This window comes from Halorubrum ejinorense, assembly GCF_039522565.1.
In the GTDB taxonomy this organism is placed as follows: Archaea; Halobacteriota; Halobacteria; order Halobacteriales; family Haloferacaceae; genus Halorubrum; species Halorubrum ejinorense.
This window is the reverse complement of the sequence record NZ_BAAADQ010000003.1, coordinates 1-54,693: the sequence shown is the minus strand read 5'-3', so window position 1 is coordinate 54,693 and position 54,693 is coordinate 1. Positions and strand designations below refer to the sequence as shown.

Here is a 54,693-nt window from a genome sequence, read left to right as displayed (position 1 = left end):
AGCGGGACCGTCCACGCGGCGCGGGGGCGCGAGACGCTGGCCACCGACCCGGCGCTGGCGCCGACCCCGAGCGACGAGCGGTTCTACCGGTCGCTGTGGCTGCGGCGGTTCCGGCGGCGGCTCCCGGCCGACGCGCAGGTCCTCTTTTTCACGCCGCTCGTCGACGAGACGGCGGCGACGCTCGCCCGCCGGATCGACGCGCACGGCCACCTCGTGACGGTGCTCTCGCCGGACCCCACGGCGACCGGGACCGCGGGCGAGCGGCTGAGCACGTTCGAGCGCCGGCAGCGGCTGCGGACGCTCCGGTCGGCGGGCATCCGCGCCGTCGAGTGGCGCGACGACTCGTTCCCGGTGGCGGTCGCGGCCGCGACGAGGCGGTGGTCGCGATGAGCGGCGCGGTCCGGGACGGCGAGGAGCGAGGGGACGGGCGGCCGACTCGCGAGAGCCGAAACGGCGCCGACGACGAAACCGAACGCGACGACGCGGTCGCGGACTTCCACGAGACGGACGCGCGACCGCCGACCCTCGCCGTCGTCGCGAGCCTCGCGGCCGCGGGCGTCGCGGCCACGGCCGCCGCGGTCGCGAATCCGATCGGCGGTGCGGCGCTGGGAGTCGCCGCGCTCTGTTTCCTCGGCGGCGCGCTCCGAGCGTCGACGCGGCCGCTCACGTGGGGCGTCGGGATCGGCGTGGTCGGACTCGCGCTCGCGGGGTACCGCGGCGGATCGACCGAGGCGGTGCTCGTGGCCGGCGTCGGGCTCGCGGTCGCGTGGGACGTCGCGGACCACGGCGTCGGGCTCGGCGAGCAGGTCGGGCGCGGCGCGCGGGTCAGGCGGAACGTCGCGGTCCACGCGGGGTCGAGCCTGCTCGTCGGCGCGCTGGCGGCCGGCCTCGTCTACGGGGTCGCGCTCGCGGTCGGCGGCGGCCAGCCGGTGGCCGCGCTCGCGCTGCTTCTGGCCGGCGGCATCGCGCTGACCTCGGCGCTTCGGTGACCGGCCCGGGGCGCTCGCGAGGGTTCGATCCCGCGACCCGGCGCCCGTCGGTGACCGAACGCGGGTCCTTTTGTACTCGCCCGACGACGGACGGGTATGCGAATCGAAGCGACCGCGTCGACGGGGTGGTCGGCGTGACCGACCTCGTGACGTTCGGCGAGACGATGCTCCGGCTGTCCCCGCCGCGCGGCGAGCGGCTGGAGACCGCGGACGGGCTCGACGTTCAGGCGGGCGGGGCCGAGAGCAACGTGGCGGTCGGCGCGTCGCGGCTCGGCGCCGACGCCGTCTGGCTCTCGAAGCTGCCGGACTCGCCGCCCGGACGCCGGGTGACGAACGAACTGCGGAGCCACGGCGTCCGCACCGAGGTGGCGTGGACGGACGCGGCCGAGAGCCGGGTCGGGACCTACTACCTCGAACGCGGCGGCGCGCCGCGCGGGTCGAACGTCGTGTACGACCGGGCCGGCGCCGCCATCACGACGGTGACGCCCGGAGACCTGTCGACCGACTCGTTCGCGGACGCGACCCGCTTTCACACGACCGGGATCACGCCGGCGCTGTCGGACCGCGCCGCGGAGACGACGACGGCGCTGTTGCGGGCCGCGGGCGAGGCGGGGCTCACTCGCTCGTTCGACCTGAACTACCGGGCGAAGCTGTGGGACCCGGCGACGGCGCGAACGGCCTACGAGGACCTGTTCGAACACGTGGACACGCTGTTCGTCCCGCGGCGGGACGCGCGCGACGTGTTGGAACGCGAGGGCGACGCGGTCTCGATCGCTCACGGGCTGGCGTCGGAGTTCGACTTGGAGACGGTCGTCGTCACCCGCGGCGCGGAGGGCGCGGTGGCGCTGTGCGGCGGTTCGGTGTACGAACAGGCCGTCTTCGACGCGGAGACGATCGACGCCATCGGCACCGGCGACGCGTTCGTCGCGGGCTACCTCGCGAAGCGGATCGACGGCGGCGACCTCGGCGCCGCGCTGGAGTGGGCCGCGGCGACCGCGGCGCTGAAACGAACCGTCACCGGCGACGTGGCGGTCGTCACGCCCGAGGAGGTCGCGGACGTGGTCGACGGCGCGGGCGGCATCGATCGGTAGCGGTCGCGAGGCGGTAGGCAAGAGAGCGGTTTCGGGGGTCGCGTCACCGCTCGTCCGCGGAGCTAAACCCTTATGAGCGCGCGGGTGGCAGGTACGCTCGTATGAGCGACCTCCCGGACGACTTCGACTGTACACTCACCAACTGGGAGTACATCTACGGTCTCTGCCGCAACGTCTCCGACGCGGTGAAGCGGGCCGACTTCGAGCCGGACATGGTCGTCGCCTTAGCGCGCGGCGGCTGGTTCGCGGGCCGTTGCGTCTGTGACTTCCTCGGGCTCAACGACCTCACCAGCCTCAAGATGGAACACTACGTGGGCACCGCCGAGAAGAGCGGCGAGCCCCAGATCCGCTACCCGATGCCCGAGGGCAGCGTCGAGGGGAAAAACGTCCTCATCATCGACGACATCGCCGACACCGGGGGGTCGATCCGCCGCGCCGAAGAGTACGTCGACGACCGGGACGCCGCCGAGATCCGCACCGCGACGCTCCAGCTGCTCGGCACCTCCGAGTTCCAGCCGGACTTCGTGGGCGAGCGACTCGAACAGTGGACGTGGGTCGTCTACCCGTGGAACTTCCTCGAAGACATGATCGACCTCACCGAGGGCGCGATGGAGCGCGCCGACGAGTCGGCGTTCTCGCGGGAGGACCTGCGCCACTACCTAGAGGAGTACCACGGTATCGGCCGGATCGAGATGGAGGTCGCCCAGCCCGACCGCCTCGACGAGGTGATAGCCGAGATGGTCCGGCGAGACGTCGCCGAGCCCGTCGGCGAGGAGGCCTGGGCGCTCACCGAGTAGCGGGCCGGAGCGATGGAGGAGGAACCGCGCAACGACGACGACCCGGACGCGGCCCTCGACGCCGTCCTCGCCGCGTACGACCTGAAAGACGAGCGGCGCACCGGCTGGCAGCTCCGCGGGGTCGACGAGCCCGAGTCGGTCGCCGCCCACTCGTGGGGGGTCGCCTACCTCGTCACGGCGCTCGGCGACCGACTGGCCGCCGACCTCCCGGGCGTCGACCTCGACCGCGCCCTGCGGCTCGCCGTCGTCCACGACGTGGCGGAGGCCGAGACCGGCGACGTCGCGACGCGCGCCGATTCGACCGCGGGCGCGGTGGACCCCGAGGCCAAGGAGGCCACGGAGCGCGAGGCCATGCGCGACCTCGCCGGACCGCTGCCCGAGCGCGTCCGGGACGCCTGGGAGGCGTACGAGGCCCGCGACTCGCCGGAAGCGGTCCTCGTCAAGGAGTGTGACCTCCTCGACACCTGTCTCCAGGCGGTCGCCTACGAGCGCGACGACCGATACGACCCGGAGCGCGGCGAGCCCGACGCGTTCCGCGAGTACGACGACTTAGACGAGTTCTTCGCGACGAGCGAGCCGCGGCTCCGGACCGACGCCGGGCGGGCCCTGTTCGCGGCGATCCGCGAGCGGTACCGGGCCGCGCGCGACCGGTAGAGTTCGACGACTGTGGTGCGTGCTAATCGACGTTCGTAGGGTTTCTACCCGGAGATCACGCGCACGGATGACAAGAGGGTTAATGCGGGAAGCCGTCTCGCCGGGTGACACACCAGTACGCATGTCTGACACGGATCTCGTAATCATCGGCGGAGGGATAAGCGGGGCGTCGCTCCTGTACACGGTCGCGAAGTTCACCGACGTCGACGACGTCACCCTGATCGAGAAGGAACGGGAGATCGCCGCGATCAACTCCCATCGGACGAACAACTCCCAGACGCTCCACTTCGGCGACATCGAGACGAACTACACCCTCGAAAAGGCCGAGGAGGTCAAGGAGGGCGCCGAGCTGCTCGCCGGCTACCTCGAGGGCGCGGACCCCGACCGGGAGATGCACAGCAAGCGGAGCAAGATGGTCCTCGGCGTCGGCGACGAGGAGGTCGCGGCGTTGGAGGAGCGCTACCGCGACGAGGGGTTCGGCGACCTGTTCCCGAAGCTCCGCGAGATCGGCCGGGAGGAGATCGCGGAGTTGGAGCCGAAGGTCGTCGAGGGCCGCGACGCCGGCACCGAGCTGAAGGCGCTCCAGACGCCCGACGGCTACGTGGTCGACTACGGCGCGGTCGCGGAGTCGTTCGTCGAGGCCGCCCGCGAGGAGGCGGGCGTCTCCGTCCACCTCGGGACGACGGTGACCGAGGTCGACGACCGGGGCGACGGGTTCGCCGTCGAGACCGACGACGGCGCGTTCGACGCCGAGGCGGTCGTCGTCGCGGCCGGCTCGCACAGCCTCCAGTTCGCCAAGGAGATGGGGTACGGCGAGGGGATGTCGCTGTTACCGGTCGCGGGCAGCTTCTTCCTCGCCGACGACCTGCTGAACGGGAAGGTGTACACGCTCCAGATGAAGAAGCTCCCGTTCGCGGCGGTCCACGGCGACGCGGACGTTCACGACGACGGGGTCACCCGGTTCGGTCCGACCGCGAAGCTCGTGCCCGCGCTCGAACGCGGCCACCTCTCGACGGTGAGCGACTTCGTCGACGTGTTCGGCTTCAACCCCGACTCCGTGCTGAGCTACGTCAACATCCTCTCGGACAAGATTCTCTTCCCGTACGTCGTGCGCAACCTCGTGTACGACCTCCCGGCGGTGGGGAAGCGCGCCTTCCTCCCGAACGTCCGGAAGGTCGTGCCGAGCGTCGACCTCGACGACATCGACCGCGCCAAGGGGTACGGCGGCGTGCGGCCGCAGATCGTCGACACCGAGAACAGGGAGCTCGACATGGGCGAAGCGAAGATCACCGGCGACGGAATCCTGTTCAACATCACGCCCTCGCCGGGGGCGTCGACCGCGCTGAAGAACGCGATGACGGACGTGGAGACGGTGCTGGAGTTCGTCGGCGAGGATCACGAGTTCGACGAGGCGGCCTTCCGCGAGGCGACCATCGAGAACTTCCCGCGTCTCGACGAGGAGGGAGCGAACGGCGGTGACGACGAGACCGGCTCGGCCGAGACCGACGAGACGGACGGAGAGGTCGCCGCCGCCGACGACTGATCGGACCGAAAGCGAGCGACACGGGTAAGTAGCGTCCGGACGGAACCGCGCCAATGGCATCGAACGGCGACGGAGCGTCCGACGCCGACGAGACGGCGACCGACTCGCGTCCCGAGTCGGCGGGCGACACCGGGATCGTCGACCGCTGGACCGCGCTCGACCGCGGCTGGCAGGCGCTCGCCTTAGGGCTCGGGATCGTCGCCGCACACCTCGCGGGACAGGCGCTGTGACGGGGATCGCCGAGGCGGTCCGGGCGTACCTTCCCGGCCTCGCGCTGCTGGCCGCCGGCGCGGTCGCCGCGACCCTCGTCGCGGACGCGGTTCCCGGCCTCCAGCCGCTCGTCGTCGCGGTCGCGATCGGCGTCGGCGTCGGGAACACCGTCGGGACGCCAGCGGCCGCGGAGCCGGGCGTCGGCGTCGACAAGCTGTTCTTGGAGACCGGGATCGTGCTGCTCGGCGCGGCGGTCGCGGTCGAGGAGTTCCTCGCCGCGGGACCGACCGTCCTCGCGCTCGTGGTGGCGGTCGTCGGCGGCGGGCTCCTGCTCGGCGAGGCCGTCGCGCGCGGCCTGTTCCGGATCGGCTCGCCGACCTCGTCGCTCTTGGCCGCCGGCGCGAGCGTCTGCGGCGTCTCCGCGGTCGTCGCGATCGGGCGGGTACTGGACGCGCGCGGCGCCGCGATCACCTTCGCGGCCGCGACCGTGCTGCTCTTCGACGCCGTGACACTGGTCGCGTTCCCGCTGGCGGGCGAGTGGCTCGGTCTGTCGAGCCGGCAGTTCGGCGTCTGGGCGGGCGTGAGCATGTTCTCGACCGGCCCGGTCGCGGCCGCGGGGTTCGCCTACTCGCCGGAGGCGGGCCAGTGGGCCACCGTGACGAAGCTCGCGCGCAACGCGCTGCTCGGCGGCGTCGCGGTCGCGTACTCGGTGGCGTACACGGCGCGCTCGGCGGCGGACCCGGGCGTTCGGCGGCTGTGGGCGGAGTTCCCGAAGTTCCTGCTCGGCTTCCTCGCCGTGGCGGCGGTGGCGAACAGCGGGCTGCTCTCGCCGGCGGCGCTTTCGTCGATCGGTCGCGTGTCGGACGCGCTGTTCGCGTTGGCGTTCGTCGGCCTCGGGCTCTCGATCCGGGTCGACGACATGCGCGCGGTGGGCGCCGCGCCGGTCGGCGCGGTGTTGGTCCACCTCCTCGTGGTGAGCGCGGTCGCGCTCGCGGCGGTGCGGTGGCTGCTGTGAGACGCGCCAGACCGGCCGCGCCGACCGCGTTCAGTTCTTATAAGTAGCGAGCGGGCGCAGTCGGCGTATGGGAACTATCGGATTCATCGGCGGCAGCGGCATCTACGAGGCGCTCCCCCTGAACGACGTGCGGGAGGTCGAGTTCGACACCCCGTACGGGGCGCCGAGCGACGCGGTGACGATCGGCGAGTTCGGCGACACGGGGCGAGAGGTGGCGTTCCTCCCGCGGCACGGCTCGGACCACGGCGTCTCGCCGACGGACCTGCCGTACCGCGCCAACATGTACGCCTTGAAGAAGGCGGGCGTCACTCACATCTTCGCGTCGAACGCGGTCGGGAGCCTCAGAGAGGAGCTCGAACCCGGCACGCTCGTCGTCCCCGACCAGATCTACGACCGGACGAAGGGCCGCGACCTCTCCTTCTACGGCGACGGGGTCGTCGTCCACCAGCCGTTCGCGGACCCGTACAGCCCGGAGCTGGTCGACCACCTCACCGAGGCCGCGGAGTCGGCCGTGGGCGGCGAGGGCGACGACGGCACGAAGGTCGTGAAGGGCGGCACCTACGTCTGTATCGAGGGCCCGCAGTACTCGACGCGCGCCGAGTCGGAGTTCTACAAGAGCCAGGGCTGGGACCTCGTCGGCATGACCGCGATCCCGGAGGCGAAACTGGCCCGCGAAGCCGAGATCGCGTACGCGACGATCGCCGGCGTCACCGACTACGACGTCTGGAAGGAGGACAGCGAGGTGACGCTCGAAGAGGTGCTCGAAAACGCGGAGCAGAATCAAAAGGCGATCAAAGCCGCCGTCGAGGCGGCCGTGCGGACGCTCCCGGAGGACCTCGAGTGCGACGCGCACACGTCGCTGGAGGGCACCGTCAACACGCCGACCGAGGCGATTCCGGCGGAGACGAAGGAACGCGTCGAGCCGCTGCTGGGCGATTATTTATAGCTAGATTCGCGGTGGCGCGTGCCGGTGAGCGGCCGGTAGGCCGCGAACCGCACGCGCGAGGGACGCCGCGAACGCCCGCAGGGCGTGAGCGGCGAGGGTGGGGAGGTGTGAGGCCGCGGTGCGGTCGCTGTCGGGCGGGACTCAAAGGGGCAGTCGCGAGGGCGAAGGCGGTCGCAGCAAGCACCGCAGCGAACGGAGTGAGCGAGGAGCACAGCAAGGCCCCCGAGTCCTCGCGACTGGGGCTTTGGAAGAGGTCACCGTGGATCTGTGATCTACCACGTGTGGCCGAGTGGCCGGGGCTTTAGGGATGTTCACGACAGCAGTCGCAGTTTATAACCGACAGACTACACTCTCGGAAACGTACTAGTCCGCGATCGCTTCCGACTCCGCGGTCATCGCCGACGGGTCTTTCACCCAGAGATCGCCGAACAGATCGTCCTGCTGGAGCCGGACCGAGCCGCGGTGGGCCATGAAAAGCAGCGCGAGGTACGTCATGAACGGGCGGCCGCCCGCCGTCTCGATCTCCGCGAACAGCACCTCCGTGCGCCCGCGCTCGAAGTGGCTCCGGAGGGCGTTGTCGATCTCCACTATCACCTCCTCGATGTCCTCGTCGTGGGTGCGGTCGGTCGCCTCGCCCGCGGTCGGCTCGCCGTCCTGCCGGAACTCGTCGCCGGCGTGGTAATCGAGCGTCTGCGTGCCGCGGGCGTGCCCGCTCGGCGACTCCGAGGTGTCGTACTCGCGGGAGTCTTTCCACCACGAGCCGCGCTCGGCCTCGCGGAGCTCGCGGACCAGCTCGTCGAGCGTCTCCGGCGACCCGCGGGTGTTCTTGCGGTCGAGCCGGCGGTCCATCTCCGCCTCGAGTTCGTCGACGGGGTCGAAGTCGCCGTCGGCGGGGTCGGGCGCGCCGCCCTCCATCGCGACCTCCCACGGCTCCGGCTCCGGCTCGTCGTCCTCGTCGTCGTCCGCCAGCATCCCGTCGCTTTTCATCCGGAGTAAGACGCTGGCGTAAAACAGCGCCCGCCCGGTCGTCCGGAGGTCCGTCTCGTCGAGCTTCGCTAAGAACGCGTCCGTCACCTGGACGATGTCGATGTCCCACGGCTCGATCTCGCCCTCCTCGGCGAGTTGGACGAGGAGTTCGACCGGCTCGACCTCGTCGTCGTCGGTCGCGTCGGGCGGCGACACGTCGGCCACGGCCGAGACGGATCCGTCGGACGAGTCGGAACCGTCGTCAGACGAGTCGGAGCGGCCGTCTGCCGGAGACTCGTCGGCGAACGGGTCCGCCCCGTCGCGCTCGCTCGTCAGGTCGAGGTCGGGGACGGCGCCGCCGGATCCCGACCCCGAGGCGTCGTCCTCAGTCATCGGCGCTCACCCCATCTTCGTCCGCGTCGTCACCGAATTGCATCCCGGTGACGGCAGAGAGGTTGTCGCCCTGCATCGTGACGCCAATCGCGCGGTCGGACCGCTCCAACAGCGCAGAGCGGTGGCCGACGACGACGAACTGCGCGTCCTCGGCCAGCTCCTCGATCATCTCGCCGACGCGCTCGGCGTTGACCGCGTCGAGGAACGCGTCGATCTCGTCGAGCGCGTAGAACGGCGCGGGGTTGTGGCGCTGGATCGCGAATATAAACGAGAGGGCGGTGAGCGACTTCTCCCCGCCGCTCATCGCGTCGAGCCGCTGGACCGGCTTGTCGGCTGGCTGGGCCTTCATCGTCAGCCCCTCCTCGAAGGGGTCTTCGGGGTTCTCCAAGACGAGGTCACCGGAGCCCGCGGAGAGGCGGGCGAAGATGTCTCGGAAGTGGTCGTTGATCGACTCGAACGTCTCCATGAACGTCGCCTTCTTCTCGGCCTCGTACCCCTCGATGCGCTCCTGGATGGCGTCGCGCTCCTCGACGAGCACGTCCCGGCGCTCTTGGAGTTCGTCGAGCGCCTCCTCGACTTCCTCGTACTCGTCGATCGCGAGCATGTTCACGGGCTCTAACGCCTCCATCTCTGCTTCGAGCTCTTCGATCCGCGACTCCACCTCGTCGAGGTCGGGGATCTCGTCGGCGTCGTAGTCGCCGACCTGCGACTCTAACTCGTCGATCTCCCAGTCGAGCCGGTCGCGCCGGTCGGTGAGATCGGAGAGGTCCGACTCCGCCTCCGAGACGAGCGACCGCTGTTCGTCGCGTTTCCGGGTCGCCTCCCGGATCTCCTCGCGGAGCTCCTCGCGTTCGGCTTTGAGCTCGGTGAGCTCCTCCTCGAGGTCGGCGATCGCCTCCTTCTTCTCGTCGAGTTCGACCTGCTTCTCGTCGATCTCGGCCTCGTGGTCGGCGATCGCCTCCTCCGCCTCCGCCTTCGCGTTCTGGGCCTCCTCGACGTCGTCGTGGAGCTCTTCGAGCGCGTCCTCCGCGTACCCCTTCTCTAGCTCCAGTTCGTTGATCCGGCCGTCGAGCGAGCTCATCCGGCCTTCGAGGTCGTCGATCTCGGCGCGGATCTCGTCGGCCTGCTCCGAGAGCTCCGGGATCTTCGAGTCGGCGAGTTCGGCTTCGATCTCACCGATCTCCGCGTCGAGCTCGTCGATATCCGCGTCGATCTCCGCCAGCTCCTCGTCGAGCGCGGTCATCTCCGCGTCGACGGACTCGCGTTCCGCCTCCAGCTCTTCGAGTTCCGTCTCCAGCTCCTCGATGCGGGCTTCGGCCTCGGCCAGTTCGTCTTCGGCGCGCTCGACGTCAGTCTCCAGCGACCGGACGCGCTCGGCCGCGTCCGCCTTGCGGTCGCGCGCGTCCTCGATGTCGTCGTCGAGCGCGTCGATCTCGGCTTGGACCGACTGGCGCTCGTCTTCGAGCTCGGAGATCTCCGTCGCGAGGCGTTCGAGCTTCCCGCCGCCGGACTTCGTGAACGAGTAGCGGGAGCCGCCGCCGGAGCCGCCGGTCATCGCGCCGGACTTCTCGACGAGGTCGCCGTCGAGGGTGACCATCCGGTAGTCGCCCATCAGGTCCCGGGCGGTCGCCATGTCTTCGACGACCAGCGTCGACCCGAGGACGTACGAGAAGATCGACTCGTACTCGGCGTCGTAGTCGACGAGGTCGCGCGCGAAGCCGACGACGCCCGGCACCGACGGCTTCCGCGGCAGGCTCCGGTCGTCCATCTTCGTGATCGGGAGGAACGTCGCGCGCCCCGCGTTCCGCTGTTTCAGGTAGTCGATACAGGTCGAGCCGACGCCGTCGTCGTCGACGACGACGTTCGCCAGCCGCCCGCCCGCGGCGGTCTCGCAGGCCTCGGCGTACTGGGCCTCGACCGAAGCCAGCTCGCCGACGGCGCCGTGGACGCCGTCGATGCCGCCGTTCTTCACCTCGGTGACCGCCCGGGGCCACGAGGCGTCGCCCCGCTGGTCGGCCGCCGCCTCCAGCTTGGCGTACTCGTTCTGCTTCTCGCGGAGGGTCGATTCGATCTCCGCCAACCGCTCGTCCTTCTCGGCCTTCTCGGCGAACAGGTCGGCGACCGCGTCCTCGATCGTCGCCTCGTTCTTCTCGGCTTTGTCGAGTTCGCTCTTCAGCTCGGAGATCCGCGCTTTGTGTTCCGGGAGCGACCCGCGGGCCTCTTCCAGCTCCTCGCGGGCCTCGCTCACCGCGTTCGAGCGGCGGCGGGCCTCGTCGAGCAGGCGGTCCTTCTCGCGTTGGGTCTCGTTTTTCTCCTCGCGGAGCGACTCGATCGCTTCCTTCTTCTCCGCGAGATCAGCTTTCAGCTCGTCGAACTCGGTGTCCGCGCCCTCGATTTCCGCCTCCACGTCGGCGAGTTCGGACCGCTTCGTCGCCAGCTCCGATTTCACCGACGCCTTCTCGACTTTCGTCTCGCGGATCTCGGCGTCGAGGTCGTCGATCGTCTCCTCCTTTCGGTCGATCTGGACGAACGCCTGCCGCCGGTCGTTCTCGGCCGATTCGGCGCGCGACTCGGCCGTCTCGATCTTGTCTTCGAGCCGCGAGACCTCCCCTTTGATCTCTTCGATCTCCGAGCGGATCGCGATCTGTTCGTCCTCGCCTTTCGTCTCGATCTCGTGGTTGAGGTCCGCCAGATCCTCCTCCAGCCGGGTGAGCTTCCCCTGTCTGGCGTCGAGTTCGGTGCGGAGGTCATCGAGGTTCGCCTCCGCGTCGTCGATGTCTCCCTCGACGGTCGCGAGCGCCTCGCGTTTCTCCTCCAGCTCCGAGGCCTTGCGGAACCCGCGGTACTCCTCTAATTCGTCGCGGAGCTCCTGGTACTCGAGGGCGGTCTCGCGCTCGTCCGCGAGCTGGTCGAGCCGGTCCTGCTTCTCGCCGATCCGGAGGTCCGCCTCGCCGATCCGGTCTTCGACCGTGTCGAGCTCCTCGTAGGCGGCCTCCTTCTTCTCGTCGAACTCGGCGACGCCCGCGATCTCGTCGATGATCCCCCGCCGCTGGTACGGGGTCATGTTGATGATCTCGGTGACGTCACCTTGCATCACCACGTTGTACCCCTCCGGCGTCACGCCGGCGGCCGCGAGCAGGTCCCGAACGTCCGAGAGGTTCACGGACCGGCCGTTGAGGTAGTAGTACGAGTAGTAGTTGTCCTCGGTCTCTTTCACCCGACGTTTGATCGTGATCTCGGAGACGTCGCCGACGTTCTCGGTGCCCGCGGCGGAGACGACCTGCGACCGGTCGAGGGTGCCGTCCTCGTTGGAGAGGACCACGGTGACCGAGGCCTCCGTCGGCCCGTCGCCCGCCTCGTCGCCGTCGTGGCCGGGGTTGTAGATGAGGTCGGTGAGCTTCTGGGCGCGGATGCCCCGGGTGCGGGCGAGACCGAGCGCGAACAGCACGCCGTCGATGATGTTCGACTTCCCTGAGCCGTTCGGCCCCGTGACGACGGTGAAGTCCTCGTAAAAGGGTATCCTCGTCGTCCGCCCGAAGCTCTTGAACCCGTCCAGAACGACTTCAGTGATGTGCATGTGGTCGAGGCGACCGCTTACGCGACGATGATGTCGTCGCCCTCGCTCGACTCGCTCTCGTCCTCGTCGGCCTCGTCGGTCGACGCCTCCGCGTCCGGCGTCGTCGCCGACTGCTCGGGCACGATGACGTCGTCTCCGTCGGCCTCGGCCGTTGCCTCGTCACCGTCGGACGACCCCTCGACGGACTCGAACACGTCGACGTGATCGTCCGAGTGGGTCGTCCGCTCGCCGTCGGACGCCGTCGCGGACTGCGCGTCGGACTCGTCGGAGGCGGCGTTCGGCGTCGCCTCCGGCGAGTCGGTCGCTTCCGCCGAGCCGGCCGTCGAACCCGTCTCGACGCCCACCGAGCGTTCGTCTTCGAGCTGTCTGACGCGCTCTTTCATCTCGACGAGCTCTTCGGTGAGCCCGTTGACCGCCGCCTGTAGCTCCGCGACCTGCCGTTCGAGGTCCTCGACGCGGTTACTCATTATACACACGTGTGCTCGCGCGACGCGTATAAATCTGCGTCAGACACACGTGTGATCAAGCACCACGATCGGGGGCCGGCGGCCGAACGTTTCGGCGTCGTGAAACGTGTCAGACGACGGGGGAAGATACTTGTACCGACCGGCGGTACCCCCTTGGTATGAGTAAGATCACCTTCCGGGCGGACGACGACCTCGTCGACCGGCTGGAAGCGTGTGACGCCTCGAAGAGCGAGGTGATGCGAGAGGCGCTCCGGACGTACCTCGGCGGGGACGCCGCCGACGCGTCGGACGCGTCGGACGGGACGGACGGCAGCGTCGACGACGCTCTCGCGGACCGCGTCGACGAACTGATCGCCGACCGGCTCGACGCCGCGCTCGACGAGCGGCTCGGTCCCGCAACCGGGGCGGCGACGCCGTCGCATACGTCCGGATCCGCCGGCGACATCAACGTAAACGTCACACTCGACGCCCCGAGCGCCGAGTCGGACTATCCGGACGACGACGTGCGTGTGACGCGTGAGACGGCGAGCGACGCGGAGCCGACGCCGCGTAAGACGGAGGGCGCGCGGACCGGGGAAAGCGCCTGTAGCGGATGCGGCGATGTGGTGCCCGCAGACCACGTTTACTGCCCGAATTGCGGCGAAAAGCAGTCCCACAGGGCGTTCTGCGAGTGCGGCGACGAGCTCCGGACCGACTGGGCGTTCTGCCCCGGCTGTGGTCGCCGGACCCCGGCTGCGGACGTGTTGAACGATCGATAACCGCTTCAGAGGGCTCAAAACGCCACAGAACGCGCGTTTTCACCGATTGTCTTACAACCACCGGTAGTTTTATATTGGTAGGCTCGATGACTTCAGTTGCGTAAGACGGTCGTCTTACAGCGGGCGTCCGGTGCGGGGGAAACCCCGCATTCGGGCGGCTCACCGCTGTAAGACACACGCGTCGCGTGTTCGCCGTCTTACCGGGGGAATACCAATGGAGCGTGTGACACTACGAATTCCGAAACAGCAGATCGACGAGGTCGAACAGATGGTGGAGACGGGCGAGTTCCCGAACCGGAGCGAGGCGATCCGGTCGGCCGTCCGCGACATGCTGAACGAACAGGACGGCGAGCGCGACGAGCGCGGCCGCAACCGCAACTGGGCCAAGGTGTAGATCGATGCAAGATCTCGTTCAAGACGCCCTCGACAACGCGGAAGCGGAGAAGCGCGACATGGACGTCGACATGGACGACGACGAGTTCGGGGACCCTCGGATCGTCATCGTCGGTGCCGGCGGCGCCGGTAACAACACGATCAACCGGCTGTACAACATCGGCGTCGACGGCGCCGACACCGTCGCCATCAACACGGACAAACAGCACCTCAAGATGATCGAGGCCGACACCAAGATCCTCGTGGGCAAGTCGCTCACGCAGGGGCTCGGTGCCGGCGGCGACCCCAAGATGGGCGAGCGCGCCACGGAGATGGCGCAGGGGACGATCAAAGAGGTACTGGGCGATGCCGACCTCGTCTTCGTCACCGCCGGGATGGGCGGCGGCACGGGCACCGGCGCGGCGCCGGTCGTCTCGAAGATCGCCAAAGAGCAGGGTGCGATCGTCGTCGGGATGGTCTCGACGCCGTTCAACGTCGAGCGCGCCCGCACGGTGAAAGCCGAGGAGGGGTTAGAGGACCTCCGCAACGAGGCCGACTCGATCATCGTCCTCGACAACAACCGGCTCCTCGATTACGTCCCGAACCTGCCGATCGGCAAGGCGTTCTCCGTGATGGACCAGATCATCGCGGAGACGGTGAAGGGAATCTCGGAGACGATCACCCAACCGAGCCTGATCAACCTCGACTACGCCGACATGTCGACGATCATGAACCAGGGCGGCGTGGCGGTCATGCTCGTCGGCGAGACCCAAGACAAGAACAAGACCCAAGAGGTGGTCAACGACGCGATGAACCACCCGCTGCTCGACGTCGACTACCGCGGTGCCTCCGGCGGGCTCGTCCACATCACGGGCGGCCCGGACCTCACGCTGAAAGAGGCCGAGGGGATCGCGAACAACATCACCGAGCGACTGGACGCGAGCGCGAACGTGATCTGGGGCGCCCGCATTCAGGAGGAGTACAAGGGCAAGGTGCGCGTCATGGCGATCATGACGGGCGTCCAGAGCGCGCAGGTGCTCGGCCCCTCGACACAGAAGCAGGCGGACAAGTCACGCGCCGCGGTCAACGGTGACGACCTCGGCGACTCGCGCCAGCGGGCGGCCGAAGCGAACGACGCCGCGGGCGGCGCGGGCGACAGAGGCGAACCGGCGGTCTCCGGCGGTTCGGAACGCAGCGCGTGGGAGTCCGACGGCGGCAACGAGCCGGTCGAGAAGAACAACGGGCTCGACGTCATCCGCTGACGACCCCCGGACGACCGACGGCCGACGGATTTTTTCGGCGGACGCGGGTAACGAGCTAGACCGCTTCGATCGACTCCAGCAGGCGACACTTCCGACAGACGTCCCGGCTCGTCTGCGAGCCGCAGCGCTCGCACTCGCCGAGGCCGGGCGTCTCGTCGTCGGGGTCCGCACCGGCGCCGCGGTACGCGTCGGCCGCGAGCGCTGACAGCTCCTCGTAACCGGCCATGATCGAGTGACGCGCCCCGGGGTGGTTCTCTTCGAGGGCGTGGATCGTCGACTGGATCTCGCCGCGGTACGCCTCCTCAGCGTGGGGACACTCGGCCATGTGCGTCGGGAGGTCGCGGACGTGACAGTAGAGCGCGATCTCCTTTTCGGGCACGTCGCGGAGGGGTTTCGCGCGCGGGACGAACGCGTCGGTCTCTTCGCGCTCGTCGAAGGGACCGAGCGAGGCGTCGAAGTGTTTCGCGACCTGCCGCACGTCGCCCTCGAGGAAGTTCATCAGCGCCGTCTGCGCCTCGTCGTCGAGGTTGTGGCCGGTGAGTAGCTTGTCCGCGTCGAACTCGGCGGCGTAGTTCTCCAAGAGGTCTCGGCGGAACACGCCGCAGTACGCGCAGGCGGCCATGTTTTCCGGATCGTCCTCGACGACGTCGTCCATGCGCACGTCGAACTCCTCCTCGTAGGAGACCAGTTCGTGGCGCATCGAGAGGTCGTCGGCGAGTTCCACGCAGGCGTCGACGCTCGCGTCGCGGTACCCCTCGATCCCCTCGTGGATCGTCAGGGCGAGCATCTCGACGCGGGGGTCCTTCCCGAACACGTCGTCGAGGATCTGCGTCAGGGCGACGCTGTCTTTCCCGCCGGAGAGCCCGATCACCCAGCGGTCGGGGTCGTCGGGGGTCGCGTCCGGATCGAGGAGCCCGTCCTCGCGAACCCGGCGTTTCACGCGCTTCTCGACGGACTGGCGGAGGTGTTCGCCACAGAGGTGCGCCCCGGAGTAGGCGGCGTGGTGGATCGCGTCGGCCCCGCACTTGTCGCACTCCATCGATGTCGGGTTGCGGTCGCGCGCGGATACCCGTTTCGGGCCGTCGACGCGGGCGCGAGAGCGGTAGTGGAGTGGTCCGGATCCGAGATTGGAATGAACGTCACCGAATTCCCAGCCACTCGGTCAGACCTAACCGCTGCGATCAGAGAGTCGAACACCTCCGAAGCCCCGGCCGCGAGGACTCGCGCACTTCGCTGCGGTCCTCACTCGCTCGCTCCGCTCACTCGTTGCGGTCCTTGCGTCAGTGTGCTTCGCCCTCGCGGCCGCCCCTTCGAGTCCCGCCCCGCGCACAGCACCGCGACCGCACCTCACGCCTCCCCAGCCTCGTCGGTGGTCCTCCGCTACGCTCCGGACCACCGACTCCCTCGCGCGTGCGACTCGGCCGCGGTGCGGCCTCGCAGGCACGCGCCGTTGTGATCGGATGAAGCGATGTAAGACATCGACAACCCCAAACGCGTTGTCGCCGGTTCCGACACCGGTTTGTCGCCGGCCCGTCGCGGATCGGCGTGAGCGATTCCCCGACCGGGCTCGACCGCGACCCGGATCCCCGGCCCCTGCGAGAAGACCCCACGGCGGAGAGCCGACGGAGCCGGCTCTGGCGGTACGGGTTCAACCTCCTCCCCGCGTACCGCGGCACCGGGGCGCGCGTCGACCACATCGCGGGCGACTGGCGATACATTCGAATTCGACTGCCGCTGAGTTGGCGCACCCGCAACGCGGTCGGCACCATCTTCGGCGGCAGCATCTACGCCGCGATCGACCCGGTGTACATGATGATGCTGCGGCGGGTCCTCGGCGACGCGTTCACGGTGTGGGACAAGTCGGCCGCACTGGAGTTCATCGAACCCGGGCGCGACACGCTGTACGCCGAGTTCGAGGTGCCGACCGCCGAGACCGAGGCGATCCGCGAGACGCTCGAGCCGGGCGAATCGACCGATCGCGAGTACCTCGTCTCGCTCGTCGACGAGGACGGCGCGGTCCACGCGGCCTGCGAGAAGACGGTGTACGTGCGTCGCGACGAGTGATGCGCCCCGGCGTCGACGAATCTACGCCGTCGCGCCCGCGACGAGCGTCTCCTGGACCGTCTCGACGAAGCGCTCCGGGTGTTCGACGTGCGGGAGCAGCCGGGCGCGGTCGAAGACGACGAGCCGCGCGTCGGTCGCGTCGGCGAGTTCGCGGCCGTCGGTGAGCGGGCTCACGGTCGCCTCGCGGCCCCAGACGATCGTCGGCGGCACGCCGAGCTCCCGGAACGCGGCCGCGAGGTCGACGTCGCTGTTGAGCGTCCCGGAGACGAACGAGGCGGGGGCGAACCGGGCGTTCTCGACGTGGGTCGTGCGCCACTCGTAGTCGGTCCACTCGGCGCTCGGGTTCGACGGGTCGTCGTAGCCGTGGTCCGCGTTGAAATAGCGGATCGACGGCTTCGACGTGATCCCGTTGAACAGCGCCTGTCCGACGAGCGGGGCACGGAGGAGTTCGCGGAGCCAGTCTTTGGGCGGGCTCGGTCCCGCGACCGCCGTCGGACAGACGGCGACGAAGCCGCTCAGGGTGACTCCCCCCTCCGTGCCGTCGGGCTCGTCGGCCGCCGCGGCCGCGTACGCCGCCGACAGCGAGGAGGCGACGACGGCGGGCTCGTCGAACTCCGCGAGGAAGTCGTGGACGAAGTCCTCGTACAGCGCCGCGGAGTACCGCAGCGGGGGCCGGTCGGAGCGGCCGTACCCCGGGAAGTCGGGCGCGACGACGTGGTAGTCGTCAGCGAGGTCGTCGAACACCGCGCGCCACTCGCCGGATGAGGCGGCGGCGTTGATCCCGTGGAGCAAGACGAGGTCCGGGTCGTCCGGGTCGCCGGCCTCGGTGTACGCGACGTCCATCCCGCGCCAGCGGAACACGCCGTCGTCGCCGTCGAGCGGGGACTCCAGTTCGCCCTCGTACCGGAGGCCGGTGTTGACCGCCGCGAGCGCGCCGAGCCCGAGGAGGGCGCTGCCGAAGAGGTTCCTGAGCTTCATGGAAACGTGTTGGTTCGCTGGCGACTTATACTCGTGGGACGCGGGTGCGCGAAGGGCTCCGGAAACCGCGGACCCGCGGCGGGAGTGGGCGCGTCAGTCGTCGCGGTCTCCGGCCTCGTCGACGCAGTCGGCGATCGGCCCCACGATCGCCTCGGCGACCGCGTACGGGTCGGTCTCCCGGTCGCGAACGCGCTCCGCGAGCCGGTCTATCCCGCCGCGGCGCTCGATCTCGGCCGTCGCGAGCGCGCCCACGTCCGCCCGGACCAGCGTGCGGATCTCCTCGGCGTACCGACGGCGTTCGGTCGCCGCGATCTCGCCGGAGTCACGCAGATACGCCGCGTGGGCGTCGAACGTCTCGATCAGCGCTTCGACGCCCTCCCCGGTGTTCGCGATGGTCTCTAACACCTCGGGCGTCCACGACTCGGAGCTCTCGGCGCTTTCCGCATCGTCCGTCTCGTCCGGGTCGGCAGAGGCCATCGCGGCCGCGCCGTGGTGGCCGGTGTCGCGCGGCGTCGTCCCGCCGTCGCGGCGGTGGACCATCTCCTCTAATTCGGCGACGGTGCGCTGGGCCCCGTCCATGTCCGCCTTGTTGACGACGAAGACGTCGCCGATCTCCAAGATTCCGGCCTTCAGCGTCTGTACGTCGTCGCCCGATCCCGGCTGGACGAGGACCGCCACCGTGTCCGCGGTGCGGACCACGTCGACCTCGTTCTGTCCGGCGCCGACCGTCTCCAAGACGACCGCGTCCTTCCCGAAGGCGTCGAGCGCCTTCACGGCGTCCGCGGTCGCGGTCGAGAGCCCGCCGAGCTGGCCGCGCGCGCTCATCGACCGGAAGAACACGTCCATGTCGCCGACGTTCGACCCCATCCGGATCCGGTCGCCGAGGACGGCCCCGCCGGTGTACGGCGAGGAGGGGTCGACCGCGATCACGCCGACGGTGTCGCCGCGGTCGCGGTAGGCCGCCGCCAGCTTGTCGACCAGCGTCGACTTCCCGGCGCCCGGCGACCCCGTGATCCCGATAACGTCCGCGCCGCCGGTGTGCTCGTGGAGCGCGGAGACGATCGCGCGATACCCCGGCGTTCGGTTCTCGATCTTCGTGATGACGCGGGCGAGCGCGCGGTGGCTCCCGTCGAGTAGCTCGTCGACGAGCGCCTCGTCGGCGTCCGAGAGCGTCGGCGCGTCCGCGAAGGCGGGTGCGTCCGACCCGGCCATCTACGCGCGCTCCGGAACGTTGTTCCGGATGAACTCGATCGTCTCCTCCATCGGCGTCCCGGGACCGAACACCTCGGCGACGCCGAGCTCTTTCAGCTCCGTCTCGTCTTCGTCCGGGATGATCCCGCCGACGAGGATGAGGGTGTCCTCGAACGCGTCGTACTCTTTGAGCCCCTCGATGACCTTGGGGACGAGCGTGTTGTGCGCGCCCGAGAGGATCGAGATGCCAAGCACGTCGACGTCCTCTTGCACCGCCGCCTGGACGATGTCGTCCGGAGCCCTGTGGAGGCCGGAGTAGACGACCTCGAAGCCGGCGTCGCGGAACGCCCGCGCGATGACGTGTGCCCCCCGGTCGTGACCGTCGAGTCCGACCTTCGCGACCAGACACCGGACGGCCCGTTCCTGCTGTTCGGCGCTCATGTCCCGTTCTGGGTCACCCGTCCGCTTGATTCTAACGGACGATCGGGGAGGTTCACGTTGCGTTCGGCTTCCGCGACCGACGCGTTGAACGCGCGGGCCCCACTGAGAGGCGGTATGTCGGACGTCTCACCAACCGATTCCCTCCCTGCCGCGACGCGCATCGGCCGCGCCGCGCTCCGGGTCGCCGACCTCGACGAGACGACCGCGTTCTACCGGGACGTGGTCGGCCTCGCGGTCCTCGACCGCGACGAGGGCCGCGCGACGCTGGGCGTCGACGAGACGCCCCTGCTCGTGTTGGACCGCGACCCCGACCGCCCGGCGCGGCGCCGCACCGACGCCGGCCTCTTCCACGTCGCGTTCCGAGTCCCGTCCCGGGCCGCGCTCGGCGAGGCGCTGGGACGCGTCCGGGAGCGGTGGCGGCTCGACGGCGCGTCCGATCACCTCGTCAGCGAGGCGCTGTACCTCGACGATCCGGCGGGCAACGGGGTGGAGATCTACCGCGATCGCCCCCGCGAGGAGTGGCCCGTCGACGAGGACGGGACGACGCGGATGGCGACCGACCCGCTCGACGTCGAGGGCGTCGCCGCGGCGGCGGACGGAGACGGGACGGGCACCGCCCCCCTCGTCGACCTCGCTCCGGCCGGCACCGACGTGGGCCACGTCCACCTCGAAGTGACCTCGCTTGCGGCGTTCGAGGCGGTGTACGTCGACGGCCTCGGCTTCAAGGTCGGGACGGCCGGCCCGGACGTCAGGTTCGTCGCGGCCGGCGGCTACCACCACCACCTCGGCGCGAACACCTGGCGGGGTCGGACGACGCCGGCCGCGGGGCGGGGACTCGCGTGGTTCGAGGTCGTGGTCCCCGACGCGGCCGCGCTGGAGGCGGTCCAGACGCGACTCGACGCGGTCGCGGCCGACGGCGCCGTCGAGTTCGCGGTCGAAGAGCGCGAGGACGGCCTCGCCGTCACCGACGCCGACGGGATCGAGGTCCGGGTTCGGACGGAGTAGCCGAGCGCCCCGGACACGGTCCTGGCCCCGACCGTCTCACGGCCCGCTTACCCGACGATCGTCCGGAGCGTCGACTCGGTCAGGAACGTGGTGACCCCGAGCGCCTCGGTCGTCATCCAGCCGAGGAAGGCGACGTACATCGCGAGGAAGACGTACCCCTCCTCGGTGGTGATCTCGAAGTCCGTCGCGGCCATCACCACCACGACGAGCGTGGTGTAAAACAGGAACAACAGGAGCGGCACGGAGGTGAGGAAGCCGATCGAGACGCCGCCGGCGAGGATGACGCCGATCGGCAGCGCCGCGACGAGGTTGAACGTGTTCGTTCCGAAGACGTTCGCGATCGCCGCCCGCTTGTCGCCGGCCTTGCCCATCTTCACGCCGACGAGCAGGTCGGGGAAGGAGCTCAGTGCCGACAGCACCGTCACGGAGATGAGGAACGACGGCGCGTCGAGCGCGTCTGCGATCTGCACCGTCATGGTGACCATCGACTCGACGCCGACGAGCACGACGACCAGCCCGACCGCGAACAGTCCGGCCTGTTTGGGGACGTTCGTCGACTCGGCCCGCTTCAGGTCCGACGCGCCGCTTTTCCCGCCGGCGAGGAGGATGACGTACACGCCGTACAACACCACCAGACCGACGCCCATCTGCGGGGTGATCCGCGCGAGCTCCCGCCCGTCGGTCCCGAGGACGCCTAAGGCGATCACGCCGAAGAGGGCGAGAACGGCGACCATGTAGAATATGGCGTCGCGGTAGACGATCCCCTGCGTCGTCGTCGTGTCGCCGCTCGTGATGGAGACGGCGGCCGGGATGACTAAGATGTTGAACACCGCCGTCCCGATGAGCGCCCCCGCGCCGACGCCGAAGTCGCCGAGCACGAGCACCGAGATGAGGATGATCGCGAGTTCGGGGAACGACGTCGCGGCCGCGACGATGAGTCCGCCCTGGACCGCCTGCGAGACCCCGAAGTGATCGCTGATCTTCGAGGTCGTCGACTCGATGACGTTCGCGCCCTTCCAGGTGAGCAGGAACCCGATCAGCCCCAACACGATCCAGACGACGAGCGACTGGGCTCCGATGAGCTCCTGCAGTACAGTCACGTCTAGCCACTGGGTCCGGAGTCGATTATGGGTTCCGGAGCGTCGAGACGGCGGCCGGTCCGGCTCGATCGGCTCGGTTCCGGCGGGTCGGAGGAGAACACAGGAGGGACGCCCGCCGGCGGCCCGAGCGTCCTATGCGCCGTCGCGTTCGCCGAACCGCTCGTCGAAGACGGCGATCACGCGCCGCTCGATCTCGTCGCGGATCGGACGGACTTCCTCGACCGGCCGCTCGCCGGGGTCGTCGAGGGCCCAGTCGTCGGTGTCGACGCCGTCGAGTTCGAGCGTCGAACAGCCCATCGTCGCGACGAAGTCCGACTCGGCGAGCGACTCGTCGGAGATCTCTCGGGGCGTCCGGTCGTTCACGTCGAGGCCGACCTCCGCGAGCGCCTCGACGACGACGGAGTGAACCTCGTCGGCCGGGGCGGTGCCGCCAGTCCGGATCTCGACGCGGTCGCCGAGTCCGCGCCGGTCGCGCTCGCGCTCCGCGAAGGCGGTCGCCATCTGGCTGCGCCCGGCGTTTCGCACGCACATGAACGTGAGGATAGTCGTCTCGTCGGCCGGCTCGTCGTCCGTCTCGTCGGTCGCGTCAGCCGGGTCGTTCCCGGCGTCAGTCGCGTCGGTGGGTGTCGTCATTGTGTATCGTGGGGCCGCGAACCGCCCGCGGCGGGCCGAACCGCGCTCCGCTCAGTAGATCAGCTCGTCGTCGTTCTCGATCATGTACAGCGTCCGCGCCGCGACGTTGACCGCGTGGTCGGCGACCCGTTCGAGGTCGCGCACCGCGAGTAGCGCCTGCGACACCTCGTCGAGGGAGGCTTCGAGCGCCTCGCCGTCCGTCGGTGCCGGGCCGTCTCGCGCCGCGTTGCGTGCGCGGTCGGCCTCTAACAGCTCGCGGACGACCGCCTCGCTCGCCCGGCGACAGCGGTCGTCGAACTCGTCGTCGCGGGCGGCGATCTCGCGGCAGGCGTCGGGGTCGCGCGCCGCGTAGGCGGCGACCGCGTCGGCGACCATCTCGCGGGCGCCGTCCCCGAGGCCGCGAACGTCGACCGCGGAGTGGACGCCGCCCTCGGGGCCCCCGTACGCCGCGAGGTTCGTCGCGAGGTCGGCGACCCGTTCGAGGTCGGTGATGATCTTGAACGAGGCGGCGACGAGTCGGAGGTCGCCGGCAACGGGCTGTTGAAGCGCGAGCAGCTCCGTACACTCGTCTTCTAACGCCAGGTACGTCTCGTTGACCTCGTGGTCGCTCTCGATCACCGAGCGGGCGAGCTCCTCGTCGCCCGACACGGCCGCCTCGACGGCGTCGTCGAGCCGGTCGCAGACCGTCTCGCCCATCGCGACCACGCCGTCTCGGAGCTCGTCGAGCCGCTTCTGGTAGTTCTCGCGGGGCATCTATCCGAATTTCCCCGTGATGTAGTCCTCCACGCGCTGTTCTTCGGGGTCCTCAAAGATCTTCGCGGTGTCGTCGTACTCGACCAGCTCGCCGCCCGTGAGGAACACGGCCGTCCGGTCGGAGATGCGCGCCGCCTGCTGCATGTTGTGCGTGACGATGATGACGGTGTACTCCTCGGAGAGGTCGTCGATGAGGTCCTCGATCTTCGAGGCCGCGACGGGGTCGAGCGCCGAGGTCGGCTCGTCCATCAGGATGACCTCCGGGTCCGGCGCGATGGCGCGAGCGATACAGAGCCGCTGTTGTTGTCCACCGGAGAGTTCGAGCCCCGAGGAGTCGAGTTGGTCTTTCACCTCGTCCCAGAGGGCGGCGCCCTTCAGTGACTCCTCGACGCGGGCGTCGACGTCTCCCTTGTATCCCTGTATCTTCAGCCCGTAGGCGACGTTGTCGCGGATCGACTTCGGGAACGGGTTCGGCTTCTGGAACACCATCCCGATCTTGCGACGGAGGGCCACGGGGTCGACGTCGGCGTCGTAGACGTTCTTGCCGCCGAACTCCACCTCACCCTCGACGCGGCAGATCTCGATCATGTCGTTCATCCGGTTTATCGTCCGGAGGAACGTTGATTTCCCACAGCCCGAGGGGCCGATGAGCGCCGTCACGCGCTTTTCGGGAATCTCCATCGACACGTCGTCTATCGCCTGTTCGTCGCCGTAGTAGACGTTCAGGTCCCGCGCGGCGACCGCGGTGCCGGCGCCGGCGAGCGAGGCGCTCTCGTCGTTCGATTCCGTCTGTACCTCCGTCGTGATGAGCGAGTCGTCGGATGTAGTGTTACTCATGTTAGTTCCCCCGTTCCGCGCGGTTCCGCAGCAGAATGGCCGTCCCGTTCATGCCGACGAGAATGATAAGCAGCGTGATAACGCCTGCGGCGACGACGCCGTACCGGAAGTCGGCCTGCGGGAAGCCGGCCCACGTGTAGATCTGCATCGGCATTGCGCTGAACCGGCTGAACAGGCTGTCCGGCGCTCTGAACACGGTCGTCGCCGCGCCGATCATGATCAGCGGCGCGGTCTCGCCGATGGCGCGGCCGAGCGCGAGGATCGTCCCGGTGAGGATCCCCGGCATCGCCTCGGGCAGGACCACGTTCTTCGTCGTCTGCCAGCGCGTCGCGCCCATCGCGTCGGACCCGCGCCGGAGGTCGTCGGGCACCGACCGGATCGCCTCCTGTGCGGAGATGATCGTGATCGGGAGGATGAGCAGCGAGAGCGTCAGGGCGGCGGTCACCGCCGTTCCGATACCGAGCCCGAGGAGGTTCGCGAACAGTCCCAGTCCGAGGAGGCCGTAGACGACCGACGGGACCGCCGCGAGGTTCGCGACGTTGACCTGGATGATCCGCGTCAGGGTGCCGAACGGGCCGCTCCCGGGCGTGTACTCCTCTAAGAAGACCGACGTGCCGACGCCGAGGGCGAACGACAGCACCGCGACCATCGCGATGATGATGACGGAGCCGACGATGGCGGGGTAGAGACCGGCTTCTGTCGGCGTCCGCGAGGGCGCTTCCGTGAGGTACGACGGGTCGAGCCACGGGTCCGGCGCCGGGACGCCCAACGCCTCGACGAGCAGTGCCCCGACGACGACGCCGCCGACGAGGAGGACCGGGAGCGCGAATCCGACGAGGCCCTCGCCGGCGTCGACCACGCGCGAGACGTACACCGCCGTGGGCACGCCCGTCAGGGCGCCGACGAGGAGGACGGTCGGCGCCGGGAGTCCGGCGCCGGCGGCCGCGAACCCGCCGGCCGTGGCGAGCGCGAGGGGGACGCCGGCGACGACGGCCGCGGCGGTGCGACCGCGGCGGTCCGCGACGACGAGCGCCCCGGCGGCCGCGACCGGGATCGCGATCGTCCAGAGGTAGATGAGGAGGTCGGACGGGTACGTCGGGATCACCCCGCGGAGGAAGACGGCGGCGACGACGCCCAACAGCCCGGCCGGGATCGCCGCGGTCTGCGCCCAAGGAACCGATCGGACGCTGCCGAACGCGTACAGCGCGACGGCGGGAACGACGCCGAACGTGTACGCGAGGAACCACACGAGCGAGTCGAACACCAAGAAGAGCGTGCCGACCGCGAGACCGAGCGCGGCGCCGCCGACGAGGCGGCCGAGGAGGCCGAACCCGACCGCGCCGACCCGACCGCCGCTCCCGACGTACGTGAGGTACGCGGTGACCGGCGCGGCGACGACGAAGAGGTACGCCAGCTGCCAGTTGAGCCGCGGGATCGGCACGAGGAGCGTCTCGATCGCGGTGAAGACCGCGGCGACGGCGACGAGTCCGCCGCCGAGCGCGCCGAGCGCGCGGCGGGTGACCGCCGGATCGTTGGCGCTGTACAGACAGAACGCGAGGAACGGAACGACGAGCGTGAGGAAGTAGGTTAACAGCCACTCGGGGCTCGCGTTCGCCAGGTCGAAGGCGTCGATCGAGACGTAGACGAGCAGCACGCCGAGCGCGACGAGACCGAAGACGCTGGCGCCGAGCGAGAGGTACTCGAAGACGATCCCCCGAACTCGGCTGACCTCGCCGAACCCGTCGGCGTTGGCGTTTTCCGTCGCCATCAGTACTCCTCCCGGTACCGCTCCGCGATGATGTCACTGATCACGTTCATTACGAGAGTCACCGCAAACAGCGTGAGACCGAGCGCGAACATCGAGTTGTACGGGAGCGTGCCGCCGGTGAGGTCGCCGCCGGTGATCTGGACCATCGCGACGGTGATGGTCATCCCGGACTCCAAGAGCACGTCGGCGGGGTTGATGAACGGGATACCGAACGCGGCCTCTCGGATGGCGGGCATCCGTGCCTGTGCGCCCATCGCGACGACGACGATCATCGTCTCGCCGATCGCTCGGGAGACGGCGAGGATGTACGAGGAGGCGATTCCGGAGATGGAGGCCGGGACGACGATCCCGGTCGACACCTCGAACTTGGTCGCGCCGAGCCCGTAGCCGGCCTGCCGGAGTTCGTCCGGAACGGCGCTCATCGCGTCCTCGGAGATCGACGACACCATCGGGATCGTCATGATCCCGACCATGATCGACGCGGAGAGCGCGTTGAACGTGCTCATCTCCGGGAACAGGGTGGCCTTCAGCGCCGGCGTGACGTACACCAGCGCGAAGTAGCCGTAGACAACCGTCGGCACGCCGGCGAGGATCTCCAGTAAGGGTTTCAGTATCGACCGCGCGTTCGGGGTCGCGTACTCGCTGAGGTATATCGCGGTGAGCGTCCCCACCGGGATCGAGATGAACGCCGCCGTGATCGTCACGACGAGCGTCCCGATCAGGAGCGGGACGAGACCGAAGGCCTGTCCGCCGCCTGCCGGGTTCGGGCTCCAGTTGATACCGGTCAGGAACTCGGCTATCGGCGTCGCTCGGAAGAACACCACTGCGTCCGACAGGAGCGTCGCGAAGATCGCGACGGTCGTGAGCAGGGTGATCACCGCGCACGCCGCGAAGAGCCCGCCGTAGGTCCCCTCCTTCAGTCGTGTGAGTCCGCCCTGCCGGCTCAGGTCGGGACTCTCTGTGCTGTCAGTCACGAACGGTGAGGTATCACACGCAGTCGTAAATCAATACACCGGTTCATCTCGCCGGTTCAGCCCTGCGCCTGCTCGATCGCGTCTTCGAGGATGGACATCTGCTCTTCCTGCGTCTCCTCGGTGGCGGGGACGTAGCCGACGTCGCCGGCGACGAGGTCCTCGTTCGTCGTCTGCTCGACGAAGTACCGGGCGAACTCCGCGATGTGCTCCTCGCCCAGCGACTCGATCGAGGGGTACGTGAACAGGGGCCGCGAGAGGGGGGTGTACTCGCCCGAGGAGGCCGTTTCGAGGCTCGGCTCGACCGGACCGTCGCCGTCGTCGATCCCGAGCGCCTTCAGCTGGTCGGGGTTCTGGAAGTAGTACGCGAAGCCGAAGTAGCCGATCGCGTACTCGCTGCCGGCGACGCCCTGCGCGATCGTGTTGTCCTGCTCGGTCGCCTGGTACTCGCTGGTGTGGCCGGCCTCCCCAAGGATCGCCTCGATGAAGTAGTCGTACGTGCCCGAGGTGTCGGCGGCGCCGAACCGCTCGATTTCCTCGTTCGGGAACTCGTCGCGGACCTCGTCCCACGTCTGGGCGGGGTCGGCCTGCCAGATCTGTTTGAGCTCGTCAGTCGTGAGCGAGTCGACGAAGTCGGCCTCGGGGTTGACGACGACCGTGAGCGCGTCCGTCGCCGCGATCAGTTCGACGTACTCGACGCCGTTCTCGGCGCACAGCTCCTCCTCTTCGGGCTGGATCGGGCGGCTGGCGTTGTTGAAGTCGGTGTCGCCCGTACAGAAGAAGTTCGAGAAGCCGCCGCCGGAGCCGGTCGAACTGATGTCGGGGTCGACGTCCGGGTGCATCTCGGCGAAGTCCTCCATGATCGCGCTCATCAGCGGGAACACCGTGCTCGAACCCGCGATGTTGATCGGGCCGGAGAGCTCGTCGCTCCCGCCGTCGCCGCCGTCCCCGCCCTGCGTACAGCCCGCGAGTCCCAGCGCCCCCGCGCCGGCGAGGGCCGCGAGCGATTTACGACGTGTGATCCCCGTTGCGTCCGTGTCGTGGCTGGAAGCCATCACCTGTTCGTGGTCGATGTCCGGTTAAGTAGTATGCTATGAGGCGTACTGGGAGACGCGTACGGCCCGGTACGGGTATGTCCGGGTACATACTCAATATAGAAGTATATAGTTACGAGAGGGATCAGGCGGTCGGCGGAGCGAGCCGCTCGCACGGCCGAAATCAGCCACTTCGGGACGAGCTGGAACGTGGTTTTAAGTATCCGTGCCGGGAGACACCGGACGAATGACCCCTCCCACGACCGACGGGCCGCCGGCGCCGACGACCTCCAGGGAGGAGGCGTGGGTGGCTCACGCCGCGCTGCTCGACGCCGCGCGGAACGCGACCGACGACGCAGAGCCGTACCGCGGCCCGCTCGAGTCGATCGAGCGCGGCGAGGCCCTCGGCGGCGACGCCCTCGTCCTGCTTCGGAGCGCCCTCGTCGACTACCTCGGCGACGCGCCGGTCCGCGACCGCGCCCCCGGACGGGCGCTGTTGCGGCGCATCGATGACGCGGCCGACCCGACCGACGCGCCGTCGCGACGCGCGTAGCGCTCGGCGGGCGTCCGACCTACGCCTCCACCGCTTCGATCAGCAGCTCCGCCACGTCGACGATTTCCACGTCGTCCTCGAAGTCGCCGGTCTTGCGGCCGTCCTCGAACATCGTCGTACACATCGGGCAGGCGACGACGAACTTCTCTATCGCGGCGCCGGCGTCGGTGTCCTCGACCGCCTCGCGGAGCCGCTCCTCGCTCGGCTTGACTTCCTCCTCGTGTTCGGTCCAGAGACCGCCCCCGCCCCCGCCACAGCAGAACGAGTCGTCGCGCGAGCGCGGCATCTCGTAAAGCTCCGCGCCCGTCGCTTCGATCAGCTGGCGGGGGGCCTCGTACTCGTCGTTGTACCGACCGAGGTGACAGGGGTCGTGGTAGGTGACGGTGTAGTCGAGCTCGTCGCCGGACAGGTCGAGCCGGCCGGCGTCGACGAGCTCCTCGACGACCTGCGTCCAGTGGGACACGTCGACCTCGCCGTCCGGGTTCCACGGGTCCTCGCGGTCGAACGGCATCATCGGGTCGTCCGCGAACTCCGCGAAGTCGACCTCGGGGTACTCGTTTTTGATGGTGTTGTACGAGTGGGGGTCGGTACAGACGATCTGCTCGAACTCGCAGTCCGCGAACGTCTCGACGTGGTGCCCGGCGAGTTCGAGGTAGAGGAACTCCTCGCCGATCCGGCGGATGTCGTTGCCGTCGGTCTTCTCGTCGTCGAAGAGGATACCGAACGACACGTCGGCCTCGTCGAACAGGCGGGCGAGCGCGCGGGCGACCTTCTTATTCCGGTCGTCGAAGCTGGGGTAGTCGCCGACGTACCAGAGGTACTCGACCGACTCCTCGCGGGCGTCGGGAACGTCCACGTCGTCGAGGTCGTCGGCCCAGTCGCCCCGTGCCGACTGCGACTCGCCGAAGGTGTTCCCCTTACCCATCACGTCCTGGAACACGCCTTGGAGGTTCGAGTCGACCGCCCCCTCGTCGACGAGCTGACGGTTCATCTTGGTGAATGAGGTGAGGTGCTCGATGTCGACGGGGCAGGCGTCCATACACGCCATACAGGACATGCACGACTCCATGGACTCCGCGTCGATCACGCCGCCCTCGTCGGCGACGATGGGGACTGTACCGCCGTCGCTAGCGGCGGTCCCGCCGTCCGTCGCCACCGGCCCGCCCCCGCTGCCCGCCACCGGATCGTCGCTGACGGACTCGCGGTACGCCTTCAGGTCCAGGATGACGTTCCGCGGGTCGAGGTTCCGACCGACGGTGTCTGCGGGGCAGGCGTCGGTACACCGCCCGCACTTCGTACAGGCGTCGCCGTCCATCAGTTCCTTCCACGTGAAGTCGTCGAGCGACTCGGCGTTCGTGTGATCGAGGTCCGCGGGGACGTTCGGGAGCCGCGCGCCGGCCTGCTCGTCGCGGGCGACGACGTTGGCGAACGAGGAGATCATGTGGAACGGCTTCGCGTACGGGATCCACGCGATGAACGCGAACGCCAGCAGCGAGTGGCTCCACCAGACGACGCCGTAGATGGCCGCGGCGCCGCCCGGCGTGAGCCCCGCGGCCTCCATCCCGGTGGCCATCGCCATCCCGATGAAGCTCACCGTCTCGTCGGCCCGGGCGGGCTGTCCGACGATCCCGAGCGCCTGGACGACGAAGCCGCCGACGCCGAGTGCGAAGAGCGTCCAGACGAACGCGTCGTCCTCGAAGGAGGTGTGTTTCCCCCACAGCCGGCCCTCGCGGGCGCGGTAGCGGCGGGCCATCGCCATGCCGACGCCGACGACGAACAGCAGGCCGAACGCGTCGACGACGAACTGGTAGGCCAGGTAGAAGTCGCCGACCCAGAACGACTCGCCGGCGATGGGGCGGTAGACGTCGATGTCGAACCCGAGGATCGTCGTCGCGACGAGCAGGGTGAGGAACCCCCAGAGGACGAACGTGTGCATCACGCCCGTGTACACGTCGCCGTCGAACTGGTTCTCGTTCGCGAGGACGGTCTTCGTCGCCGTGACGACCCGCTTCGGGAGGTCGGAGAGTCGGTCCCGCGGGTCGGCGCTGCCGCGCGCGTACGCGGCGAAGCGCGCGTACACGCCGTACAGGAACACCAGAATCGCGACCGCAGCGAGCCAGTAGAACGCGGCCTTCCCCACCGGGCCGATCGTCCAGAACGTCTCGCGGGTGGCCGCCTGTAGGGGAGTCATGATCGATCACCGGGTTAGGCTCCGGTTAAAACTTGCCACAACGAGGAGTTCGTCGTTCGGTGTTCACCCGGTTTCGGGACCCGACGGCGACGGACCGCCTCACAGGACCCGGAGGACCGCGGCCGCGAGCAGAGCGCCCGCGAGTCCCAGCGCCGGGACGTCGACGCGGCGGAACGTCAACCGCGGGAGCGTCGGGTTCCACGCGAAACACCGGGCGACGAGCGCCGTCCCGAGCCGGTCCGCCCGGGAGAGCGCCCGCGAGAGCCCGCCGACCGCGACGAGCCGCATCCGCTCGCGGCGGGAGCGTTCGGCGCCGAGGCGGGCCCGGACCGCTTCGCGCGTCGCGACGAGGTCCCGTTTCAACAGGGGGAGGAACCGGAAGACGAGCGCGACGCCGACGCCGAGGAAGACGCCCGGCCGCCCGGGAATCGTCCGCTGGAGCGCCGCGCGCGACTCGCGGACCGGGGTCGACCGCACGTACGCGGCGGCGACGACGAGCAGCAGGAGGACGCGGTAGCTCGCCAGCCCCGTCGCGGCGGCGCGCTCGACCCGAAACCACGGCGCGCCGAGCGTCGCGCCTGCGACAAGGGGAGCAAAGAGGAGCACGGGAAACGCGACGCGGTAGCTCCACAGGTCCTGCGGTCCGCCGTCGGCGGCGAGCAGGCAGCCGAGGGCGACGAGCGTGAGCGCCGCGAGCCCGCTCGGCGTCGTGTACGCGTACGCGGCCGCCGCGAACGCGACCTGAACGAGCAGTTTCGACCGCGGGTCGAGCCGGTGGGCGAACGAGCCGCCGGGGACGAACGAGAGCGTCATGCGGGCGGGTCTCCAAGCCCGCCGCCCCCGGGGACCCGCACGTCCAGTCCGGGCAGCGATTCGACCGCGTCTTCCGGGGGCGCGTCGACCGCGATTCGCCCGTCGGCCAGCCCGACGATCCGGTCGGCGAGCGCGGCGACGTCGCGGAGGTCGTGGGTGACGACGATCACGCTCGTCCCCACGCGGCGGAGCGCGCGGAGCCGCTCCACGACCGACCGCCGGGCTGGCTCGTCGAGACCGGTGAACGGCTCGTCCAGCACGAGGTGGTCGGGTTCCATCGCGAGCGCGCCCGCGATCGCGACGCGCTCGCGCTCGCCCCCGGACAGGGCGTCGATCCGTTCGCGCTCCCGGTCCGCCATGTTCACCGCGGCGAGCGCGTCGGCGACCCGGCGGTCGATCTCGTCGTGGGAGAGCCCGAGGTTCTCGGGGCCGAACGCGATGTCGGCGCCGACGGTGGCGGCGACCAGCTGGTCGCGGGGGTCCTGAAACACCATCCCGACCGCCGAGCGCGCGGCGACGAGGTCCGCGTCGACCGGGGTCCCGTTCACGGACACGGTCCCGGCGTCCGGCTCGACGAGCCCGTTGAACGTCCGCACGAGCGTGGTCTTTCCCGAGCCGTTCGCGCCCGCGACGACGAGGAACTCGCCGTCGGGGACCGAGAGGCAGACGTTGTCGACGGCGACGGTGCCAGTAGCGCCATCGGCGGCGTCGACGCCGTCGCCGGCTCGGCCGTACCGACACGTCACGCCGTCGAGTTCGATCACTGAGTCAGGCGGCCGCGATCGCGTCGGATCTGACGACCCCGACCGCGGCGGCGATCTTCAGGGCCTCGGCCGGGAGGAACGCGACGGCGCCGACGGTGATCGCCTCGACCGGGCCGAGCGACAACACGAGCGCGAGGCCGGCGACGCCGAAGCCGTAGATGAGAACGGTCCCGAGGACCATCGCGCCGACGAGCGCCGGCAGCCCGACGGCGTCGAGGTCACGGAGCGTCGCCCCGCGGTGGACGACCGCACCCACGGCCGCCGCGGCGAGCGGGTACGACCAGAGGTAGCCGGCCGACTGTCCGACGAGCTGTCCGACGCCGGCCGACCCGCCCTCGAAGACGGGCGCGCCGAGCGCCCCGGCCGCGAGGTAGAGGACCAGCGACGCGCCACCCCACACCGGACCGAGGAATATCCCCGCGAGGAAGACGCCGAGCACCTGGAGGGTCACGTCCACGGGCGAGACCGGGTTCGGGAACGTGACGTACGCGAACGCCCCGACGAGCGCCGCGAACAGCGCTGCGCGCGCGAGGTTCGCCGCCGCCTCGTCGCCGACGAGGTCAACGGACTCCGTGTTCGTTGCCATGGGTGAACGGACTCGTAAACCCACTTGAACGTAGTGGTTTACGACAGGGTGGGAGATGTCGATACTCCTCGAAGAACCCACAGATAATAACGTTCATACCCGGCGGTCGCCGACGACGCGAGTATGCCGAAGATAAGCGTCGAGATCCCCGCGGAACTGCTGGCGGACCTCGACGAACACGTCGGGGACGACGGGAAGTTCGTGAACCGCAGCGACGCGGTCCGCGCGTCGATACGGAAGAACCTTGATCTGCTCGACGAGATCGACGCCCGCCACGACCGCCTCGGCGGCGACGGCGAGACGGACGGCGGCCGGCCGGTCGACGACGCGGAGGGCGCGGATGAGTAGCCGGACCGCGACTGACGACGACCCGTTCCGAACCGATCCGCTCGATCGCTCGGCGGTGGCCGCGGTCGGACTGATCACGCTGTTCACCGTCGCGCTCGCCACCGCACAGCTCACCGCCGCGAAGGTCCTCGCTTTACCCCTCCCGTTCGCGCTGCCGGTCGTCGGTCCGGAGATCACGCTGCCGGGAGCCGCGCTCGCGTACGCGCTGACGTTCCTCGCGTCGGACTGCTACGCCGAGCTGTACGGCCGCCGAGCGACGCAGGTGGTCGTCAACGTCGCGTTCCTCGCGAACTTCCTCGTGTTGGGACTGGTGTGGTCGACGCTCGCGGCGCCGGGAATCGACCCCGAGGTGTCGGCCGCCTTCCAGACCGCGCTCGGCCCCGCGACGAACGTCGTCGCCGGGAGCCTGCTGGCGTACGTCGTCAGCCAGAACTGGGACGTGTTCGTCTTCCACGCGATCCGCGACCGCACCGGCGAACGGCTGCTGTGGCTCCGCAACATCGCGTCGACGGCGACGAGCCAGGCGCTCGACACCGCGATCTTCGTCGGCGTCGCCTTCTACGCCGCGCCGCTCCTGCTCGGCGGGGACCCGCTCAACCCGTCGATCCTGCTCGCGCTCGCGCTCGGTCAGTACCTCCTCAAGCTCGCGATCGCCGTGCTCGACACGCCGGTCGTCTACCTGATCGTCGGCGCGGTCCGGAACTGACCGGACCGGCCGCGGCTGGCGTCTCGTTCAGTTTCACTCAAGCGACCGCCAGCGCCCGCGCCGGCTCGTCGGGCAGGTCGACCGGGACCCGCTCGAAGGCGTCGCCGCCGTCGCGCGTGACGAAGAGCCCGCGGTTCGAGAGCGCCCAGAGTTCTCCGGGGGCCGTGCCGGGCGCCAGGACCGCCCGATACGTGCCCTCTCCCGTCGGCATCCCTCGGCCGTCGAGGCGCTCGAACGCCTCGGCGTCGGTCGAGGACGCCTCGTCTCGCCGGTAGCGGTACAGGTACGCCTCGCCGCGGCGGTGGGCCGCCGTCGCGCTCTCGGCCGCGCTGACCAAGGCGGTGTCGGGGTCGCCGGGGTCGACCGCGAGCCCCCAGACGTAGCCGTGGTCGAGTCCCGCGTCGCGGACCCGCCACGAGTCGCCGCGGTCGTCGCTCTCGGCGAAGCCGTCGCCGGCCGCGGCGTAGACGCGGTCGGGCGCCGCCGAGTGGGCGGCCATCGCGTGGGTGTCGCGCCGCGACCCCGGCGGGCGGTCGGTCCACGTCTCGCCGCCGTCAGAGGTCACGACCAGCGCGCCGGCCTCGATCCCGAGGAGCCATCGCTCCGGGTCGCTCGGGCAGGGCTCGATCCACCGCACGTGGTGGGTGTCGGGCCGCGGCGGGAACGACCACTCGGCGGCGGAGGGGACGTCGGTCAGCCCGCCGACGCGAGTGACCGTCTCGCCGCCGTCCGCGGAGCGGTACGCTCGCGAGGGCTCCGTGCCGACCCAGACGACCGCGGGGTCGTGCGGACTCGTCGCGACCGCGGTCACCGCGTCGGAGCCGGACCCATCGGGGCCGAGCGTCGCGGCGGCCGCGCGGGCGAACCGCTGGCCGCCGTCGACGGAGCGGAACAGCCCGGCGTCGAACGTCCCCGCGAGGACGCGCGGCGGGTGGGCGTCGTCGCGCGCGGAACTGACGCCCCGCGTCGCTCCGCTCGCGTCCGAGTCGGGATTCGTGACGGAGAGGCACTCGATCCGCTGGCCGGACAGCCGCGTCTCGACCGACCCAGTGTCGGGGTCGACAATCCGGAGCCCGTCCGCGTAGGCCGCGTAGACGCGCATGAATCGGATTTCGGCGGGGAGGCTCAAAAGCGTACGCCGGTCCGAGGCGGCCGAGGCGTCGACGCGTCGAGGGGCGGGTTCCACGAGCGCAAGAGACTTACCGGCGCCACCCGTGTGAACTGTACGCATGGATCTTCGCGTTCAGGGGGACGTTCCCCCCGACCCGTTTCTCGGCGCCGCGGACCTCTTCGAGACGGAGCGCTCCGTCGAGGCGCCGGTCCGCGTCGTGGTCCGCGAGGACCCCGACGAACGGACCTGGGCCGGCCACTACGACGACCACCACGTGCTGAACGTCTCCCGGCGAGCCGCCACGAGCGCGATGGCGCGCGAGCTGGCGATCCACGAGCTCGCCCACATGGCTCGTTACGAGGAGGGCCACCCCTCGCACCTCCAGTCGACGGAGGAGGCGCTGTATCTGGGGCTCTCCGGGGAGAAGGTCGAGCGCCGGAAGCTCGCGCACTGTTACCAGATCGCGAACCACATGAAAGACATCTACGCCGACGACATCACCCTCTCGGTGGCGCCCGCGGACAAGCTCCTCGGCTTCCTCGAGTCGACGCTGGCGACCGCGGTCGCGGACCGGCCCGACGTGTCACGGACCGGCTCGCCGCCGGTGACGGCGGGGGCGGATCCGGAGATAACGGCGGTGAACGCCGCGTTCGCGTTGGCGCTGGTCGAGCGACACGACATCGCGGGGCCCGACCACCGCATCTACGACCTCGCTCGCGCCGCCGGCAGCGACACCGACGCCGTCGACGTCGACGGGTTCAAAGACCGGTTCCTCGATCTGGCTCACGACCCGTCGGAGAGCGACTACCGGAAGGCGCTCGTCGCGGCCGCTCGCGCGTACGCGGTGTGACCCGCGACCGTCGCCGATCAGGTCGCCGAAGCGCGGTCTTCCGAGCTGGAGAGCCGTTTTCGACGCCGAGAATCGGGTTTCGCTGAGCAGCAGGAAGGCATCGTTCGCGCCGGTCCGGCGGGGGTTCCCCGCCGGATCGCGGACCGCGTGCTACTCCGCGTCGCTCTGTGCGGGATCGCGTTCCGCGTCCGACTCCGTGACGCCGCTCTCGTCGACCGGCTCGGTCGACTCGGTCGACGCGCCCGAGTCCGCCGCCTCGGTTCCGTCGAGGACGGTCACCCGTGCGGACATGATCCGGGTGTTGTCGACGCGTTCGATGCGGATCCGGATCCCGTCGAACTCGATCTCTTCTCCCTCCTCGACGAGGCGCCCGGCGCGGTTGAACACGAAGCCGGCGAGGGTCTCGAACTCCTCGCCCTCGGGGAGGTCGATCCCGAGGATCTCGTTGACCTCGTCGATGTTCACCTCGCCTTGAACGACGGCGACGTTGTCTTCGAGGAACTCCACCGGGGCCTCCTCGTCGCCCTCTAAGATCTCGCCGACGATCTCCTCGACCATGTCCTCGAGAGTGATGATCCCCTCGGTGGTCCCGAACTCGTCGATGACCGTCACCATCTGGAGGCGGTTGTCCTGCATCTCCGCGAGCAGTTCGTCGGCGTTCTTCGACTCGGGGACGTGGAGGGTGGGCTTGACCACGCGCTCTAAGGAGGGCGTCCCCTCGGAGTAGCGCAGTTCGCGGACGAGGTCGCGCACCGTCACCACGCCGATGATGTTGTCGAGGTTCCCCTCGTAGACGGGGACGCGCTCGTGATCGGCCTGAATACACGTCTCGATCGCCTCCTCGACGCTGTCCTCTTTCGCGACCGCGGTGACGTCGAGTCGCGGCGTCATCACCTCCTTGGCGATGGTGTTGTTGAACCGGAAGATGCGGTCGAGCATCTCCCGTTCCTCCTCCTCGATGACGCCCTCGCGTTCGCCCGTCTCGATGATGTCCTGGATCTCGTCGCGCGTGACGTACGTCGACTCGATGGCCGCCGAGCCGCCGATGACGGCGTTGACGCCCTTGACGATGTAATCGAAGAGGACGACGAGCGGGTACAGCGCGTACTCGGAGAGCTTCAGGGGGCGAGCGATCCGCAGCGCCCACGACTCGGTGTTCTCGACGGCGTACGACTTGGGCGCGCTCTCGCCGAAGATCAACACGAGCGTCGTGATCCCGAACGTCGTCGCCAGCACCGACTCCCCCCGGGAGAGGTAGATGCCGAACAGCGCGGTCGCGATCGAGGTCATCGCCACGTTGACGATGTTGTTCCCCACCAAGATCGTCACCAGTAGCCGGTGGGGATTCTGTTTCATGTTGCTGATCGTCTCCGCGCCCGTCACCCCCTCGTCGACGAGGCTGTCGATGCGGTGTTGCGGCAGCGAGAACATCGCGATCTCCGACGAGGAGAAGAACGCCGAGAGCCCGACCAGCACGAGGATGGCCGCGACGCCGAGGATAGTCGTGACTTGGTCACCCGGCAGCGGTATCTGGAGGACGTCGACGACCGGCCCGATAGACGACAAGCCCATATTCGTTTGTCATCCGTCGGCCCGCGATTAAAGCGTTCCCTTCGACTACACTCGACGGACCCCGTTTCTCGGGGGGACGCGCTCGTCGACGCCGCGTCCGCGGGTGCCGCTGCCGACACGATTACCCGTCTCGCGGGCGAATCGCGGGACATGAGCGAGCCACAGATCACCCTGTACCGGCTTCAGGCGTGTCCGTTCTGCGAGCGCGTCGTCCGGACGCTGAACGAACTGGACGTGGAGTACCGCTCCCGATACGTCGAACCGATGCACTCCGAGCGCAACGTCGTTAAGCGCGTCTCCGGCGCGCGGAGCGTGCCGGCCATCGTCGACCGCGAGACCGGCGTCACGATGTCCGAGAGCGCGAACATCGTCGAGTACCTGAAGGGGACGTACGGCGAGGGAGGTGCCTGAGATGGTCGACTTCGACGTCGTCTCCCTGCCAGAGACCGACCACGTCGCCGAGGGCGACACGGCGCCGGACTTCACCCGGCCGCTCGTGAACGACGAGTACTGGGAGGACCGCTCGCTCAACGACGCCGTCGACGGGCCGACGCTCCTGCTCTTCCACCCGATGGACGGCGCGTTCCAGGGGACGTACCTCTACAACACGGTCGACGACCACGGCTGGAGCGACGACGTCGACGTGCTCGGCGTCTCCATCTCGACCCCGTACGCCCACAAGCGTCTCCTCGCCGACCGCGGCGACGGCGTCCGGGTCTTCTCGGACCCCGGCGCGGGCGTCATCGAGGAGTACGGCCTCGCACACGACATCGACGGCATGAGCGGAATCACGGAGAGCCGGCCGGCCGTGTTCCTCCTCGACGCCGACCTGACCGTCGAGTACGCGTGGGTCGCGAGCGAACACCCCGAGTTCCCGGACGCCGAGGCGATCGACGACGCGGTCGCGGATCTGCTCGACTGACGCGGCCGCCGGCCCCGTCGACCGACACCGCGACCACTCTCGGACTGGCTCGGTCGCGCACCTGACCGACCGACGCGTCACCCTTTTTCAACTCGGAGCCGAACGAACGCGCGTGACCGCCGACACGAGCGACGACCGAAGAGACCGATCCGACGAGCTGCGCGCGGCCGTCGCCGCCGTGCGGCGCGGCGACCTCGTCGTCTACCCGACCGAGACGGTGTACGGGCTGGGCGCCGACGCGCTCGACGCCGACGCCGTCGGGCGCGTCTTCGAACTGAAGGGCCGCGACCGGTCGAACCCCCTCTCGCTCGGCGTCGCGAGCGTCGACGACGCCCTCCGCTACACCCGGCCGACCGAGCGCGCGGTCGCGTTCGCCCGGGCGTTCCTCCCCGGGCCCGTGACGGTCGTCGTCGAGCGGGGCGACCGGGTGCCGGACGCCCTCACGGCCGGTCGCGACCGCGTCGGAATCCGCGTGCCGGACCACGACCTCGCGCGGGCGCTGCTGGACGAAACTGGGCCGCTCACCGCGACGAGCGCCAACGTCTCCGGGACGGGCAGCGTCACGCATCCGGACCAGCTCGACGACCGGATCCGCGACGGCGTCGCCGCGGTGATCGACGACGGGGAGGCGCCCGGCACCGAGAGCACCGTCGTCGACCCCGAGGCGGGAGCGATCCACCGGCGCGGCGCGATGGCCGGCGCCATCGAGGCGTGGCTGGCGGACCCGCCGGTAGAGGAGTGAAGAGAGCCGGCGAAAAGCGCTCGTTTGAGGGTTTTAGACGGAGAGGTCGCCCTTCGCTTTGATCACGTCGAGGTCCTCGGCGTCGACCGTCTCGACGTCGAGCCAGTGGGGGACGTACTCGCGTTTGTCGTAGGCCTCGCGCTCGTCTTCGGTGCCGACGGTACACCAGAGCTGCGGCTCGTCCGGACCGTGCCAGCCGCCCTGAACGTTGATGCCGAAACAGACCAGCTCCTCGCCGTCGTGCTCGATCACCGCGTCCTTCCGGATGTCGGGATCGCCGCGGATGATGAGGTGGTGCATGTGCCGGGGTTCGCGTGTTCCGGGCTTAATCGCTTCGATACCGCCGATCGGTGACGGCCGTTTCGCCGCGGCGAGCGAGGCGGTAACCGGGAGGCCGACTTAGCCGGAGTAGTAGTACTCGCCGTCCCGCTTCTGTTTGCTGTCGAGCTGTGATCCCGGCTTGTTGATCCGGGGGCGCCCCGTGCGCTCGTCGCGCCGGAAGGTGATCTCGAGGTCGGCGAGGAACTCGTTCATGCCGTCGCGCATGTCCTGGGGCGGCGCGGCGCGCCCGCGCTCGGCCGGCTCGCCGTCGAACACCATCAGGCGGTCGGCCAGCAGGTCGATCATGTAGATGTCGTGGTCGATCACCATCACCGTCGCGTCGTGGTTCTCGGCGTAGCGGCGGATCGCGGTCGTCGCCCGCACGCGCTGCTCCACGTCGAGGTGCGCGGAGGGCTCGTCGAGCAGGTAGAGGTCGGCGTCGTCGGAGAGGCAGGCCGCGATGGCGACGCGCTGGCGCTCGCCGCCGGAGAGGTCCGAGAGGTTCTGCTCCATCACGCGGTCGAGCTGGAGCGGCTGTGCGATCTCCGTGTTCCAGTAGGAGGAGCCGAACTCGTCGGTGATAGACGAGAGGAAGGCGTCGACCCGCATGTGCTGGTCGATGTCGATGTACTGCGGCTTGTAGGAGATGTCGAGCGCGAAGTCGAGCTCGCCCTCGTCGGGCGTCAGGTCGCCGGTGAACAGCTGTGCGAGCGTGGACTTCCCGATCCCGTTCGGACCGACGACGCCGAGCACCTCGGAGCGGTTGATCTCGCCGCCCTCCACGCGGAGCTCGAACTCGCCGTCGCCGTACGACTTGCGCAGGTCGGGGTACTCGATCAGGGTCTCGCTCCGCGAGGCGACCCGCGGCGCGTGTTCCTCGAAGGTGATCGCAGAGGGTCGGATCCGCATGTTCTCGTTGTTCAGGTACCCCTTGAGGTACTCGTTGATTCCGTTGCGGACCGACTTCGGGTCGGTGATGACGCCGTACGCGCCCGGCTCACCGTACGCGACGTGGAGGGTGTCCGCGAGCAGGTCCAGAATGGCGAGGTCGTGTTCCACGACGAGCATCGACCGGTCGGCCGTGTCGTCGTCCGCGAGCTCCCGAACGAGTCGGGCGACGATCATCCGCTGGCCGATGTCGAGGTACGGCGTGATCTCGTCGAGGAAGTAGAAGTCGGCGTCGCGAGCGAGACAGGCCGCGATGGCGACCCGCTGGAGCTCGCCGCCGGAGATGGAGTCGATGTCTTGGTCCATCACCGGGCGGATGTTGAGGCGGTCGACGAGGTCGTCGAGCGCGCCGCGTTCGTCGGTGCGCTCCAGCAGTTCGCGGGTGTTGCCGTCGAACTGGTTCGGGATCTGGTCGACGTACTGCGGCTTCCGCGCGACGGTCACGTCGCCCGCCTTCAGCGATTCGAGGTAGTTCTGGAGCCCGGTACCCCGGAAGCGGTCGAGGACGCTGTCCCAGTCGCCGTCGGCGGAGTAGTCGCCGAGGTTCGGGACCATCTCGCCGGCGAGCCCGTGGACGGCGGTCGACTTCCCGATGCCGTTCGGCCCGAGGATGCCGGTGACGCTGCCCGGCTCCGGCGTCGGGAGCCCGTACAGCGAGAACGCGTTGTCGCCGTAGCGGTGGACCGGCTCCTCGTCGAGTTCCGAGGGGAGGTTGATGATCTCGATCGCGTCGAACGGACACGAGTTGACGCAGATGCCGCAGGTCTCGCCGAGACAGATCTCCTCGGAGATGTGGATCTGGTCCGGGTCGCCCTCCGTCGCGTCCTCGCCGCGCTCGGTGATACACTCCTTGCCCGTGCGGTTCGGCGGGCAGTCTTTCATACACTCGTAGTTACAGCGGTCGGGCTGGCACCGGTCGAGGTCGACGACCGCGATACTGTCGTCGGCCATCTCAGACCCCCAGGTCGACGGCGGACGTCAGGAGGACGGTGTAGCTGATGAACCAGAGAGTAAACGTGAGAAACGCCACGTAGAGGTTGTCTTTGACGCCGAAGTCGCCGACGCCGACGACTTTGTACACCGGGTACTGGACGATGACGAACGCCCCCAACACGAACACCGCGGTGGTGCTCGCGGCGGCGGCCGGCTCGGTGCCGACGTAGACCGCCGAAACGATACCGGCGGCGATACCGGCGAGACAGCAGATGGTCGTGACGACCACGCCGCGGGCGTGGTCGGAGAGGCCCGAGTCGTCGCTCATGCCTTCCGATCCGCGAGCGCCCGTAAAAAGCCGTTCGTTCCCGGCGTCGACCGCGGGCGCGCCGGCTTCGGCAGGCGGTGAACCCCGTGCCTCCGGCGCGCCCCTCGCGAGGCGGAGCGCGCGCGAGCGAAATCGCTGACTGACTAGTCAGTCCAGCGGGGCGAAACAGGCATATATCACTGGTATTCGTCGCGAGATGCGGAAAAAACACCCGCTAAACGGCGTCTGAGCGGGGATGCTGCATCAACATTTATGAGCGTGTACGGTTTCGAATCGTAACGATGGAAGGAACTCAAACGGAGGGCCTCGACGACCTCCCACCGAGCGCCAAACTCGTCTTCAAGGTGCTCGAGTACAACGGACCGCTGACCCAGAAGGGGATCGTCCAAGAGTCGATGCTCTCGGCTCGAACCGTCCGGTACGCCCTCGAACGGCTCGAGGGTATCGGCGTCGTCGACGAGGACGTCTACTTCGCGGACGCGCGACAGAACCTCTACAAACTCACGGAGCCGGCACAGGAGTTCACCGCCGACGAGAGCGAAGCCTCCTGTACCGCCGACTGACGCTTCGTCCGCGATTTTACTGCCCCGGCCGCTCTGTCCCGTTCTCGCGCGCACCGCGGACCGCCGTCGCGATCGTGAGGACGACCGCGACGGACAGCGCCGACGTCGCCGCCAACACGAACGCCAAGAGGAGGAACCAGACATCGGGCCCGAACAGCGGGTAGTCCCGTACGTCGATCAGCGGGCCGAGCAGCTCGAAGGTGCGGACGAGGTACAACAGGACCGCGAGCAGTCCGCCGGCCACCACCCCGATCCGAACGTTGCGGTAGAAGGACAGCGACTCCAGCAGAACCAACATCGGCGGTTTCGAACGCTCGTCGCTCACGAGAGGCCGTACGGTCGGCGCCCGCAAAGAGTCATCGGAACGCGGCGCGCGGGTCCCGAGCGGGGCGACCGACGCCCCACCGGATCACCGACGGCCCGATCCCTCGATCCCTCACGATCGAAACGGACGTTTGAGGGCCTGACAGCGTTAGTGACAGCCGTAAAGTGGGACGGTCGAGAACTGAGGCGTATGCCCAAAGTCGTGCTGTCGGCGTTCCCGATGATAGACCCGGAGACGTACCGCGAGGTCCTCGCCGACGCGGTCGGCGAACCGGTCGACGTCGAGGTCGCGGAGTTGGGGTCGACCGAACGGCTCGTCGAGGCGGCGGCCGGAGCCGACGCCGTCGTCACCGATATCAACACTCCCGTCACCGAGGCGGCGCTCGACGCCCTCGATCTCAGCGTCGTGGTCCGCTCGGCCGTCGGCGTGGACAACATCGACGTCGCGGCGGCCGCAGCGCGCGGCGTCACCGTCACTCGGGTGCCCGACTACTGTACCGACGAGGTGGCGACCCACTCCGTCACGCTGCTCCTCGCCTGTCTGCGGTCGCTGAAGCCGTACGACGACTCGGTCGCGGCCGGCGGGTGGAGCTGGGAAGAGGGCCGCCCGGTCCGCCGGGTGAGCGCCTCGACGATCGGGCTGTGCTCGTTCGGCCCGATCGCTCAGCGGGCGGCCGAACAGCTCTCCGGGTTCGGCGCCGACCTCGTCGCGTACGACCCGTTCGTCGACGCAGACGAGATGGCCGAACGGGGGGTCGAGAAGGTCGACTTCGAGGGGCTCTTCGACCGGGCCGACCACGTCGGCGTCTACGCGCCGCTGACGGACGCGACGCGGGGGATCGTCGACGCGGACGCGCTGGGGCGGCTGAGCGAGGAGTCGGTGGTCGTGAACGTCAGTCGAGGACCCGTCGTGGACGCCGACGCGCTCCTCGCCGCGCTGGAGGCGGACGAGATCAAGGCGGCCGGCCTCGACGTTCTCGCCGAGGAGCCGCCGGAAGACGACCCGCTCGTCGGGCGCTCCGACACCGTGGTCACGCCGCACGCAGCGTGGTACAGCGAGGACGCCCGCGACGACCTGAACCGGAGCGGCGCGGCCGACGTGGCGGCCGTGCTGAACGGCGAGACGCCCGACGGCCGGGTCGATCCGGACGCCGACTGGCTGTGAGACGGCGGGGGTAGTGCGAGAACGGAGTCGGCGAGAGTGGAGCCGAGAGGGCCGGATCCGAAGGGATCAGAGCCGATCGAGCGCGTCGAACTCGTCGGGGTCGTCGGAATCGGCCGCGTCGTCCGAACCGCCGCCGTCGTTCGATTCGTCGTCCTCACCGGGGTAGCTCGCGTCGAGCCCCGCCGCGAGGCCGGGGCCGAGCCCGTAGGTGTCCCGGACCGTCTGCGCGAGGACGCCGTCGCGGTCGAAGACGACGTAGACGGCGACGAACTCGTGGGCCGCGGGGCGCAACACGAACACCTCCCGCGGGTCGTCGTCGTCCCGAGAGTCGTTGACTCGCGCGACCAGCGGCTCGACCGGAAGCCGCGCCCCGCGCACTTCCGCGAAGGTGTCGCTGCCGGCCGCGTCGGCGAAGAGGTACAGCGCACCGTTGGGGTCGCCGTCGTTCGAGCGGGTCGTGATCGAGCCGACCGGCTCGCCCTCGGCCCGGATCTGTTCCCAGGTCTCGACGGCCGCCTCGAACATGCCCTCGACCTCGTCGGCGAAGCGGAACCGCGTCTCGCGGACGACCTCGACGTCGCGGAAGCGGGCGGAGCCGTCGGTCCACGCCAGCGTGGCGTCGACGACGAAGCCGGGCCGGAGCGCGTCGACGGCGTCCGCGAGGTCGCCCTCGTACCCCTCGGCGGTTGCGTACACGGGGTCGTACCGGTCCGCCGCGTCCGGGGCGGTCGGGTCGACCGGCTCGTCGGAGAGTTCGACGAGGACGAACTCCTCGGGGTCCTCGGGATCGGCGGCGGCCGCGTCGGCACCGGTCGGAGGCGAGTCGGCTGGCACCTCGGCGTCGGCACCGGTCGCGTCCGGGCCGTCGTCGATATCCGGCCGCCTGCGGCGGTCGTGGACGCGGAACCGGCCGCTCGTCGTCGGGTCCATACTCGACGGTGGGGCGGCGGGCGGAAAAACTGGTCGGAACTGGAGCGCAAGAACGGTGCGGAGCCGACCACGGATCCGTGTCGTTATGGGGCGGGCGGCCCAAGGAACCGGTAAATGGGGATCCTCGAGGACAAGTCGAACGCCCGGCTCTTCTACAAGTATCTCTCGAAGGTGTACGACCGGATTAACAGCTTCAACTGGAACGAGGAGATGCGCTCGGAGGCGCTCTCGTGGCTCGAGTTCGGCGACGACCCGAAAGTGCTCGACGTGGGGTGCGGCACCGGATTCGGCACCGAGGGGCTGCTCGAACACGCCGACGACGTCCACGGCCTCGACCAGAGCATCCATCAGATGGAGAAGGCCTTCGAGAAGTTCGGGCGACACGACCGCGTGAACTTCTATCGCGGCGACGCCGAGCGTCTCCCGTTCCGCGACGACACCTTCGACGTGGTCTGGTCGTCCGGCTCCATCGAGTACTGGCCGAACCCCGTCGAGGGGCTCCGTGAACTCCGCCGCGTGGCGAAGCCCGGCGGGCAGGTGCTCGTCGTCGGCCCCGACTACCCGCGCAACCCGATCCTCCAGCGGGTGGCCGACGCGATCATGCTGTTCTACGACGCCGACGAGGCCGACCGGATGTTCGAGGCGGCCGGCTACGAGGAGTTCGAACACCACATCCAGCAGGCCACCCCGCAGAGCCCGCGAGCGATCACGACCGTCGCTCGGGTGCCGGAGGCGAACGCCAACGGCGGGTCGGGTACGCGCGTCGAGGACGCGGACGCCTCGGCGCCCGACGCCGAGTGAGCGCGGGTCCGTTCGATTTCATCCCGGTTCGACGACCGTCTCCAGCGTCGCGACCGGCTGTCCGTGCGCGCTGATCGCGACGGTGACGGACCGGCCCGGTTCCAGCGTCGGGTCGTTGGTGTCCGCGACGCGGAAGGTCGTCGTCTCCCCGACGCGCAGCGTGTCGTCGCTCGCGGAGTTGAACGGGCCGGTCGGTCCGGGGTGGAAGCCGGCGGCCGAGAAGAAGGGGACCGGCGGCTGCTCGTCGAGCGGTTCGCCGTCGACGCTGACGCGGACCGTCACGGCCGTCACGTCTATCGGGTCCCCGCCGCGGTGCTCGATCGCGATCCGGTCGTCGGTGGCCGACAGCGACAGCACCGCCGACGGAGCCACCGTCGCGGTCGGGGCGTCGAGCGCGGCGGCCGCGACGCCGCCGGCCAGAACGACGGTGATCGCGAGCAGTAGCACGCCGGCGACGGGCGCCATCCCTCGGGCGCGGCGAACGGTTGGTGACACGGGGGTAGTGGCGCGGTCTCGCGTAAAAGGGTCGGCCTGGCGCGGGCGGTCACTCGTCGCCGACCGGCCGCGGCGTCGGGAGGGGCTCGATGCCGCCGACGACGACCACGCGGGGCTCGTCGACCACCGTGATGCGGTACGTCTCGGCCGGGGAGAGCGTCCGCACGACGCCGGCGTCGTTCGTCGTCCCGATCGCGCGGCTGTCGCCGTCGCCGACCGACTTGGTGACCGTGACGCCGGAGACGGGGTCGCCCGTCTCCTCGTCGAGGACGGTGACGGTCACCGGCCCGCCGGCGTAGGTCCGCTCGACGGTGACGTTGAACCCGTCGCCCGCGGTCGTGATCGGCTCGCTGCCGGGGAACGCGGCGAGGTTCATTCGCTGGTGTTCGACGAACACCTGCTCGGTTCCGCCGCTGACGAAGGTGCGCAGGGTGCCGATCTCGTGCGGGATCGTGATCCGCTGGACCGCGCCGGCGCCGAAGGCGTCGGGCTCGCGGAGCGCGGCCGTCTCGGGGTACGCCGCCTCGGTCACTTCGATCGCCGCGTCGTTCGAGATGGGGCCGCCGCCGCGGTCCCAGCGGTCCGTCCGGAACACCTCTCGGACGTACTCGCCGTCGGAGACCGTCGCGAGCACGATCGCCCCCTGACTGGACTCGACGTACATGTCGGTCGGCGGCGACTGCCCCCGAGCGGTCGCGAGCGCGCGGTCGCGGACGGGCCCCTCGTACACCTGAAGCGCCACCTGAAGCTCGTCGAGGCGGGCGGGAGAGCTGAAGTCGTCGGTCGCCTCGGCGAGCGCGTCGATCTCGTCGAGCCGCTCGTCGTACTCGCGGGCGGTGGCGGCCACGCGGACGAGCTCGTCGACCAGTTGGCGGTCGGTGAGTTCGCCGGCCGCGTGCGCGCTGAAGGCCTCGGTCTGCCGGTCGTTGAGCGCCACCTCCGCGCGCTCGACGCGGTTGATCTCGGCCAGAATCTGCTGTTGGCGCTCGACGTTCGTCTCGGCGCGTTCGATCCGGTCCACGACGGACGCGGTCTCGACCGCGGCGTCGGCGTCGGCGGTCGCGAACCCGAGCGACGACCCGAGGTCCGGCCCGCGGGTGTACTGGCTGACGCGCGTCTCCGCCCCCGGCGGGACCGAGAGCGTTCGAAGCATGAGGTTCGCCCGGTCGATCTGCGGCGTCGTCTGTCCGGGAGCGGCCGCCGCGGGCTCGGTTGACTGCGGGAAGCCGATCGGGGGAGTCGAACCGGCCGAGGGCGTCGACTCCACGGACCGCGCCGAATCCAGGGACCGCGCCGAATCCAGGGACTGCGCCGGATCCGCTGCCTGCGGGGCGCCGACGGGGGCGGTGACGCCGGCGACCGGCGCCACCAACAGCAGGATCGCGACCACGGCGGTCGGGAGGGCTCTCATCGTTTTCCGGGTTCGGCCCGCAATATAAAAAATCCACCCACTACGGCCGACCGGCGGCGTCGACGCGGTGCCGCCGACGGCCGGGACGAGGAGGTTCGGCCGGACATCCTGTCAAAAAATAGCGTATGGAAAGCGTTTTGCCCGGTGCCCGAGTGACCGGAAACGTATGCGGAGCCCCGCCCTTCGCGCGCTCTTGATCGCGGTCGTCGCACTCGCGCTCGTCGCGAGCGCCGGCGGCGCGGTCAACGGCGCGGCCACGACCTCCTCCATCCTCGGCGCGGACGAGAACCCCGCCCACGTCTCGGCGGCCGCCGACGCGCCGCGCGCTGACGACTCACTCCGGGACCGCCCGACCGCGGTCCGACGGCAGACGGACGACGCCATCACCTCGCCGTCCGCGACGCGGATCCGACTGGAGTTGAACCCCGACCGGAGCGCCGACTGGTCCGTCGCGGTGCGGTACTCGCTGGGGGACGAGAACGAGACCGCCGCGTTCGAGACCGCCGGCGAGCGGTTCGAGGACGGCGAGGTCGGCCCCGACGCCGAGATGTTCGAAGGGTTCCGCCGCGCGGCGAACCGGAACGTCGACCGGTCGATGGCGATCCGAGGGGTCGAGCGCGACTTCGAGGTCTACGAGGACCCGAGTCGGTTCGACGTCGCCACGGAAGACGCGGTCGCGGTCGGCGAGTTCCGTCTGCGCTTCACCTGGACGGCGTTTCTCGCACAGGACGGCGAGAGCCTCGTCCTCGGAGACGCGCTGACGACGCCCGGCAACGAGACGTGGCTGCGCAGCCTCGAAGCGGACCAGACGCTGGAGGTGGCGACGCCGGAGGGGTACACGGTCACCGGAACGCCCAGCACCGCCGTGACGCAGCTCTCGGACGGAGACGTGATCATCGAAGGGCCACAGACGTTCGACGGCGGCGAGCCTGTAGCGATCGTGTACGGGCCCGCGGGAGTGGCGGCCCCGCCGTGGGGGCTGTTGATGGCCGCGATCGTGCTCGCCGCGACGCTCGTCGCCGGGAGCGTCGTGGGATACCGCCGCATCAACGCCGACGAAGACGACACCGGAGAATCCGCGGCGAACGGCGGCATGCGGGCGCCGGACGACGACCGGAGTCCCAGCGGCGTCGTCGACGCCGGAGGAACTACCGAGGGCGACGTGGTCGACGACTCCCCCGGCGAGGCGGGCGACGGCGACGAGGAGGGGCCGGACCTCTCGCTGCTCTCGGACGAAGAGCGCGTCGAGCGACTCCTCGAAACCAACGGCGGGCGGATGCGACAGGCCGACATCGTCGCCGAGACCGGCTGGTCGGACGCGAAGGTGTCGCAGTTGCTCTCGGCGATGGCCGACGACGGCCGCGTCGAGAAGCTCCGGCTGGGGCGCGAGAACCTCATCTCGCTGCCCGACGACGAGGACGGAGCGAGCGACGACGACGACGGAACGGGCGGCGGCGACCGCTAGGGCCCGACCGCGTCGTCGATAGCGAGGGCCGCACGGGACGGCTATCGGCTCGACGACGGGATCCGAGCGGTACTGAGAGCGGAGAAACCGCTGTCCCGCCGTCGTCCGTTCCGAAAACCATTACACGCCGAGCGACCGAGTATTGATCATGAAGGTTCTGGTGACCGTCAAGGAGGTCGCGGAGGCGGACGACGACTTCGCGATCGAGGGGACCGACATCGCCGAGTCCGACCTCGAGTACGACCTCAACGAGTGGGACGACTACGCCGTCGAGGCCGCAGTCCAACTGGCCGAGGCCGGGGTCGCGGACGAGGTCGTGACCGTCACCGTCGGCCCCGAGCGCGCCGAGGAGACGATCCGGATGGCGCTCGCGAAGGGCGCCGACCGCGCGGTCCGAGTCTGGGACGACGCACTGGAGGGGGCGTTCGCGGACGTGGCCTCGAAGGTCGACCTGTTCGAGGCGGTCGTCGCGGAGGAGGAGCCGGACCTGATACTCGGCGGCGTTCAGGCCGCCGACACCGGCTTCGGCGCGACGGGCGTCGCCCTCGCGGAGCGGATCGGCTTCGAACACGCCGCGGTCGTCAACAGCCTCGACGTCGACGCGGACGCGGACGTGGCGCACGTCCACCGAGAGCTCGAGGGCGGCGTCGAGGAGCTGACCGACGTGGACCTCCCGGCCGTGTTGACAGTCCAGACCGGACTCAACGAGCCGCGGTACGCGAGCCTCCGCGGGATCCGACAGGCACAGCGCAAGGAGATCGCCGCGAAGGACCTCGCCGACCTCGGACTGACCGCCGAGGACGTCGAGAGCGCGCTGACGATCACGTCGATGTACGAGCCGGAAAGCGAGTCCGACGCGGAGCTGATCGAGGGCGACGCGAGCGAGGCCGCGGGTCGCCTTGCGGAGGTCCTGCGGGAGAAGGGGGTGGGCGCGTGATGAGCGTGCTCGTCGTCGCCGAACACCGCCGCGGAGAGCTGCGAGACGTGTCCTACGAGGCGATCACCGCCGGGCGAGAGCTCGCCGACGCGCGCGACGGAGACCTCCACGTGGCGGTGATCGCGGGCGACGTCGACGAGTTCGCGGAGGATCTGAACCGCGAGGGCGTCGACGCGGTCCACACCGTCGGAGACGGCGAAGAGTTCGACCACAACGCCTACCAGACGGCCGCCTCGACGCTTGCGGACCGCGTCGACGCCGACTCGGTGGTGCTCCCGAACTCGGTCAACGGGCTCGACTACGCGCCGGCGCTCGCGGAGGCGCTGGGCGTCCCGATCGTGACCGACGCGGTCGGGATCGACTACGACGACGGCCTCACCGTCACCCGCGAGATGTACGGCTCGAAGGTCGAAACGGCCGTCGACGTCACCGGCGACCGGTTCGTCCTCACGGTTCGGGGCGGTGAGTGGCCCCCCGCCGAGGGGGTCGGCGACGCGCCGGTCGAAGCGGCCGATATCGACTTCCCGGAGTCGGGTGCTCGCGTCACGGGCTTCGAGGAGGTCGGCGGCGGCGACGTCGACATCGCGGACGCCGACGTGCTCGTCTCGGTCGGCCGCGGTATCGAGGAGGAGGAGAACATCGAACTCGTCGAGGACCTCGCGGACGCGCTCGGCGCGACCCTCTCGTCGTCCCGACCCATCGTCGACAACGGGTGGCTCCCGAAGAACCGGCAGGTCGGCCAGTCCGGGAAAGTCGTCACGCCGGACGTGTACCTCGCGGTCGGCATCTCCGGCGCGGTCCAGCACGTCGCCGGCATGAAGGGTGCGGACACGATCATCGCGATAAACACCGACCCGAACGCGCCCATCTTCGACATCGCCGACTACGGGATCGTGGGCGACCTCTTCGACGTGGTGCCCGAACTGATCGACGAGTTCGCGTAGTCCGCGTCGGGCCCGTTCGCAGCAACGTTCTTTTGCTCCGGTCGAGTACCGGACGGTCCGACGGCGCGCGCCGTCGCCCACGATGACCCGGATCCGAGCCACCGTCCCGACCGCCGAGGAAGCGAGAGCGCTGTTCGCCGGGATCCGACGGACGGTCGACACGGAGCCCGACGCGGTCGCGGCGGAGCTGGCCGACGACGACCCGGACGCGGCGTTGCTCGGTCTCGTCGCGGCGCCGTTCGCGTCCGTCGACGACGTCGCCGAGCGGCTGGCGCGGGCGGAGTCGTACCTCCGGGAGCGGGGCGACCGCCGCGCGGTGTTCCTCACGGTGTACAGTCGGATGACGGCGACCGTCCGGACCGCGATCGAGGACGGCGCCTTCGTCGACCCCGAGTGGACCGCGTCGTACCTCGTCGCCTTCGCGGAGCGCTACCGACGAGCACTGGTCGCGTTCGAGCGGCGAGCGTTCGACTCGCTCCCGCGGCCGTGGTTGATCGCCTTCGCCGCCGGGGCCCGCGGGGAGACGCTCGTCGCACAGGACGCCCTGCTCGGGATCAACGCGCACATCACCTACGATCTCACGTACACGCTCGGCGATGTGGGGATCGATCCCGATCGCGACGCCAAGCTCGAGGACCACGACCGCATCAACGCGGTCCTGGCCCGACTCGTTCAGACCGCCCAAGACGCCCTCGTCGAGGCGTACGGAGCGCTCGGAATCGCCGGGGTCGACGGACTGCTCGACCCCCTCGACGACCGGCTGGCGCTGCTCGGGCTGAAGGCGACTCGGGAGTTCGCGTGGCGGAACGCCGTGTTGCGTGCCGATCTGCCGGCGTGGTTCGCCGAGCGATACGTCGACTGGCGGACCGAGACCGTCGCGACGGGGGCGGCGGCGGTCGTGCTGACGCCGGGGATCGACGCCGAGACGAGCGCGCGGCTCCGGCGGGCGGAGGCCGGCGTCGACGCGCTCGGCGCGTTTCACGAGACGGTCCGGCGGCGGACGTAGGCTCGCCGAGGGCCGTCCACCGACGCGGCCGGCTCTCGGTTCGTTTATGACCCCGCCGACCCTCGGATCGGGCAATGAGCGAGGCCGACGAGCAGACGGCTGCGACCGCCACCGGTCGGGAGATCTGGATCGAGAAGTACCGGCCGCAGACGCTCGACGACATCCACGGGCAAGAGGAGATCGTCGAGCGACTCCAGAGCTACATCGCGCAGGACGACGTACCCCACCTCTTGTTTTCGGGGCCTGCGGGGATAGGGAAGTGTGTGACCGGAGACACCCCAGTTTTGACCGACGCCGGCATACGGCCGATAGCGGACGTGGTCGGTGACACGGACGGCTTCGACGAGCCGAAAGATGGGCTTCGAGTGGCAACGATGACGGATCGGAACGGGTTCGAACACGTCGAACCGTCACACGTGTTCGGGAAGCAGGCCGAGGAGCTCGTCGAAGTGACGACCCGTGACGGCGCCGAGTTTCGGGTGACGCCGGAACACAGGCTCCGGGTCATCACTCACGACGGGTTCGACTGGGTTACGGCCGAGGAGCTGTCGGACGGCGATCGGATCGCTCGACCTAGTCGACTGCCGACGCCGACGCCCGATTCGACGACGGGAGCGGCGCTGCGCTGGTACGACGAGATGAACCCGGAGCGGACGGAGGTGACGCTTGCCGCCGAGCGCGCGGAAGTGATGGGTCTCGACCGGACAGTTCCGCTCTCCGCGATCCACGCGGCGACTGACGACGTGGACACGTGGATTGACGATGTCGAAGCGATCAAGCACGTCAGACAGGGCCGTCGCTCCAGATCGATTACCCCGCCGACGGACGTGACACCGGAACTCGCACGGTTCGTCGGCCTCGCGATCAGCGAAGCGAGGATCGACGGCGGTCGGATCAAATTCTACAACACCGACGACGGGCTCCTCGACGCGTTCGAGTCGGCCGCACACGACCTATTCGAGGTGGAAACGAGACGGGGAGTACAGAAGGAGGTTCGATATGTCGAAATCGGTTCCCGGACCTTGACACACTACCTCGAATCCGTTTTTGACGCGTTCGCCAGCGCGAGCGGGGGCGAGGGTATCGGTTCGTCCCTCGTCACGGCCGGGGACGACGCGCGTGCCGCGTTCCTCCGAGCGATGTTCGACGCCGAGGCGCATATCAGCGCCAACGGACTGATCGAGCTGACGCAGCGAAACCGCGAGCACATCACGCTACTTTCGTACCTGCTCTCGACGTTCGGTATCTCTGCCCGACGGAAGGAAGTTCAGAAGTCCGCGACCAACGGGTCGGGGATCGAACGGACGTACCACGCCCTGTATATCTCGGGTGCACAGGATCTACGACGATTCAGAGACGCGGTCGGATTCTCGATCACTCACAAGTCCGAGCGGCTTGCCGAACACGCCGAAAAGCGATCGAACCCGAACTACGACACGATTCCGACACAGACCGTCCTTCGGGATCTCTGTCGACAACTCGAGATTCCGATCACCGATCACTTACCCAAGAGCATTAATCCGGAGTCACCCGGAAGAGAGCGTTACTGCTCAATTCTCGACAACGTAGTCGATGCCGCAACGGAGCGGATCGAAGACACGCAGCGGGCACTCGAACGTCTCGAAGCGCTTCGACCGGAACTCGAAGCGGTGACGACCGTGCCGGCACAGTGGGTCGAAAGTCGCGAAGAACTCGCACCGATCGAGGTCAGAAAGGAAGTCTCCGAGGAGGTCGGTGCGCGCTCGGACCGCCTTCTGGAGTACAGCGACGGTCGTCGGACGCCGCGGGCACATCGGACGGTACAGATACTCGGAGAGCTGGATCAACCCGTCGAGGACGCCGAAATCGACCGCGTAGAAGCGGAACTGAACGAGTGTATCAACCTGCTCGGCGTGGAGTACGCCGAGGTCGTCGACGGTCTTCAGATCGAGACGCCGGCCCTCACGAATCTGCTTCGCTCTGACGACTCGACGTTGACATCGCTCACCCGTCTCGAAACGGTCGCGGAGCGCCTCAAAGAGATCGCCGCGGAGCGGCTGTCACCCGAGACCGTCGAGCTCCTCGATGAGGCGTCTCGGATCGCGAACGCCGACCTACGGTACGACGAGATAGAGACGGTCGAGCGCGTGGAGACCGACGAGCGTGTCTATGACCTGACGGTCCCGGAAACGCGGAACTACGTCGCGGGCGAGGTTCCGACAGTGATGCACAACACGACCGCCGCCACCGCCATTGCCCGCGAGATCTACGGCGACGACAACTGGCGCGGCAACTTCCTGGAACTGAACGCCTCCGACCAGCGCGGTATCGACGTGGTCCGCGACCGGATCAAGGGGTTCGCGCGGTCGTCGTTCGGCGGCGACTTCCGGATCGTGTTTCTTGATGAGGCAGACAGCCTCACGGATGATGCACAGTCAGCACTCCGCCGGACGATGGAGCAGTTCTCCGATAACACCCGCTTCATCCTCTCGTGTAACTACTCGTCGAAGATCATCGACCCGATCCAGTCGCGGTGTGCCGTCTTCCGCTTCTCGCCGCTGTCGGACGAGGCGGTGGGCGGGATGGTCCGCGAGATCGCGGCGGCCGAGGGGATCGAGGTGACCGACGAGGGGGTCGACGCCCTTGTGTACGCGGCCGACGGCGACATGCGCCGCGCGATCAACTCCCTTCAGGCGGCGGCGACGACCGGTGACGTGGTCGACGAGGAGGCCGTGTACGCGATCACGGCGACGGCCCGCCCGGAGGAGATCGAGTCGATGGTGACCGACGCGCTGGCGGGCGACTTCGCGCGGGCGCGAGCGACGCTCGACACGCTGCTCACGGAGACGGGGATGGCCGGCGGCGACGTGATCGACCAGCTCCACCGCTCCGTCTGGGAGTTCGACCTGAACGAGCGCGAGGCGGTCCGCCTCATGGAGCGCATCGGGGAGGCCGACTACCGGATCGCGGAGGGCGCCAACGAGCAGGTCCAGTTGGAGTCGCTGCTCGCGGCGCTTTCATTGGACGAATAAGCTGGTTCCGAGTCTCTACTCGTCTTTTTGTCGATCGTTGACCGCGAATCGGGAGTGGATACCGTCAAAACCGGTCGTGTTAACTTAAGCATCGGTTCCAGCAGACGGCGAAGGCTCGGAGCCATGATTCTGCCGCCG

56 protein-coding genes (1 of these 56 only partly in view) are annotated in these 54,693 nt (G+C 69.3%); 29 read left to right on the top strand and 27 right to left on the bottom strand.

The genetic code is table 11. The features are described from left to right. From ABDZ89_RS04685 to mtnP, 9 genes are all read left to right on the top strand, one after another. Positions 1-390, top strand: the 3' portion of a protein-coding gene (locus ABDZ89_RS04685; protein ID WP_343777066.1) for a DUF58 domain-containing protein. 1,083 nt of this gene lie to the left of the window's left edge; the window shows 390 of its 1,473 coding nt (coding positions 1,084-1,473); its start codon lies beyond the left edge, outside the window; the stop codon is at positions 388-390. Then, positions 387-989, top strand: coding sequence for a DUF7519 family protein (locus ABDZ89_RS04680; RefSeq protein WP_371153035.1), 603 nt, complete (start codon positions 387-389; stop codon positions 987-989). Before ABDZ89_RS04685 ends, ABDZ89_RS04680 begins: the two co-directional genes overlap by 4 nt. Positions 990-1,114: 125 nt before the next feature. Then, entirely contained in the window at positions 1,115-2,080 is a 966-nt protein-coding gene (gene kdgK1 / locus ABDZ89_RS04675; protein ID WP_343777063.1) for a bifunctional 2-dehydro-3-deoxygluconokinase/2-dehydro-3-deoxygalactonokinase, read from the top strand. 101 nt (positions 2,081-2,181) lie between these two features. Next, the gene (locus ABDZ89_RS04670; protein WP_343777062.1) at positions 2,182-2,877 is read left to right on the top strand and encodes a phosphoribosyltransferase; all 696 of its coding nucleotides are present in this window, start codon (positions 2,182-2,184) and stop codon (positions 2,875-2,877) included. Positions 2,878-2,889: 12 nt separating this feature from the next. Further along, positions 2,890-3,531 (top strand): HD domain-containing protein, encoded by a 642-nt coding sequence (locus ABDZ89_RS04665; protein ID WP_343777061.1) that lies wholly within the window; start codon positions 2,890-2,892, stop codon positions 3,529-3,531. Positions 3,532-3,652: 121 nt separating this feature from the next. Beyond that, positions 3,653-5,074, top strand: coding sequence for an FAD-dependent oxidoreductase (locus ABDZ89_RS04660; protein ID WP_343777059.1), 1,422 nt, complete (start codon positions 3,653-3,655; stop codon positions 5,072-5,074). Between the two features lie 53 nt (positions 5,075-5,127). Then, the gene (locus ABDZ89_RS04655) at positions 5,128-5,304 is read left to right on the top strand and encodes a hypothetical protein (protein ID WP_343777058.1); all 177 of its coding nucleotides are present in this window, start codon (positions 5,128-5,130) and stop codon (positions 5,302-5,304) included. Beyond that, positions 5,301-6,299, top strand: a complete 999-nt coding sequence (locus tag ABDZ89_RS04650) for a YeiH family protein (RefSeq protein WP_343777057.1) — start codon at positions 5,301-5,303, stop codon at positions 6,297-6,299. The genes ABDZ89_RS04655 and ABDZ89_RS04650 overlap by 4 nt, the downstream gene beginning before the upstream one ends. Positions 6,300-6,366: 67 nt before the next feature. Then, positions 6,367-7,245 (top strand): S-methyl-5'-thioadenosine phosphorylase, encoded by an 879-nt coding sequence (mtnP, locus tag ABDZ89_RS04645; protein ID WP_343777056.1) that lies wholly within the window; start codon positions 6,367-6,369, stop codon positions 7,243-7,245. A gap of 363 nt (positions 7,246-7,608) precedes the next feature. Here the strand turns inward: mtnP and ABDZ89_RS04640 are convergent, their stop codons facing one another. From ABDZ89_RS04640 to ABDZ89_RS04630, 3 genes are read right to left on the bottom strand one after another with little or no spacing between them, the layout of a single operon-like run. Further along, complete coding sequence (locus ABDZ89_RS04640; protein ID WP_343777054.1) at positions 7,609-8,604, bottom strand: segregation/condensation protein A; 996 nt, start codon at positions 8,602-8,604, stop codon at positions 7,609-7,611. Next, positions 8,597-12,181: a chromosome segregation protein SMC gene (smc, locus tag ABDZ89_RS04635; protein ID WP_343777053.1), complete on the bottom strand. Its 3,585-nt coding sequence runs from the start codon at positions 12,179-12,181 to the stop codon at positions 8,597-8,599. Before smc ends, ABDZ89_RS04640 begins: the two co-directional genes overlap by 8 nt. 17 nt (positions 12,182-12,198) lie before the next feature. Then, positions 12,199-12,648: a DUF7518 family protein gene (locus ABDZ89_RS04630; RefSeq protein WP_343777052.1), complete on the bottom strand. Its 450-nt coding sequence runs from the start codon at positions 12,646-12,648 to the stop codon at positions 12,199-12,201. A 158-nt stretch (positions 12,649-12,806) separates the two neighbouring features. On the opposite strand from ABDZ89_RS04630, the gene ABDZ89_RS04625 reads away from it, so the two are divergent. The 3 genes from ABDZ89_RS04625 to ftsZ all read left to right on the top strand — a co-directional run bounded on the left by ABDZ89_RS04625 (position 12,807) and on the right by ftsZ (position 15,040). Next, positions 12,807-13,406, top strand: coding sequence for a double zinc ribbon domain-containing protein (locus tag ABDZ89_RS04625; RefSeq protein ID WP_343777051.1), 600 nt, complete (start codon positions 12,807-12,809; stop codon positions 13,404-13,406). 214 nt (positions 13,407-13,620) lie between these two features. Then, a complete protein-coding gene (locus tag ABDZ89_RS04620; protein ID WP_004595187.1) occupies positions 13,621-13,800 on the top strand; it encodes a ribbon-helix-helix domain-containing protein in 180 nt (59 codons plus the stop codon). Between the two features lie 4 nt (positions 13,801-13,804). Continuing rightward, positions 13,805-15,040, top strand: coding sequence for a cell division protein FtsZ (gene ftsZ, locus ABDZ89_RS04615; RefSeq protein ID WP_343777050.1), 1,236 nt, complete (start codon positions 13,805-13,807; stop codon positions 15,038-15,040). Between the two features lie 55 nt (positions 15,041-15,095). On the opposite strand, the gene ncsA is transcribed toward ftsZ, so the two are convergent. Beyond that, positions 15,096-16,079: a tRNA 2-thiolation protein NcsA gene (ncsA, locus tag ABDZ89_RS04610; protein WP_343777048.1), complete on the bottom strand. Its 984-nt coding sequence runs from the start codon at positions 16,077-16,079 to the stop codon at positions 15,096-15,098. Positions 16,080-16,585: 506 nt separating this feature from the next. Between ncsA and ABDZ89_RS04605 the strand changes: the two genes are divergently transcribed. Next, positions 16,586-17,104 (top strand): DUF4442 domain-containing protein, encoded by a 519-nt coding sequence (locus tag ABDZ89_RS04605; protein ID WP_343777047.1) that lies wholly within the window; start codon positions 16,586-16,588, stop codon positions 17,102-17,104. 21 nt (positions 17,105-17,125) lie between these two features. On the opposite strand, the gene ABDZ89_RS04600 is transcribed toward ABDZ89_RS04605, so the two are convergent. From ABDZ89_RS04600 to ABDZ89_RS04590, 3 genes are all read right to left on the bottom strand, one after another. Beyond that, on the bottom strand, positions 17,126-18,082 hold the full coding sequence (locus ABDZ89_RS04600) for an alpha/beta fold hydrolase (RefSeq protein ID WP_343777045.1): 957 nt from the start codon (positions 18,080-18,082) through the stop codon (positions 17,126-17,128). Positions 18,083-18,175: 93 nt separating this feature from the next. Continuing rightward, a complete protein-coding gene (gene meaB, locus ABDZ89_RS04595; RefSeq protein ID WP_343777044.1) occupies positions 18,176-19,294 on the bottom strand; it encodes a methylmalonyl Co-A mutase-associated GTPase MeaB in 1,119 nt (372 codons plus the stop codon). Next, entirely contained in the window at positions 19,295-19,714 is a 420-nt protein-coding gene (locus ABDZ89_RS04590) for a cobalamin B12-binding domain-containing protein (protein ID WP_343777042.1), read from the bottom strand. A 114-nt stretch (positions 19,715-19,828) separates the two neighbouring features. Here ABDZ89_RS04590 and ABDZ89_RS04585 point away from each other — a divergent pair, with 114 nt between their 5' ends. Then, the gene (locus ABDZ89_RS04585; protein ID WP_343777041.1) at positions 19,829-20,719 is read left to right on the top strand and encodes a VOC family protein; all 891 of its coding nucleotides are present in this window, start codon (positions 19,829-19,831) and stop codon (positions 20,717-20,719) included. Between the two features lie 47 nt (positions 20,720-20,766). Here the strand turns inward: ABDZ89_RS04585 and ABDZ89_RS04580 are convergent, their stop codons facing one another. From ABDZ89_RS04580 to ABDZ89_RS04550, 7 genes are all read right to left on the bottom strand, one after another. Then, positions 20,767-21,819: a sodium:calcium antiporter gene (locus ABDZ89_RS04580; protein WP_343777040.1), complete on the bottom strand. Its 1,053-nt coding sequence runs from the start codon at positions 21,817-21,819 to the stop codon at positions 20,767-20,769. A 132-nt stretch (positions 21,820-21,951) separates the two neighbouring features. Further along, entirely contained in the window at positions 21,952-22,452 is a 501-nt protein-coding gene (locus ABDZ89_RS04575) for an arsenate-mycothiol transferase ArsC (protein WP_343777039.1), read from the bottom strand. A gap of 51 nt (positions 22,453-22,503) precedes the next feature. Then, positions 22,504-23,205, bottom strand: a complete 702-nt coding sequence (locus tag ABDZ89_RS04570) for a phosphate signaling complex PhoU family protein (protein ID WP_343777038.1) — start codon at positions 23,203-23,205, stop codon at positions 22,504-22,506. After that, a complete protein-coding gene (pstB, locus tag ABDZ89_RS04565; protein WP_343777037.1) occupies positions 23,206-24,042 on the bottom strand; it encodes a phosphate ABC transporter ATP-binding protein PstB in 837 nt (278 codons plus the stop codon). Between the two features lies 1 nt (position 24,043). Beyond that, positions 24,044-25,810, bottom strand: coding sequence for a phosphate ABC transporter permease PstA (gene pstA / locus ABDZ89_RS04560; protein ID WP_343777036.1), 1,767 nt, complete (start codon positions 25,808-25,810; stop codon positions 24,044-24,046). Continuing rightward, the gene (gene pstC / locus ABDZ89_RS04555) at positions 25,810-26,784 is read right to left on the bottom strand and encodes a phosphate ABC transporter permease subunit PstC (protein ID WP_343777035.1); all 975 of its coding nucleotides are present in this window, start codon (positions 26,782-26,784) and stop codon (positions 25,810-25,812) included. The genes pstA and pstC overlap by 1 nt, the downstream gene beginning before the upstream one ends. A 56-nt stretch (positions 26,785-26,840) precedes the next feature. Further along, positions 26,841-27,836 (bottom strand): PstS family phosphate ABC transporter substrate-binding protein, encoded by a 996-nt coding sequence (locus tag ABDZ89_RS04550; RefSeq protein WP_343777034.1) that lies wholly within the window; start codon positions 27,834-27,836, stop codon positions 26,841-26,843. Between the two features lie 226 nt (positions 27,837-28,062). On the opposite strand from ABDZ89_RS04550, the gene ABDZ89_RS04545 reads away from it, so the two are divergent. Next, complete coding sequence (locus ABDZ89_RS04545) at positions 28,063-28,368, top strand: DUF7853 family protein (protein ID WP_343777032.1); 306 nt, start codon at positions 28,063-28,065, stop codon at positions 28,366-28,368. A 19-nt stretch (positions 28,369-28,387) separates the two neighbouring features. Here ABDZ89_RS04545 and ABDZ89_RS04540 read toward each other — a convergent pair whose 3' ends face one another. From ABDZ89_RS04540 to ABDZ89_RS04525, 4 genes are all read right to left on the bottom strand, one after another. Then, complete coding sequence (locus tag ABDZ89_RS04540; RefSeq protein WP_343777030.1) at positions 28,388-30,559, bottom strand: (Fe-S)-binding protein; 2,172 nt, start codon at positions 30,557-30,559, stop codon at positions 28,388-28,390. Between the two features lie 99 nt (positions 30,560-30,658). Then, a complete protein-coding gene (locus tag ABDZ89_RS04535; RefSeq protein ID WP_343777028.1) occupies positions 30,659-31,372 on the bottom strand; it encodes an energy-coupling factor transporter transmembrane component T family protein in 714 nt (237 codons plus the stop codon). Next, a complete protein-coding gene (locus tag ABDZ89_RS04530) occupies positions 31,369-32,136 on the bottom strand; it encodes an energy-coupling factor ABC transporter ATP-binding protein (RefSeq protein WP_343777027.1) in 768 nt (255 codons plus the stop codon). The genes ABDZ89_RS04535 and ABDZ89_RS04530 overlap by 4 nt, the downstream gene beginning before the upstream one ends. A 4-nt stretch (positions 32,137-32,140) precedes the next feature. Next, entirely contained in the window at positions 32,141-32,722 is a 582-nt protein-coding gene (locus ABDZ89_RS04525; RefSeq protein WP_343777026.1) for a biotin transporter BioY, read from the bottom strand. 123 nt (positions 32,723-32,845) lie between these two features. On the opposite strand from ABDZ89_RS04525, the gene ABDZ89_RS04520 reads away from it, so the two are divergent. Further along, the gene (locus ABDZ89_RS04520) at positions 32,846-33,070 is read left to right on the top strand and encodes a ribbon-helix-helix domain-containing protein (protein ID WP_343777025.1); all 225 of its coding nucleotides are present in this window, start codon (positions 32,846-32,848) and stop codon (positions 33,068-33,070) included. Next, positions 33,063-33,776 carry a queuosine precursor transporter gene (locus ABDZ89_RS04515; protein WP_343777023.1) on the top strand — a complete coding sequence of 238 codons (714 nt, stop codon included), beginning with the start codon at positions 33,063-33,065 and terminating at the stop codon, positions 33,774-33,776. The genes ABDZ89_RS04520 and ABDZ89_RS04515 overlap by 8 nt, the downstream gene beginning before the upstream one ends. 37 nt (positions 33,777-33,813) lie before the next feature. On the opposite strand, the gene ABDZ89_RS04510 is transcribed toward ABDZ89_RS04515, so the two are convergent. Next, the gene (locus tag ABDZ89_RS04510; RefSeq protein ID WP_343777021.1) at positions 33,814-34,878 is read right to left on the bottom strand and encodes a WD40/YVTN/BNR-like repeat-containing protein; all 1,065 of its coding nucleotides are present in this window, start codon (positions 34,876-34,878) and stop codon (positions 33,814-33,816) included. A gap of 127 nt (positions 34,879-35,005) precedes the next feature. Between ABDZ89_RS04510 and ABDZ89_RS04505 the strand changes: the two genes are divergently transcribed. Beyond that, positions 35,006-35,737 (top strand): DUF5781 family protein, encoded by a 732-nt coding sequence (locus ABDZ89_RS04505; RefSeq protein WP_343777020.1) that lies wholly within the window; start codon positions 35,006-35,008, stop codon positions 35,735-35,737. A gap of 150 nt (positions 35,738-35,887) precedes the next feature. Here the strand turns inward: ABDZ89_RS04505 and ABDZ89_RS04500 are convergent, their stop codons facing one another. Continuing rightward, the gene (locus tag ABDZ89_RS04500; protein WP_343777019.1) at positions 35,888-37,309 is read right to left on the bottom strand and encodes a hemolysin family protein; all 1,422 of its coding nucleotides are present in this window, start codon (positions 37,307-37,309) and stop codon (positions 35,888-35,890) included. 150 nt (positions 37,310-37,459) lie between these two features. Here ABDZ89_RS04500 and ABDZ89_RS04495 point away from each other — a divergent pair, with 150 nt between their 5' ends. From ABDZ89_RS04495 to ABDZ89_RS04485, 3 genes are all read left to right on the top strand, one after another. Further along, positions 37,460-37,720 (top strand): glutaredoxin family protein, encoded by a 261-nt coding sequence (locus ABDZ89_RS04495; protein ID WP_121595581.1) that lies wholly within the window; start codon positions 37,460-37,462, stop codon positions 37,718-37,720. 1 nt (position 37,721) lies between these two features. Beyond that, positions 37,722-38,231 carry a redoxin domain-containing protein gene (locus tag ABDZ89_RS04490; RefSeq protein WP_343777017.1) on the top strand — a complete coding sequence of 170 codons (510 nt, stop codon included), beginning with the start codon at positions 37,722-37,724 and terminating at the stop codon, positions 38,229-38,231. 112 nt (positions 38,232-38,343) lie between these two features. Beyond that, entirely contained in the window at positions 38,344-38,973 is a 630-nt protein-coding gene (locus tag ABDZ89_RS04485) for an L-threonylcarbamoyladenylate synthase (protein ID WP_343777015.1), read from the top strand. 33 nt (positions 38,974-39,006) lie between these two features. On the opposite strand, the gene ABDZ89_RS04480 is transcribed toward ABDZ89_RS04485, so the two are convergent. The 3 genes from ABDZ89_RS04480 to ABDZ89_RS04470 all read right to left on the bottom strand — a co-directional run bounded on the left by ABDZ89_RS04480 (position 39,007) and on the right by ABDZ89_RS04470 (position 41,503). Continuing rightward, a complete protein-coding gene (locus ABDZ89_RS04480; protein ID WP_053771822.1) occupies positions 39,007-39,273 on the bottom strand; it encodes an HAH_0734 family protein in 267 nt (88 codons plus the stop codon). A gap of 99 nt (positions 39,274-39,372) precedes the next feature. Continuing rightward, complete coding sequence (locus tag ABDZ89_RS04475; protein ID WP_343777014.1) at positions 39,373-41,193, bottom strand: ribosome biogenesis/translation initiation ATPase RLI; 1,821 nt, start codon at positions 41,191-41,193, stop codon at positions 39,373-39,375. Position 41,194: 1 nt separating this feature from the next. Continuing rightward, positions 41,195-41,503: an EMC6-like membrane protein gene (locus ABDZ89_RS04470; protein WP_343777013.1), complete on the bottom strand. Its 309-nt coding sequence runs from the start codon at positions 41,501-41,503 to the stop codon at positions 41,195-41,197. A gap of 281 nt (positions 41,504-41,784) precedes the next feature. Here ABDZ89_RS04470 and ABDZ89_RS04465 point away from each other — a divergent pair, with 281 nt between their 5' ends. Then, positions 41,785-42,066, top strand: coding sequence for a MarR family transcriptional regulator (locus ABDZ89_RS04465; protein ID WP_004598013.1), 282 nt, complete (start codon positions 41,785-41,787; stop codon positions 42,064-42,066). A gap of 16 nt (positions 42,067-42,082) precedes the next feature. Here ABDZ89_RS04465 and ABDZ89_RS04460 read toward each other — a convergent pair whose 3' ends face one another. Beyond that, complete coding sequence (locus tag ABDZ89_RS04460) at positions 42,083-42,391, bottom strand: DUF7536 family protein (RefSeq protein WP_417448588.1); 309 nt, start codon at positions 42,389-42,391, stop codon at positions 42,083-42,085. 189 nt (positions 42,392-42,580) lie between these two features. Here ABDZ89_RS04460 and ABDZ89_RS04455 point away from each other — a divergent pair, with 189 nt between their 5' ends. Next, positions 42,581-43,555 carry a C-terminal binding protein gene (locus ABDZ89_RS04455; protein ID WP_343777011.1) on the top strand — a complete coding sequence of 325 codons (975 nt, stop codon included), beginning with the start codon at positions 42,581-42,583 and terminating at the stop codon, positions 43,553-43,555. Between the two features lie 66 nt (positions 43,556-43,621). Here the strand turns inward: ABDZ89_RS04455 and ABDZ89_RS04450 are convergent, their stop codons facing one another. Further along, a complete protein-coding gene (locus tag ABDZ89_RS04450; protein ID WP_343777010.1) occupies positions 43,622-44,485 on the bottom strand; it encodes a DUF6663 family protein in 864 nt (287 codons plus the stop codon). A gap of 114 nt (positions 44,486-44,599) precedes the next feature. Between ABDZ89_RS04450 and ABDZ89_RS04445 the strand changes: the two genes are divergently transcribed. Further along, positions 44,600-45,286, top strand: a complete 687-nt coding sequence (locus ABDZ89_RS04445) for a methyltransferase domain-containing protein (protein WP_343777009.1) — start codon at positions 44,600-44,602, stop codon at positions 45,284-45,286. A gap of 18 nt (positions 45,287-45,304) precedes the next feature. Here ABDZ89_RS04445 and ABDZ89_RS04440 read toward each other — a convergent pair whose 3' ends face one another. Next, positions 45,305-45,751: a type IV pilin domain-containing protein gene (locus ABDZ89_RS04440; RefSeq protein ID WP_343777381.1), complete on the bottom strand. Its 447-nt coding sequence runs from the start codon at positions 45,749-45,751 to the stop codon at positions 45,305-45,307. A gap of 79 nt (positions 45,752-45,830) precedes the next feature. Then, positions 45,831-47,192 (bottom strand): DUF7094 domain-containing protein, encoded by a 1,362-nt coding sequence (locus ABDZ89_RS04435; RefSeq protein WP_343777008.1) that lies wholly within the window; start codon positions 47,190-47,192, stop codon positions 45,831-45,833. Positions 47,193-47,358: 166 nt separating this feature from the next. Here ABDZ89_RS04435 and ABDZ89_RS04430 point away from each other — a divergent pair, with 166 nt between their 5' ends. The 5 genes from ABDZ89_RS04430 (at position 47,359) to ABDZ89_RS04410 (ending at position 54,555) form a co-directional block, all read left to right on the top strand. Then, positions 47,359-48,657 carry a helix-turn-helix transcriptional regulator gene (locus tag ABDZ89_RS04430; protein WP_343777007.1) on the top strand — a complete coding sequence of 433 codons (1,299 nt, stop codon included), beginning with the start codon at positions 47,359-47,361 and terminating at the stop codon, positions 48,655-48,657. A gap of 148 nt (positions 48,658-48,805) precedes the next feature. Beyond that, the gene (locus tag ABDZ89_RS04425; protein WP_343777005.1) at positions 48,806-49,594 is read left to right on the top strand and encodes an electron transfer flavoprotein subunit beta/FixA family protein; all 789 of its coding nucleotides are present in this window, start codon (positions 48,806-48,808) and stop codon (positions 49,592-49,594) included. Next, positions 49,591-50,538 carry an electron transfer flavoprotein subunit alpha/FixB family protein gene (locus ABDZ89_RS04420; protein ID WP_343777003.1) on the top strand — a complete coding sequence of 316 codons (948 nt, stop codon included), beginning with the start codon at positions 49,591-49,593 and terminating at the stop codon, positions 50,536-50,538. The genes ABDZ89_RS04425 and ABDZ89_RS04420 overlap by 4 nt, the downstream gene beginning before the upstream one ends. An 82-nt stretch (positions 50,539-50,620) precedes the next feature. Then, positions 50,621-51,544, top strand: a complete 924-nt coding sequence (locus tag ABDZ89_RS04415; protein ID WP_343777001.1) for a DUF5995 family protein — start codon at positions 50,621-50,623, stop codon at positions 51,542-51,544. 74 nt (positions 51,545-51,618) lie between these two features. Beyond that, positions 51,619-54,555, top strand: a complete 2,937-nt coding sequence (locus ABDZ89_RS04410; RefSeq protein ID WP_343776999.1) for a replication factor C small subunit — start codon at positions 51,619-51,621, stop codon at positions 54,553-54,555. Positions 54,556-54,693 lie beyond the last annotated feature (138 nt).

What these genes read in the sequence shown, in the direction of transcription:
- ABDZ89_RS04525 (WP_343777026.1), bottom strand. Translation starts at nt 32,722, where the DNA reads ATGGCAACGAACACGGAGTCCGTTGACCTCGTCGGCGACGAGGCGGCG.
- ABDZ89_RS04470 (WP_343777013.1), bottom strand. Translation starts at nt 41,503, where the DNA reads ATGAGCGACGACTCGGGCCTCTCCGACCACGCCCGCGGCGTGGTCGTC.
- ABDZ89_RS04655 (WP_343777058.1), top strand. Translation starts at nt 5,128, where the DNA reads ATGGCATCGAACGGCGACGGAGCGTCCGACGCCGACGAGACGGCGACC.
- meaB (WP_343777044.1), bottom strand. Translation starts at nt 19,294, where the DNA reads ATGGCCGGGTCGGACGCACCCGCCTTCGCGGACGCGCCGACGCTCTCG.
- ABDZ89_RS04625 (WP_343777051.1), top strand. Translation starts at nt 12,807, where the DNA reads ATGAGTAAGATCACCTTCCGGGCGGACGACGACCTCGTCGACCGGCTG.
- pstB (WP_343777037.1), bottom strand. Translation starts at nt 24,042, where the DNA reads ATGAGTAACACTACATCCGACGACTCGCTCATCACGACGGAGGTACAG.
- ABDZ89_RS04590 (WP_343777042.1), bottom strand. Translation starts at nt 19,714, where the DNA reads ATGAGCGCCGAACAGCAGGAACGGGCCGTCCGGTGTCTGGTCGCGAAG.
- pstA (WP_343777036.1), bottom strand. Translation starts at nt 25,810, where the DNA reads ATGGCGACGGAAAACGCCAACGCCGACGGGTTCGGCGAGGTCAGCCGA.
- ABDZ89_RS04435 (WP_343777008.1), bottom strand. Translation starts at nt 47,192, where the DNA reads ATGAGAGCCCTCCCGACCGCCGTGGTCGCGATCCTGCTGTTGGTGGCG.
- ABDZ89_RS04640 (WP_343777054.1), bottom strand. Translation starts at nt 8,604, where the DNA reads ATGACTGAGGACGACGCCTCGGGGTCGGGATCCGGCGGCGCCGTCCCC.
- ABDZ89_RS04585 (WP_343777041.1), top strand. Translation starts at nt 19,829, where the DNA reads ATGTCGGACGTCTCACCAACCGATTCCCTCCCTGCCGCGACGCGCATC.
- ABDZ89_RS04660 (WP_343777059.1), top strand. Translation starts at nt 3,653, where the DNA reads ATGTCTGACACGGATCTCGTAATCATCGGCGGAGGGATAAGCGGGGCG.
- ABDZ89_RS04510 (WP_343777021.1), bottom strand. Translation starts at nt 34,878, where the DNA reads ATGCGCGTCTACGCGGCCTACGCGGACGGGCTCCGGATTGTCGACCCC.
- ABDZ89_RS04550 (WP_343777034.1), bottom strand. Translation starts at nt 27,836, where the DNA reads ATGGCTTCCAGCCACGACACGGACGCAACGGGGATCACACGTCGTAAA.
- ABDZ89_RS04665 (WP_343777061.1), top strand. Translation starts at nt 2,890, where the DNA reads ATGGAGGAGGAACCGCGCAACGACGACGACCCGGACGCGGCCCTCGAC.
- ABDZ89_RS04410 (WP_343776999.1), top strand. Translation starts at nt 51,619, where the DNA reads ATGAGCGAGGCCGACGAGCAGACGGCTGCGACCGCCACCGGTCGGGAG.
- ABDZ89_RS04450 (WP_343777010.1), bottom strand. Translation starts at nt 44,485, where the DNA reads ATGGACCCGACGACGAGCGGCCGGTTCCGCGTCCACGACCGCCGCAGG.
- ABDZ89_RS04440 (WP_343777381.1), bottom strand. Translation starts at nt 45,751, where the DNA reads ATGGCGCCCGTCGCCGGCGTGCTACTGCTCGCGATCACCGTCGTTCTG.
- ABDZ89_RS04505 (WP_343777020.1), top strand. Translation starts at nt 35,006, where the DNA reads ATGGATCTTCGCGTTCAGGGGGACGTTCCCCCCGACCCGTTTCTCGGC.
- ABDZ89_RS04520 (WP_343777025.1), top strand. Translation starts at nt 32,846, where the DNA reads ATGCCGAAGATAAGCGTCGAGATCCCCGCGGAACTGCTGGCGGACCTC.
- ABDZ89_RS04465 (WP_004598013.1), top strand. Translation starts at nt 41,785, where the DNA reads ATGGAAGGAACTCAAACGGAGGGCCTCGACGACCTCCCACCGAGCGCC.
- ABDZ89_RS04455 (WP_343777011.1), top strand. Translation starts at nt 42,581, where the DNA reads ATGCCCAAAGTCGTGCTGTCGGCGTTCCCGATGATAGACCCGGAGACG.
- ABDZ89_RS04620 (WP_004595187.1), top strand. Translation starts at nt 13,621, where the DNA reads ATGGAGCGTGTGACACTACGAATTCCGAAACAGCAGATCGACGAGGTC.
- ABDZ89_RS04680 (WP_371153035.1), top strand. Translation starts at nt 387, where the DNA reads ATGAGCGGCGCGGTCCGGGACGGCGAGGAGCGAGGGGACGGGCGGCCG.
- ABDZ89_RS04600 (WP_343777045.1), bottom strand. Translation starts at nt 18,082, where the DNA reads ATGAAGCTCAGGAACCTCTTCGGCAGCGCCCTCCTCGGGCTCGGCGCG.
- ABDZ89_RS04630 (WP_343777052.1), bottom strand. Translation starts at nt 12,648, where the DNA reads ATGAGTAACCGCGTCGAGGACCTCGAACGGCAGGTCGCGGAGCTACAG.
- ABDZ89_RS04445 (WP_343777009.1), top strand. Translation starts at nt 44,600, where the DNA reads ATGGGGATCCTCGAGGACAAGTCGAACGCCCGGCTCTTCTACAAGTAT.
- ABDZ89_RS04540 (WP_343777030.1), bottom strand. Translation starts at nt 30,559, where the DNA reads ATGACTCCCCTACAGGCGGCCACCCGCGAGACGTTCTGGACGATCGGC.
- ABDZ89_RS04535 (WP_343777028.1), bottom strand. Translation starts at nt 31,372, where the DNA reads ATGACGCTCTCGTTCGTCCCCGGCGGCTCGTTCGCCCACCGGCTCGAC.
- smc (WP_343777053.1), bottom strand. Translation starts at nt 12,181, where the DNA reads ATGCACATCACTGAAGTCGTTCTGGACGGGTTCAAGAGCTTCGGGCGG.
- ABDZ89_RS04480 (WP_053771822.1), bottom strand. Translation starts at nt 39,273, where the DNA reads ATGCACCACCTCATCATCCGCGGCGATCCCGACATCCGGAAGGACGCG.
- ftsZ (WP_343777050.1), top strand. Translation starts at nt 13,805, where the DNA reads ATGCAAGATCTCGTTCAAGACGCCCTCGACAACGCGGAAGCGGAGAAG.
- ABDZ89_RS04515 (WP_343777023.1), top strand. Translation starts at nt 33,063, where the DNA reads ATGAGTAGCCGGACCGCGACTGACGACGACCCGTTCCGAACCGATCCG.
- mtnP (WP_343777056.1), top strand. Translation starts at nt 6,367, where the DNA reads ATGGGAACTATCGGATTCATCGGCGGCAGCGGCATCTACGAGGCGCTC.
- ABDZ89_RS04495 (WP_121595581.1), top strand. Translation starts at nt 37,460, where the DNA reads ATGAGCGAGCCACAGATCACCCTGTACCGGCTTCAGGCGTGTCCGTTC.
- ABDZ89_RS04570 (WP_343777038.1), bottom strand. Translation starts at nt 23,205, where the DNA reads ATGCCCCGCGAGAACTACCAGAAGCGGCTCGACGAGCTCCGAGACGGC.
- ABDZ89_RS04500 (WP_343777019.1), bottom strand. Translation starts at nt 37,309, where the DNA reads ATGGGCTTGTCGTCTATCGGGCCGGTCGTCGACGTCCTCCAGATACCG.
- ABDZ89_RS04430 (WP_343777007.1), top strand. Translation starts at nt 47,359, where the DNA reads ATGCGGAGCCCCGCCCTTCGCGCGCTCTTGATCGCGGTCGTCGCACTC.
- ABDZ89_RS04670 (WP_343777062.1), top strand. Translation starts at nt 2,182, where the DNA reads ATGAGCGACCTCCCGGACGACTTCGACTGTACACTCACCAACTGGGAG.
- ABDZ89_RS04425 (WP_343777005.1), top strand. Translation starts at nt 48,806, where the DNA reads ATGAAGGTTCTGGTGACCGTCAAGGAGGTCGCGGAGGCGGACGACGAC.
- ABDZ89_RS04415 (WP_343777001.1), top strand. Translation starts at nt 50,621, where the DNA reads ATGACCCGGATCCGAGCCACCGTCCCGACCGCCGAGGAAGCGAGAGCG.
- ABDZ89_RS04490 (WP_343777017.1), top strand. Translation starts at nt 37,722, where the DNA reads ATGGTCGACTTCGACGTCGTCTCCCTGCCAGAGACCGACCACGTCGCC.
- ABDZ89_RS04545 (WP_343777032.1), top strand. Translation starts at nt 28,063, where the DNA reads ATGACCCCTCCCACGACCGACGGGCCGCCGGCGCCGACGACCTCCAGG.
- ABDZ89_RS04475 (WP_343777014.1), bottom strand. Translation starts at nt 41,193, where the DNA reads ATGGCCGACGACAGTATCGCGGTCGTCGACCTCGACCGGTGCCAGCCC.
- ABDZ89_RS04575 (WP_343777039.1), bottom strand. Translation starts at nt 22,452, where the DNA reads ATGACGACACCCACCGACGCGACTGACGCCGGGAACGACCCGGCTGAC.
- ncsA (WP_343777048.1), bottom strand. Translation starts at nt 16,079, where the DNA reads ATGGAGTGCGACAAGTGCGGGGCCGACGCGATCCACCACGCCGCCTAC.